This window comes from Deltaproteobacteria bacterium (genome assembly GCA_016178705.1).
Taxonomy (GTDB): domain Bacteria; phylum Desulfobacterota; class Binatia; order HRBIN30; family JACQVA1; genus JACOST01.
Genome location: JACOST010000001.1, coordinates 1 through 57,671, shown reverse-complemented (window position 1 = coordinate 57,671; position 57,671 = coordinate 1). Strand labels below are relative to the sequence as shown.

At 64.2% G+C, this 57,671-nt stretch carries 43 protein-coding genes and 2 pseudogenes (1 of these 45 running past the window's edge); 26 read left to right on the top strand and 19 right to left on the bottom strand.

From position 1 onward, the window contains the following. Positions 1–827: the 3' portion of a DUF1329 domain-containing protein gene (locus HYR72_00225; GenBank protein ID MBI1813388.1), read on the top strand. 442 nt of this gene lie to the left of the window's left edge; only the last 827 of its 1,269 coding nucleotides appear in the window; its start codon lies off the left edge, out of view; its stop codon occupies positions 825–827. A gap of 283 nt (positions 828–1,110) precedes the next feature. Here HYR72_00225 and HYR72_00220 read toward each other — a convergent pair whose 3' ends face one another. Both HYR72_00220 and wecB read right to left on the bottom strand, forming a co-directional pair. Beyond that, the gene (locus HYR72_00220) at positions 1,111–2,385 is read right to left on the bottom strand and encodes a nucleotide sugar dehydrogenase (GenBank protein ID MBI1813387.1); all 1,275 of its coding nucleotides are present in this window, start codon (positions 2,383–2,385) and stop codon (positions 1,111–1,113) included. Continuing rightward, entirely contained in the window at positions 2,385–4,007 is a 1,623-nt protein-coding gene (gene wecB, locus HYR72_00215) for a UDP-N-acetylglucosamine 2-epimerase (non-hydrolyzing) (GenBank protein ID MBI1813386.1), read from the bottom strand. Before wecB ends, HYR72_00220 begins: the two co-directional genes overlap by 1 nt. 1,009 nt (positions 4,008–5,016) lie before the next feature. On the opposite strand from wecB, the gene HYR72_00210 reads away from it, so the two are divergent. Continuing rightward, the gene (locus tag HYR72_00210; GenBank protein MBI1813385.1) at positions 5,017–7,209 is read left to right on the top strand and encodes a glycosyltransferase family 39 protein; all 2,193 of its coding nucleotides are present in this window, start codon (positions 5,017–5,019) and stop codon (positions 7,207–7,209) included. Between the two features lie 9 nt (positions 7,210–7,218). Here HYR72_00210 and HYR72_00205 read toward each other — a convergent pair whose 3' ends face one another. The 3 genes from HYR72_00205 to HYR72_00195 form a co-directional block, all read right to left on the bottom strand. Then, positions 7,219–8,595 (bottom strand): DegQ family serine endoprotease, encoded by a 1,377-nt coding sequence (locus HYR72_00205; protein MBI1813384.1) that lies wholly within the window; start codon positions 8,593–8,595, stop codon positions 7,219–7,221. A 20-nt stretch (positions 8,596–8,615) separates the two neighbouring features. Further along, positions 8,616–9,614 (bottom strand): hypothetical protein, encoded by a 999-nt coding sequence (locus HYR72_00200; protein ID MBI1813383.1) that lies wholly within the window; start codon positions 9,612–9,614, stop codon positions 8,616–8,618. A gap of 113 nt (positions 9,615–9,727) precedes the next feature. Next, a complete protein-coding gene (locus HYR72_00195; GenBank protein MBI1813382.1) occupies positions 9,728–11,371 on the bottom strand; it encodes a hypothetical protein in 1,644 nt (547 codons plus the stop codon). 247 nt (positions 11,372–11,618) lie between these two features. Here HYR72_00195 and HYR72_00190 point away from each other — a divergent pair, with 247 nt between their 5' ends. Both HYR72_00190 and bamA read left to right on the top strand, forming a co-directional pair. Continuing rightward, the gene (locus tag HYR72_00190) at positions 11,619–15,464 is read left to right on the top strand and encodes a translocation/assembly module TamB (protein ID MBI1813381.1); all 3,846 of its coding nucleotides are present in this window, start codon (positions 11,619–11,621) and stop codon (positions 15,462–15,464) included. After that, complete coding sequence (gene bamA / locus HYR72_00185; GenBank protein ID MBI1813380.1) at positions 15,454–18,276, top strand: outer membrane protein assembly factor BamA; 2,823 nt, start codon at positions 15,454–15,456, stop codon at positions 18,274–18,276. The genes HYR72_00190 and bamA overlap by 11 nt, the downstream gene beginning before the upstream one ends. Before the next feature lie 9 nt (positions 18,277–18,285). Here the strand turns inward: bamA and HYR72_00180 are convergent, their stop codons facing one another. After that, positions 18,286–19,611 (bottom strand): HlyC/CorC family transporter, encoded by a 1,326-nt coding sequence (locus tag HYR72_00180; GenBank protein MBI1813379.1) that lies wholly within the window; start codon positions 19,609–19,611, stop codon positions 18,286–18,288. 140 nt (positions 19,612–19,751) lie between these two features. Between HYR72_00180 and HYR72_00175 the strand changes: the two genes are divergently transcribed. Together HYR72_00175 and HYR72_00170 are read left to right on the top strand one after the other, a co-directional pair. Continuing rightward, positions 19,752–20,750 (top strand): D-2-hydroxyacid dehydrogenase, encoded by a 999-nt coding sequence (locus tag HYR72_00175; protein ID MBI1813378.1) that lies wholly within the window; start codon positions 19,752–19,754, stop codon positions 20,748–20,750. 39 nt (positions 20,751–20,789) lie between these two features. Beyond that, a complete protein-coding gene (locus HYR72_00170; protein MBI1813377.1) occupies positions 20,790–21,095 on the top strand; it encodes a hypothetical protein in 306 nt (101 codons plus the stop codon). A gap of 3 nt (positions 21,096–21,098) precedes the next feature. Here HYR72_00170 and HYR72_00165 read toward each other — a convergent pair whose 3' ends face one another. From HYR72_00165 to HYR72_00150, 4 genes are all read right to left on the bottom strand, one after another. Further along, positions 21,099–21,656 carry a hypothetical protein gene (locus tag HYR72_00165; protein ID MBI1813376.1) on the bottom strand — a complete coding sequence of 186 codons (558 nt, stop codon included), beginning with the start codon at positions 21,654–21,656 and terminating at the stop codon, positions 21,099–21,101. A 3-nt stretch (positions 21,657–21,659) separates the two neighbouring features. Beyond that, positions 21,660–22,208: a hypothetical protein gene (locus tag HYR72_00160; GenBank protein MBI1813375.1), complete on the bottom strand. Its 549-nt coding sequence runs from the start codon at positions 22,206–22,208 to the stop codon at positions 21,660–21,662. Between the two features lie 130 nt (positions 22,209–22,338). Then, positions 22,339–25,128, bottom strand: a complete 2,790-nt coding sequence (fdhF, locus tag HYR72_00155) for a formate dehydrogenase subunit alpha (GenBank protein MBI1813374.1) — start codon at positions 25,126–25,128, stop codon at positions 22,339–22,341. Continuing rightward, a complete protein-coding gene (locus tag HYR72_00150) occupies positions 25,125–26,756 on the bottom strand; it encodes an SLBB domain-containing protein (protein ID MBI1813373.1) in 1,632 nt (543 codons plus the stop codon). Before HYR72_00150 ends, fdhF begins: the two co-directional genes overlap by 4 nt. A gap of 92 nt (positions 26,757–26,848) precedes the next feature. Between HYR72_00150 and HYR72_00145 the strand changes: the two genes are divergently transcribed. From HYR72_00145 to HYR72_00135, 3 genes are all read left to right on the top strand, one after another. Then, positions 26,849–27,664, top strand: a complete 816-nt coding sequence (locus HYR72_00145; protein MBI1813372.1) for a prolipoprotein diacylglyceryl transferase — start codon at positions 26,849–26,851, stop codon at positions 27,662–27,664. Next, positions 27,661–28,221, top strand: coding sequence for a TlpA family protein disulfide reductase (locus HYR72_00140; GenBank protein ID MBI1813371.1), 561 nt, complete (start codon positions 27,661–27,663; stop codon positions 28,219–28,221). The genes HYR72_00145 and HYR72_00140 overlap by 4 nt, the downstream gene beginning before the upstream one ends. A gap of 139 nt (positions 28,222–28,360) precedes the next feature. Then, on the top strand, positions 28,361–29,539 hold the full coding sequence (locus HYR72_00135; protein MBI1813370.1) for a hypothetical protein: 1,179 nt from the start codon (positions 28,361–28,363) through the stop codon (positions 29,537–29,539). A 163-nt stretch (positions 29,540–29,702) separates the two neighbouring features. Here HYR72_00135 and HYR72_00130 read toward each other — a convergent pair whose 3' ends face one another. Then, a complete protein-coding gene (locus tag HYR72_00130; GenBank protein MBI1813369.1) occupies positions 29,703–29,945 on the bottom strand; it encodes a helix-turn-helix domain-containing protein in 243 nt (80 codons plus the stop codon). Between the two features lie 597 nt (positions 29,946–30,542). On the opposite strand from HYR72_00130, the gene HYR72_00125 reads away from it, so the two are divergent. Further along, positions 30,543–30,902, top strand: coding sequence for a septal ring lytic transglycosylase RlpA family protein (locus HYR72_00125; protein ID MBI1813368.1), 360 nt, complete (start codon positions 30,543–30,545; stop codon positions 30,900–30,902). A 27-nt stretch (positions 30,903–30,929) separates the two neighbouring features. On the opposite strand, the gene HYR72_00120 is transcribed toward HYR72_00125, so the two are convergent. Further along, positions 30,930–31,319: a phasin family protein gene (locus HYR72_00120; protein MBI1813367.1), complete on the bottom strand. Its 390-nt coding sequence runs from the start codon at positions 31,317–31,319 to the stop codon at positions 30,930–30,932. 356 nt (positions 31,320–31,675) lie between these two features. On the opposite strand from HYR72_00120, the gene HYR72_00115 reads away from it, so the two are divergent. Beyond that, positions 31,676–34,690 (top strand): hypothetical protein, encoded by a 3,015-nt coding sequence (locus HYR72_00115; protein MBI1813366.1) that lies wholly within the window; start codon positions 31,676–31,678, stop codon positions 34,688–34,690. 23 nt (positions 34,691–34,713) lie between these two features. Here HYR72_00115 and HYR72_00110 read toward each other — a convergent pair whose 3' ends face one another. Then, positions 34,714–35,028, bottom strand: coding sequence for a hypothetical protein (locus HYR72_00110; protein ID MBI1813365.1), 315 nt, complete (start codon positions 35,026–35,028; stop codon positions 34,714–34,716). A gap of 247 nt (positions 35,029–35,275) precedes the next feature. Here HYR72_00110 and HYR72_00105 point away from each other — a divergent pair, with 247 nt between their 5' ends. Together HYR72_00105 and HYR72_00100 are read left to right on the top strand one after the other, a co-directional pair. Next, on the top strand, positions 35,276–35,449 hold the full coding sequence (locus HYR72_00105; GenBank protein ID MBI1813364.1) for a hypothetical protein: 174 nt from the start codon (positions 35,276–35,278) through the stop codon (positions 35,447–35,449). 13 nt (positions 35,450–35,462) lie between these two features. Beyond that, positions 35,463–35,813, top strand: a complete 351-nt coding sequence (locus HYR72_00100; protein ID MBI1813363.1) for a hypothetical protein — start codon at positions 35,463–35,465, stop codon at positions 35,811–35,813. Between the two features lie 15 nt (positions 35,814–35,828). Here the strand turns inward: HYR72_00100 and HYR72_00095 are convergent, their stop codons facing one another. Beyond that, positions 35,829–36,953: a radical SAM protein gene (locus HYR72_00095; protein MBI1813362.1), complete on the bottom strand. Its 1,125-nt coding sequence runs from the start codon at positions 36,951–36,953 to the stop codon at positions 35,829–35,831. 182 nt (positions 36,954–37,135) lie between these two features. On the opposite strand from HYR72_00095, the gene HYR72_00090 reads away from it, so the two are divergent. From HYR72_00090 to lpxC, 7 genes are all read left to right on the top strand, one after another. Beyond that, entirely contained in the window at positions 37,136–37,888 is a 753-nt protein-coding gene (locus tag HYR72_00090; GenBank protein MBI1813361.1) for a YebC/PmpR family DNA-binding transcriptional regulator, read from the top strand. Positions 37,889–37,937: 49 nt separating this feature from the next. Further along, positions 37,938–38,510 carry a crossover junction endodeoxyribonuclease RuvC gene (gene ruvC / locus HYR72_00085; protein MBI1813360.1) on the top strand — a complete coding sequence of 191 codons (573 nt, stop codon included), beginning with the start codon at positions 37,938–37,940 and terminating at the stop codon, positions 38,508–38,510. Continuing rightward, entirely contained in the window at positions 38,507–39,100 is a 594-nt protein-coding gene (ruvA, locus tag HYR72_00080; protein ID MBI1813359.1) for a Holliday junction branch migration protein RuvA, read from the top strand. Before ruvC ends, ruvA begins: the two co-directional genes overlap by 4 nt. A gap of 3 nt (positions 39,101–39,103) precedes the next feature. Further along, positions 39,104–40,138 (top strand): Holliday junction branch migration DNA helicase RuvB, encoded by a 1,035-nt coding sequence (gene ruvB, locus HYR72_00075; GenBank protein ID MBI1813358.1) that lies wholly within the window; start codon positions 39,104–39,106, stop codon positions 40,136–40,138. A 3-nt stretch (positions 40,139–40,141) separates the two neighbouring features. Beyond that, on the top strand, positions 40,142–40,354 hold the full coding sequence (locus HYR72_00070) for a DUF2905 domain-containing protein (GenBank protein ID MBI1813357.1): 213 nt from the start codon (positions 40,142–40,144) through the stop codon (positions 40,352–40,354). Between the two features lie 78 nt (positions 40,355–40,432). Continuing rightward, on the top strand, positions 40,433–42,682 hold the full coding sequence (locus tag HYR72_00065; protein MBI1813356.1) for a PAS domain S-box protein: 2,250 nt from the start codon (positions 40,433–40,435) through the stop codon (positions 42,680–42,682). A gap of 21 nt (positions 42,683–42,703) precedes the next feature. Further along, positions 42,704–43,981 (top strand): UDP-3-O-[3-hydroxymyristoyl] N-acetylglucosamine deacetylase, encoded by a 1,278-nt coding sequence (gene lpxC / locus HYR72_00060; protein MBI1813355.1) that lies wholly within the window; start codon positions 42,704–42,706, stop codon positions 43,979–43,981. A 35-nt stretch (positions 43,982–44,016) separates the two neighbouring features. On the opposite strand, the gene HYR72_00055 is transcribed toward lpxC, so the two are convergent. From HYR72_00055 to HYR72_00040, 4 genes are all read right to left on the bottom strand, one after another. Then, on the bottom strand, positions 44,017–45,186 hold the full coding sequence (locus HYR72_00055) for a D-alanyl-D-alanine carboxypeptidase (GenBank protein MBI1813354.1): 1,170 nt from the start codon (positions 45,184–45,186) through the stop codon (positions 44,017–44,019). 96 nt (positions 45,187–45,282) lie between these two features. Continuing rightward, positions 45,283–46,392: a flippase-like domain-containing protein gene (locus HYR72_00050; protein MBI1813353.1), complete on the bottom strand. Its 1,110-nt coding sequence runs from the start codon at positions 46,390–46,392 to the stop codon at positions 45,283–45,285. A 62-nt stretch (positions 46,393–46,454) separates the two neighbouring features. Next, the gene (locus HYR72_00045; protein MBI1813352.1) at positions 46,455–47,369 is read right to left on the bottom strand and encodes an MBL fold metallo-hydrolase; all 915 of its coding nucleotides are present in this window, start codon (positions 47,367–47,369) and stop codon (positions 46,455–46,457) included. Further along, the gene (locus tag HYR72_00040; protein ID MBI1813351.1) at positions 47,366–47,728 is read right to left on the bottom strand and encodes a hypothetical protein; all 363 of its coding nucleotides are present in this window, start codon (positions 47,726–47,728) and stop codon (positions 47,366–47,368) included. Before HYR72_00040 ends, HYR72_00045 begins: the two co-directional genes overlap by 4 nt. A 130-nt stretch (positions 47,729–47,858) precedes the next feature. Between HYR72_00040 and HYR72_00035 the strand changes: the two genes are divergently transcribed. Together HYR72_00035 and HYR72_00030 are read left to right on the top strand one after the other, a co-directional pair. Continuing rightward, a complete protein-coding gene (locus HYR72_00035; protein MBI1813350.1) occupies positions 47,859–49,094 on the top strand; it encodes an MFS transporter in 1,236 nt (411 codons plus the stop codon). A gap of 10 nt (positions 49,095–49,104) precedes the next feature. After that, positions 49,105–49,833 carry a dienelactone hydrolase family protein gene (locus HYR72_00030; protein MBI1813349.1) on the top strand — a complete coding sequence of 243 codons (729 nt, stop codon included), beginning with the start codon at positions 49,105–49,107 and terminating at the stop codon, positions 49,831–49,833. Between the two features lie 50 nt (positions 49,834–49,883). On the opposite strand, the gene HYR72_00025 is transcribed toward HYR72_00030, so the two are convergent. Next, positions 49,884–50,996: an SDR family NAD(P)-dependent oxidoreductase gene (locus HYR72_00025; GenBank protein ID MBI1813348.1), complete on the bottom strand. Its 1,113-nt coding sequence runs from the start codon at positions 50,994–50,996 to the stop codon at positions 49,884–49,886. Between the two features lie 380 nt (positions 50,997–51,376). Between HYR72_00025 and HYR72_00020 the strand changes: the two genes are divergently transcribed. The 4 genes and pseudogenes from HYR72_00020 to HYR72_00005 all read left to right on the top strand — a co-directional run bounded on the left by HYR72_00020 (position 51,377) and on the right by HYR72_00005 (position 55,156). After that, entirely contained in the window at positions 51,377–51,703 is a 327-nt protein-coding gene (locus HYR72_00020; GenBank protein MBI1813347.1) for a Franean1_4349 family RiPP, read from the top strand. Next, positions 51,703–52,353, top strand: coding sequence for a hypothetical protein (locus HYR72_00015; GenBank protein MBI1813346.1), 651 nt, complete (start codon positions 51,703–51,705; stop codon positions 52,351–52,353). Before HYR72_00020 ends, HYR72_00015 begins: the two co-directional genes overlap by 1 nt. Before the next feature lie 1,297 nt (positions 52,354–53,650). Then, positions 53,651–54,013, top strand: a pseudogene (locus HYR72_00010) (hypothetical protein). 204 nt (positions 54,014–54,217) lie between these two features. After that, a pseudogene (locus HYR72_00005) lies at positions 54,218–55,156 on the top strand (hypothetical protein). Positions 55,157–57,671 lie beyond the last annotated feature (2,515 nt).

Sequence of the window (57,671 nt, the reverse complement as noted above, 5' to 3'; positions counted from 1 at the left end):
TGGGGGTGGAACGACACTTCCTGCTCGATCACCTCCGCACCCTGCTGTACAACGGCCGTATCATCGTCGATCCGAAGCCGGAACGGCCCAACCCGGATCAAGTGCGCGGCAAGAGTTCGCTGCATCCCATCCTGGAACCCTTCGACCTCAAGGGCATCGGCTCTACCAGCATCCGTTACCTCAGTCCCGATCGTCAGGACGATACGTGGCTCTACTTGCCGACCCTGCGTCGGGTGCGCCGTTTGTCGAGCGCGCAGCGTTCCGACGCGCTGTTCGGCCAGGACACGGATGTCGACAGCTATGGCGGCTACGCCGGACAGATCCCGTGGTTCGATTGGAAATTTCTCGGCGAGAAGGAAATACTCGCCTCGTTCCACTCCGACAACTTTCCGGTCAAGTACTGCGACAACGGTGGCGACTTCATCTTCTGCGACAACTGGGAGAAGCGCAAAGTCTGGGTCATTGAAGGCGTCTCGAAGCTGCCGCAATACGCGTACGGCAAGCGGCTGATCTTCCTCGATCAGGAGAGCTACCTGATTGCCTTCAGCGATATGTTTGATCGCTCCGGTCACCTGTGGAAGGTGTGGGTCAACCAGTGGTCGTTCCGCAAACGCGCGACGCCGAGCTACGGCGTCGAGTACCCGGACGAGATGCCCTTCCAGCCCAGCATCACCATGGTGGACATGCAGCTCAGCCATGCGACGCGCGCGGCGTTGCCGAGCAACAAGTTCCCCGGTGAACAGGGGTGGTACTTCAATCAGGGAGAGAAGTCCGGCATGACGGAAGAATTTTTTACCATCGCCGAGTTGATTGCCTCCGGTACGTGATTCGGACGGAGCTGTTGTCCGCGGAGAGGCGGGGTCGGCGACGGCCCCGCCTTTTTCGTTTGGCTCTCCGGCGTCGAAGTAGCGAAAGCGCCGGTTTCGTTAGTTTGATGGCTCCCACGCTTGGAGGCCGATCCTGGCAGTTGGGCGTTTTGCCCGCGGCACGAGAGCTGCTCTGGTATCGGGTAACAGGTCGTCCCCCCGACCTGATGCTTCCTCGTCTCAACGGAGGCATCGCCGCCGGCTAACGGCGATGCCTCCGCCTCCTCTTGTTCCACAACAAACGTCAGCGTGGGCGCGGTGAGGCGCCCAGCACCTCGACGCGAAATCCCGCCGCCCGCCACGCCGTGCGATTCACGCAGCCACGAGTGTCGAGGATCACGCGCCGCGCCATTCGTTGGGCTATGTCGACGGGATCCAGTTGCTGGTAGGCCGCGTGTGGTGTGAGCAGAACGATCAGATGTGCGCCGTCTACGCAGCGGTGCAGCGCCGCGACATCGCGATGATCACCGACGTGAGGGTCATGAGTCGCCACTTGGGCGCCAGCGCGGGCGACGAGCAGATCGCGTACGCGGACGGCAGGGGACTCGCGCGCATCGTCCACATCGCCCTTGTATGCCTGGCCGAGTAGCGCGATCTTTGGCCGAGTGACATCGCGCACGAGGTCGATGGCCCAATCGGTCATCACTTTTGGCACGCCGTCGTTGAGCTCCCGCGCCACGCGTAAGAGGCGTGTCGCCTCGGGGAGCTTCTCCACCAGAAACCAGGGATCGACGCCGATGCAATGACCGCCCACACCCGGTCCCGGCTGGTGCAGATGAACACGGGGATGGCGATTGGCAAGCTCGATGACGCGCCACGCGTCGACATCGAGGTCCTCGGCCATGCGCGCGAGCTGATTGGCGAGCGCGATGTTGACGTCGCGGTAGGTGTTCTCCATCAGCTTCACCAACTCCGCTGTCATCGCGTCGGTGCAGATGATCTCGCCGTCAACGAAGGTGCGGTAAAGCTCGGCGGCGCGCTCGGCCGCGCGTGATGTGAGCCCGCCGACGATGCGGACGTTGGCAAGTAACTCCTTGAGAATGTTGCCCGGGATCACGCGCTCCGGACAGTACGCGACATCGAGGTCGCGTTCGGCGCTCAGCCCGGATCGTTCGAGCACCGGAGCCAGCACGTCGCGCGTGGTCCCGGGCGGCGAGGTCGATTCGAGCAACACCAGATTGCCTTTCCGCAGAACCGGCACGATCGACTCCGCCGCGCCGCGCACCGCAGCGAGATCCGCACGGGGCAACCCCTCGCCGCGTTGCAGCGGTGTTGGCACCGCGATGACGAAGATCTCTGCGGCTTCGGGACGCGCGGCGGGACGCAGGTGGCCGGACTGCAGCGCCGCGCGCACCACGGTTGCCAAACCAGGTTCGTCGATGTGCGGTTCACCGTTCGCGAGTCGCGCCAACACGCGGGGGTCGGTGTCAACGCCCAGCACACGATGGCCGGCCGCGGCGAGCAACGCCGCAGTCGGCAAGCCGACATAGCCGAGCCCGAGAACGCAGATCGACGCCATCACACGCTCGGGTGCGTGGCAAAATAGGCAGCCACCGCCGTCGCGATGCGCTCGGCGGCACGACCGTCGCCGTAGGGGTTCGCCTTCGCTGACGATTGCGCGCCTGCCGAACGCTCGCGCAGCAAGCGATCGACCTCGCCGCAAATCCGCGCCGGATCCGTGCCCACCAAGGTTGCCACCCCCGCGGTGATGCCCTCCGGCCGCTCGGTCTTCTCGCGCATCACTAGCACCGGCGTGCCCAACGACGGCGCTTCTTCCTGTACGCCTCCGGAGTCGGTGAGGAGAATCACCGCGCGCTGCATCAATGCGACGAACGGCAAGTAGTCGAGCGGCTCGATGAGCGCGATGCTCGGCACACCACTTAACAAACGGTGGACGGGCTCGCGGACGTTGGGATTCAAGTGCACCGGATACACCAGGGCGACGTCTGGATGTTCCGCGGCGATTTGTCGGAGGGCGCGACAAATGTTCAGGAAGCCCGCGCCGAAGCTCTCACGACGATGGCCGGTGACGAGAATCATGCGGCGACCACGGCTGACTTGTTCCACTGCGTCCGGTAGCTGTACCGCGATCTCGCCGCGCGCCAGGCGACCCGTCGTCGCCAGCAGCGCATCGATCCCGGTGTTGCCGGTCACGGTAATGCGATCGGGGGCGATGCCTTCCGCGAGCAAGTTATCGCGCGCCCCGTTGGTTGGTGCGAAGTGGAGGTCGGCGAGCACCGTTGTGACTCGGCGATTGATCTCTTCGGGAAACGGACTTGCCGGATCGCCGGTGCGCAAGCCGGCCTCGACGTGAGCCACCGGTACGCGGGCGTAGAATGCCCCCAGCGCCACCGCCATCGTCGTGGTGGTATCGCCCTGCACGACAACGAGATCGGGCCGCTCGTCGGCGAGAACATCGCGGATGCCACTGAGTACAGCCGCCGTGATGTCGGTGAGATCCTGCCCGGCGCGCATGACGTTCAAATCGCGGTCTGGCTGAATCGCAAATGCGCGCAGCACTTGATCGAGCATCTGGCGGTGTTGCGCGGTGACGCACACGTGTACGTCGGCTACGGTTCGCAGCGCCGCGATCACGGGGGCGAGCTTAATCGCTTCCGGACGCGTGCCGAACACCACGAGAATCTTGCGCGCCGTCGCCACTACGCACCTCCCGCGGCAACATGCGCCTGCAGCCGTTGCCGCAACTGCTCGGCAATCTGCGGCTGCGTCGCGATGACGTTGGTGGTCTCCGCCGGATCGCTGTCGAGATTGTAGAGTTCCTCGCGCACATTCTGGGTGCGGACTGTCTCGGGCACCGGCGGTGGTGACTTGGTGTCGAGCAGCGGCGACGGCTCGCTGCGAATGAACTTCCACGGCGCACTGCGCCAGGCGCGCCGCACGAAGCCGAGACGCACCGCGGTGTCGCCGTCGGTCACGGTCGTGCTCAGCACAGCGGTTGCCGGCAGATAGGTTTCGGCATACGCGTCGCCAGCGGCAGGTTCGGCGAACACATCGCGACCCATTGCCGCCGCGGGCGCGGCGACTCCCAATAGCGCGGTGACGGTGGGTACCACATCCACCGTACGAGCCTTGGCGATCTGCTGCCCGGGCGCAAGCCGAGCGGGAAATCGCATGAGCCATGGTACGCGCAGACTGGGTTCGTAGAGGTCCGCGCCATGACCGAGAGCGTCGTGCTCCATGAGGCTCTGTCCGTGGTCGCCGAGCACGACGACCAACGTGCGATCGGTCCAGCCGCGCTGAGCGAGCGCGGCGAGCAGCTGACCGATCTCGTCATCGACGCGTTCCACCGCTTGCGGATAGGTGTTGAGCAGGGTCTCGATCTCAACCCCGATCGCGTGCCGCTGATCGCGCTTCTCGTGAGCGCCGAAGTAGTGAACCCACAAAAAAAAGCGACCGCCTCCATGACGAGCGAGCCACGCGGTCGCCGCGTCCGTGACGGCGCCGTCGGTACGATAGCTGTCCGCGACGACCTTGCGCGCATGATACTCGCGAGCGGCATCAAGATCGTCGAAGTGCCGCCGCGGTACGCGCGAGACGCGCGCGAGCGGATACTCCATCGGCGCATTGTAGCGGTCGTCGTAGTACGCGAAGCCGCGCGCCAGCCCGGTACTGCGATCCGCGGGATACGCCCCCACGACCGCAGCGGTATTCCATCCGGCTTGCTGCAAGCGCTGCGCGAGGGTTTCGAAACCATCCGCGAGCGCTTGCTCGGGCAGGCGTAGCCGATGCCGACTGACGTCGACGCCGGACAGAATCGTCGCCAACGCCGGTGTCGTCCACGGCACGTCCGTCACCGCGTCGCGCACGAGCACGCCCTCCGCGGCTAGTCGATTGAGCGTCGCGACCTGGATCGAGCCGCCGTAACACGACAGGCGATCCGGGCGAAGGGCGTCTACCGTGATGAGCAACAGATTGGGCCCGGGCCGCGACCACGTGTACCACCCCAGCACACCCACGAGCACGACCGTCAGCGCGGCCCATCGTCCGATACGCATCGTCTGTTTATGTCCGTCTTCGCTGTACACAGCCGTCCGGCTGCGGTCAATGTCGCATGCGCGTGGGGTGCGCCAGTGAATCATCGGATATGGTACGCGTGACCTCATGCCGCGCAGGCTGCTATAGGCGCGCTGTGCGCTGGCGACTGTTGCTGTGGTACGCGGTGATCGGGCTCGGCCTTGCTACCGCCAGCGTCGGAAACCATTACTTCGCGGAGAGTCGCGAATTGGCTACCGGTGGGTGGTGGTGGTTGGGTGGCGTCGGTTGGCTCGCCGTCGCGGCGTTACTGGGCGATCGCGATCCCGACGCGCAGCCGGCACCGCCATGGCGGCGAGTCGACTGGTTCGCGCTGCTGTCCATCGCGATCGTTGCGCTGGCATTTCGTTTGTGGCGGATCACGCAATATCCGCCGCCCGATGCGTTTGGCTTCGAGGAAATCCAGACCGGCTATCTCGGCTATGGCTTCTATCGCGACTGGCGCTGGCCGCTCGAGTTCCCGCTGACAAATCTGCTCCCGGCGCTCAGTTTCTATCTCTTCGGGCTGACGTCGGAAGCCTTGCGTGCGCCGTTCGTTCTGGGTGGGGTGCTCGCTCCGGTATTCCTGTTCCTCGCGCTCCGACGCCTGATCGCGTTGCCCGCTGCCTGGACCGCCGCGGTGTTGCTCGCCGGCTGTCGCTGGGCCGCCGCCGCCGCGCGCTTTGCCGACGAGATTTTCTTCCCGTTGTCGATCATGGCGCTGACGCTGTGGTTGTTCGTGCGGGTTGTGCAACAGCGCCGACGTGTCGACGTCTTCCTGCTTTCGGTCGTCAGTGCTGATCTGTTCTATGCCTATACAGGCTATCGGGTCTTTCCCTTACTGCTTGCCGCAAGTTCGGCGCTGCTCGCGCTGTCCGCGTGGCGCCACGCCAGGCTGTCGGGCGCCGCCGTGCGACACTTCGTCCTTGGTGCTGCCGTGTGGGCGGTCCTGCTCAGTCCGGGTGTGGTGGCGACGGTCTACCATGGCAGTGAGATTTTTTCGGAGGCGATCCGGCGACACGGTGACGGATGGAAAGAAGCCGTAGCCGAGCAGCGTCCCCTGGTCGACCTCATCCGCCCGATGATGAAACGGGCCCGCGACGGCTGGGCCGCATTCGTCACGACGGGCGACGAAATCGCGTGGGTCAACATTCCACGACACGCGATGCTGGATCCGGTGACCGCTGCGCTGGCGACTCTCGCGCTGCTGAACGGCATGCGGCGTTGGCGCGATCCGTTGCGGCGACTCACGTTCGTTGCGTTCGCGCTGCCGTTCGCGGCGCTGGCGGTCATTCCGACCAATCTGAACGTCTCGCGCTGCTTTGTTCTGTTGGTGCCGCTGTTCACGCTCATCGGTCTGCTGGTCGACGATTGGGTGCGCTGGCCCCGAGTGCCGCAGTGGATCGGAACAACAGTGGCGGGGGCGACCGTAGCGGCGGCGCTGTGTTTCAACGTCGCCGAAATGCAGCGGCTCCTCGATAGCCCGGTCGTGAAAGATGCGTTTGTGGTGCCAGAGAACACCGTGCTCGACGCGATTCATCGAGTGCCCGCGGGGGTACGCGTGGTGCTGCTGACGACCGACGTTAGCAACGCCTTCGGCCCGTCCGACTACGTCTGGCTGACCGCGCACGCGACCGGCGGACGTGCCACCTCGCTTGCGGCAGCGCTCGATGTCCGCGATGGCTACGAGCACGCGCCGAGATATTGGATCACCCAAGGCACGCACGAGTCGGAGCAATTGCCGGCCCTGGTTGCGACGGTGTGCCCACACTACACGACGGCGATCCATCGCGACCCCAACCTGCGGAATCCCGACTCGATGGCGACGGTCGGTGTGGTATCGGTGGAATCGACGAGCGACTGTGGGGCGGCGCCAGCGGTCGGGCTGCGAGCGGACTACAACGGCGAGCAAGCGAACGGCGAGGCCGTCACTCTGTGCACGATCGATCCCGCGCTGATGATGCATACGATTCCAACCGCGTTCACCGGCGGTCTGCTGAATGGACGTTTGGCTAGCATGCGCGTGCGCTGGTCGGGTCGAATCGTGCCGCCGATCGCCGGGACGTACGGCGTGCGCCTTGAAGTGCGCGAGGCGGCCACTCAGCTGCAGATCGCTGGCCAGCAGATGGAGATCGAAACCGAGGGTTGGGAAGGGAAGGGGATCGAGCTTCAAATGGAGCAAGCGACGCCGGTTGTGATCACTCTTCGCGCGGTTGCCGGCGCGCATCCAGCCGTCCGCCTCTATTGGACCCCACCGGACGGCGTGCAGTCGCTGATTCCGCCCACCGCGCTGCAGCCCGACGGCGAGTAGGTGGCGGAGCTACTCGCGCCGGAGCGCAACGTAGGACGAGAACTCACCGCGCTGCAACAGCAGCAGTAAACTGTCCGTCGCCCCCGCAATCGCCGTACGGTACTCGCGCACCGTGCTCACCTCGTGGCGATTCGCTTCACGGATGATGTCGCCGGATTGCACGCCGGCTTCAGCGGCGGCGCTGGTGGGCGCGACCGTGGTGATGACTATCCCGCGCCGCTGTGTCGGCAGGCCGAGGCGGCGCGCCAGGTTCGGCGTGAGGTCGGCGATCGCGAGGCCCCAGTCGCTATCCGTTGCTGCGCGGACTTGCGGCTTGGGCTCGGGCAGTTGCGCCACGGCGACGGTGAGGCTCTTCTCCTCCCCATGGCGGAGCACCTTGACCTCCGCGTGCGAGCCCACGGGCGTGTCGGCCACCAGGGTCGGAAAGTGTTGCGAATCGAGCACCGCGTGACCTTGGTACTCGATGATGACGTCGCCGCGTTGCAACCCGCCGCGCTCGGCGGGTCCGCCGGGGATGACATCAGCGATCAGGGCACCGTGCGGACGATCGAAGCCGAACGACTTGGCGAGATCCGCAGTCATCTCCTGAATGCTGACGCCGAGCCAGCCGCGGACGACTTTGCCGTGCTCGCGCAACTGATCGATGATGCGGCGCGCGAGATCGATCGGAATCGCAAATCCGATCCCGACATTGCCGCCGCTCTTGCTGAAGATCGCGCTGTTGATGCCGATCACTTCACCGTCCAGGTTGAGCAGCGGACCGCCGGAGTTTCCCGGATTGATCGACGCGTCGGTTTGAATGAAGTCGTCGTACGGCCCGGCACCGATCACGCGCCCGACGGCGCTAACGATGCCGGCGGTCACGGTTTGTGCCAACCCGAACGGATTGCCGATGGCGACCACCCAGTCGCCGACTTCGAGCGCGGCGGAGCTACCCAGCCGTACCGTCGGGAGTGTACCGCGCGGTTCGATCTTGATCAGTGCGACATCGGTCTTCGGATCGCTGCCGATCAGCTTGGCGTCGTACTCTTCCTTGTCCGCGAGGCGGACGCGAATGAGCGTGGCGTCGCGGATCACATGCGCGTTGGTGACGATGTAGCCGTCGGCACTGATGATGAACCCGCTGCCCAAACTGCGGCGGGGTGCGTTGCGCGGTGGCGCCTCACCGAAGAAGCGGCGGGAAAACTCTTCGAGCGGTTCGCCGCCAGCGCTCGGCCGCGCGCCCTGCGCCGCGAAGATGTGACAGACCGCGGGGCGGGCGACCTTGGCGACCGGTGCGAACGATGGTGGCGCCGCATCGCTGCTGTGTGCGTGCGCACTGGTGGTTGAAAGCGCAGCGTGCGCGACTGCCGCGAACACGACGAGCCGCCAATGTACACTTCGCATCGTGATCAGGCCGCGACAGGTTACGGGGCTGCCGGCAGGCGGTGAATAAGGGGACGGGCCACCCGCGCCAGCGCCAGCGCCACGATCGTGCCCACGACACTGCCGCCCAACGCGTCGCCCGCGAGCTGGCCGAAGCCCGGATGCGCCCCGCCCCACAGGCTCAGCGAAGCGATCGACAGCACTGTTGCCAGGGTGAGTGTCGTCAGCAACCCTTCCGACTCGCCGCGCGGCCTCCAGGCGTCGATCACCACCGCGCCGCAAGTGAGCAGCAGACCGAGACCCGCTAACAGAATCACGGGGAAGCGATCGGGGTAGAGCTGCAGCGTGACGGACGTGATGGTGTCGGCCGGAGCGATGTCGGAGAGCGTCACGCTGACCGGCTTGTCGCCGGCCACTTGAATATCGTGGAGTCGCTCGGTGTGGAGTTCGCGCACCGTGGTGCTACCGCGGCGGCCGAGGCGCTGCTGCATGTAGCGCTCGGTGAAGTCGCCTTCTAGGGTTTGCGCCGGCGCGTCGCCTGCGGCGAAACCCAGTCGGTAGTGGGCTTGTCGCGCGCTCTTCGTTTGGCTGGGGCCGAACACGCCTTGCACGACCAAGCGATAGGCGCCGGGGCGGCCTTCGAGCGGAAGCTTGGTGGTGTCGTGTTCTTGCAGTTGCTCGGTGAACAACGGTGCACCCGGGTCGATGGTGGCGACGAGGGGAATGGTGGTAGTGGCCGCCCAGACGATCGCATAGGCCGCGAGGAGCAGCGCCAGGCGGGTGCTGGTCCGTTCGCTGATGAAGGCGCGGAGCCCCGCCCACAGCACAGTCGCCAGCGTTAACAACGAGAGCGCGATGACTGCCGGAGCACGATCGAGCGCTTCGATGTTGTAAAGGACATACAGGACCAAGGCAGCCGGTGCGGTCAGCGCCGGAATCACCCAACCATGGAACGCATCCAGGATAGTGAGGCGGGTGAGCGAAGTCCCGGCGCTACGCGGCGTGTCGCGGCGCTTGCCGCGGGAGGTTTTGGTTGCCATCCGTTCTCTCGTCGGTCTCCGCGGCAGTATTGCCGCATCAGGTAGAATGCGACGACCGCGAGACGGCGGCGCACACTAGCATCCACGTCGCTGAGGTTCCAGTCGCCGTGCGCTCAATCGATGGCTTGCGAGTGATAGCGGAAGATGCGCCAATCCTCGCAGCATCCCGTATCTTCGAACAGTGGCGATTGCCGGAAGCGACGGGCGACGGCTTGCGCACTCTCCTCGTGCGGCCATTGGCGATGAAGATCGATGATGACGGCGGTGGTGTCGTATGCATCGAGCATGATCTTCACATCGGACATCGGCGTCGACGGATCATAGATGCGATACGCCAAACGCTGCCGCGCGACGTGATCGGCGTAGGGCGAGCCGTGCTCCGGCAGCATGATGAGCACGTTGCAGCCGAGATAGTAGGGGAGCAAGTACGATGTCCACGGATCGGACGCGACGGTACAGGGGGCGCTTCCGTTCGCGACCGCTTTGGCGATCGGTTGCCAATCCTGACGGGCCAGCGGGCCAGAGAAGGTGCGTGTCATCGCGTAGTCCCAGAGAGCTGTTCGATACGTTGCGATTCCAATCCACGAGCCGACAAACAGTATACCTGCCGCGAGCGCGAGCCGTCCAGGTAGCCACCGACGACGGTCGCGGCAACGGTCGCGAATGGATTCGGTGGCGCCGCACACTCCGATTCCGATGAGCAACGAGAAGGGCATCAGGAGCACGACTCGATCGGCCCATGCGGCGGCCAGCAGCACGACGCATCCGTATAGCGGCGTCAACAGCAGCAGCAGGGCCACGGCGGTGGCATACAACGCATAGCGATCCGCGATAGTTGCACGGCCGCGTCGCCAGCGCAGCAAACTGAAGATCAGCCCTGCCCCGGCCGGAATCCAGAGCGGCGCGGGAAGCGCGGCAAACATTGCCGTCGGCGATCGCATCGTAAGGGTAACCGGGCCGATCGATTGAGTGTAGTTGTCCCAGCTGTCGCGGAAGACGTGGGCGATCTCACGTGGGCGGTGGTACCAAGCGTCGATGAAATTGAGTAGCCATGGTGCCGCGACCAGCAACCCTATTGCCCAGATCAAGATGATGTGTCGTTGCGAGCGAGGCGCGGGGCGCCGATGTGCCAAATCAAGCACGCCGACCGCGAGCATGGCGATCCCGCCGACGAACAAGTGGGTGACGAGACAGACACCGAGGGCGCAGCCTGCGGCGACGTCGTACGGAATGGAGTTCGACTCATGCGCGCGGCGGCGCCACATGAGTGCGAGCGCCAGAGGGGCGAGCGCGATGGCCCGCGGATACGACAGCACCGCCCAGGCGGGTCCGGGCGCGCGTATCAGCAACGTCACCCCGGCCCCGATTGCCGCAAGGCGTGTGTCAGATGAGAGCGCGCGGAGCCATGCGAACTCTGCCGCGACGACGAGCGGCGCGGTGACGTATGGTGCCAGCAGCAACACATCGAGCGGCGGGAGCCCACTCAGCGCGCTGACACTGGCGGCAAGGATGTGGGCGAGCGAGTAGTAAGGCGGCGTCGGCAATCCGGCATAAAACGGGTCGCCGGGAAACCAGCCGCGCTCAATCGTGTGCCGGATGACCGCGAGATGGGCCCAGGTGTCCGCGCTTTCGGTCGTGAGTGAGGGCCACAGGCCGTGCGCGGCCGCGGCATAGACCAGAGCGATCGCGAGAAGAACACACGCCCAGACTATCTCGGCAATGCGTCCGCGGGTGTGCAAGTCGGATGATTCAGTCACGGGCCTTGAGCCAACGCTTCGATCACTCGATGTCGTACACCGCAGACCATGCCGCAGTCGAATTCGCCGCGCGTGCCACTACTACGATAGCCGGCGTATCGAGAGCAATGAGCGATACGGTCTCGGGATGGGGTGAGCGCAGCGAGGTGATTCGCACGTCAGCTGAAGGAATGTGCCGGATGTCGACCACGGGCGGCCATTTGCGGCGCCGCGCGATTGTCGGTACCTCCTCCACACTGTGCGGGTCGTGCGCTGGTTGCTTGGGATGGGTCTCGTCGCGTTCGCGCTCGGCGTGCTGGCGCTGTGGGCCGCGCGGGACTCGCTGATCGAATGGGGAACGCGGCGCGTCGAGGCGGTGCTGGCGGACGTGTTCGAAGTCCCCGCCCGCATCGGTGCGATCGAGCTGTCGCTGTTGCCGCCGCGAATTCACATTCGCGACGCTCGTATCGGTACGGAACGGCCCACGCTTACGGCGCGGGAAGTCGACGCCACTCTGCGCATCGGAGAAAGCCTGCGGGCCCGCCAACCGGTAGCGTCGTTGACGGCGGAGGGGGTGTTCTTCGATGCGGGCCGACTGCCCAAGTCAAAGAAGAAGCCGCACGCACCAGGGCCGCTCGCGGCCCCGCGCGTGCTTCCGTTCCTAGTGGTGGCCGATCGCATCGACGATGTCACGGTGCAATTCCCAGTTGGCGGAAAAGGAGCGACGGCTGCCGCCAAGACGGCGTTGGTGACCGGCCGCGTGTCGATGGACGCGGCGCGGCCGTACGTATTGTTCGTCGTCGATTGCGATGCGGCCGAGGTCGAGCGTGCCGCCCACCACCTCGACGTCGCGCGCGTGCATCTCGATGCGGGCGTGAAAGACGACCAGTTCTTCCTCCATGAGTGGACGGTTGACGGCGATCGCCTCCACGTCCGCGCGGTGAACGAATCTCCGCCGCCGGATACACGTCATCACATTACGGCGGAGCTGCCGTTCGACATCCTCGGCCTGGTGTTCGAACCGCTGGGGGAGATTGCCGGCACAGCTCGCGCCGATGCGTCGCTGCGTGGCGAGCTGTTCGACCCGCTGGTCGAGGCCGACGTGCGGCTCGATCAGACGACGGTGCATGGGCTGGCGGTCGGCGATCTGCACGGCACGTTCACGCGCAAGGGTCGGGAACTCACCTTGGCGGATGCGGAGATCACCGCGTGGGGCGGCAGTGCGCGGGCGAGCTTCGCGCTCACTGTCGGCGGCACGGTGCCAGCGACGGGGCAGGTTGCGTGGCGGGATCTCGATGCCACGCAGATCGGCTACCTCGATCAGCCGCCTCGCGATTGGTCGGTGCTCTCGCGCGGTAGCGCACAAGTCACCGGTACACTTGACCCGTTGGCTCTGACGGTGGCGGGCGAAGGAACGCTCGCGCCGCGTATCGAGCAGAGCGAGCCGTCCCCCGCGCGCTGGACTGCGGATCTCGCCATCGCCAAGGACGAGCTGCGCCTCAACGGCACAGTCAAGCAAACGGCGGAGAATCAGGCGCACATCGCTCTGACGCTGGCGCACGGCGAGACGGTGGGCGGTACCGCTGAGATCACACTCGGCGATGTTGCGAAGCTGGCGCCGCTGACGCCACGACCACTGCGCGATGGATTGAGCGGCAGTGTGGCGGTGAACGCGTCGGTGAGTGGTCCACTGAGTCGCCCGACATTCGCGGGCGCTGTGGATGGCGATCGACTGACGATCTTCGGGGCGACGATCCCGAAGATCCGTGGCCAACTGGAATGGAGCGGCAACGAGCTAGCTGCGCGCGGCGTTCAGATCAGCACCGCGACCGGATCGGGCGAGATCAATGGCGCGTTCGGGCTCACGCTGGATGCAGCGAATGACTGGCGACTGAGCGCTCGCAACTTGGATGTGACGCCGCTGACCGCGGCGGCGGATTTCCTCGGTTGGCAGATGCCGTTGCAAGGCGGCGTCCTCGACGGTCGCGCGAGCTGCCGGGGCTCGTGGTCGGCACCGCAGCTCGACGCGGAGCTGGAACTGCACCGGTTGTGGATACTGCCGGAGCCGGTCCACGCGTTGGCCATCCGCGCGCATGCGTCGCCGGAGGGTTGGAATGGCGAATTACAGCTGAGCCACACCAAGACTGAGTCGGTGACGCTGAGCGCGGCAGGGCTAGGAACTCGACAGCTGCGTGCGACGCTGGCGTCGACGGACTTGCGACTCAGTCATCTGCGTGGCGCCGGTTGGCGTGGCCTGGACGGGGCGGTCTCGCTGCACGCGACCATTGACGGCGAACTGCAGCGGCCAAGCGGATCGGTGCGAATCGAGGGCCACGACTTGCGAGCGGATGATCATGCGATCGGCGATGGCGTGATCACGGCCGCGGGCAATCTCGGCGAGTGGACGTCGCACGTGACGCTGTTGGGCGAGGCGCTGCAAGCTGATGCGAGTTGGCGCGTCGGGGCGGACTGGCCGTTTACCTTGCGTGGTGAGCTGCGGCCGACGGACTTGGCGGCGCTGCTGTTGCTCAAGTCGCTGATGCACATCGAGGTCGCCGGCACGTTTGACGTGCACGGGCGGCTGACTGCGCTGAACGACGTCGGTGGTGAAGTGCGGGTCTCCAATCTGAACGTGTCGCGCCAGTCGTACGCGGTGCAGGCCAGCGAGCCGATTGTGTTGCAAGGCGAGCACGGCCGCTTTCGCTTGCTTCGCTGCGCGATCGCCGGCGGTGGTAGTCATCTCGATGCGAGCGGAACCTTCGCCACGTCAGGGTTACTCGATGTCGACCTCACCGGTAGCGGCGATTTGGAATTGGTCGAACTGCTGATCGATCCGGTGCAGTCGGCGCGCGGCAGCTTCGCCCTGCACGCAAAGATTCGTCGCAGTGAAGCGGGCGCGGTCACACTCAGCGGCGCCGCCAGCGTCAGTGACGCAGCCATCGATGCGGGTCTGCCGGTTGCCTGTACCGATACCAGCGGTGAGTTCAGCTTGGCCGGCGATCGGATCGCGATCGACTCACTTGCCGGCAAACTTGGGGGCGGAACGTTCGAAGTCGGTGGGGTGGCAAGCGTGAGCACCGGCCCGGATCTTAGTTGGACCATTCGTGAGGTGGCGCTGCCGGTCAGCGACGGGCTCGAAGCGCGCGTCTCGGGTGAGGGCAAAGTGGCGGGGCCGTGGGAGAGCCTGGCGGTGAGCGGCAAGGTCGAAGTGCTCAACGCTCTGTACGATCGCGACGTCGGGTTGGCCGATCTGTTGCCTGTTCTGCAGCGGCTGTTCGCCGCCGCGCCCCAGCGCGAGGCCACGGAAAACGGCATCGGACTCGATTTGCGGGTATTCGCCCACGACGGCGTGTTTGTCGACAACAACGTCGCCGCGGTCGAGTTGTGGCTCGATTTGCAGGTCGCCGGTCATGCCACCAAACCGGTACTGCTCGGCACCATCGGCGTATTTGGCGGCGAGGTGAAGTTCCGCGGGCGCACGTTCACCGTCAATGGCGGATCGATCGAATTTCGCGACCGATTTGATCTCAACCCGTTGTTGAATCTCAGCGCCGAGAGTGACATCGCGACCAGCGACTCGGAATACACGGTGCGCGCGACCGTGAGCGGCAAGGCGGACAATCCGCGCGTCGAGTTCACCGCCGATGATCCCAGCTTGTCACAGAACGACGTCCTGAGTCTGGTGGCCTTCGGCAAGACCTCGGCGCAGTTGCAACGCGAAGCGACTGGAGTCGGGGCGGGCAGTGCGCTCGCCTTCATTCCAACCGGAATGGTTGAGGCCGAAGTGCGCCGCTTCGTCGGGGTGGACCGCTTTGAGGTGGAGGCGACGCAGGCGCGCACCACCGGCACGATCGAGCCGCGCCTGACGGTGGGGAAAGATCTGACCGACCGATTGCGCGTGCTGGCTTCGACGACCGTGGGCACGGGGACCGCGCATGTCGCGCAGTTGGAGTACAAACTGACCCGCCGCATCTCACTGCTGGGGAGCTGGGAAAGTGAAACGCAGGACCAGGCGGGCGCGTTCGGCGGTGACATAAAGTTCCGCTACGAGTTTCGCCGATTCCCGCTATCGCTGTTTCCCAGCGACGACTGTGTGCAGCTTGATGCGCGGTAGGCACGGGAACGGTCGCCGGCCGCTGCTCGCGTGGGTAGCAATGGCGCTAGCGGTGGGCGCCCTTGGCGAGGCGGCACGGGCTTATGCGCAGGTGGACGATCTGGTGGGGCGGCGAATCGAAGCAATCGAGATTCACTGCGCTGCTCCGATCGACAGCGGTGACTTACGTCGCATCCTGCCGGTGCAGCGGGGCGACGTGTTACGCGCGGGCGACACGGAGCGAGTGCGTGCACGGCTGCTGGAACGGGAGATCTTCACTGCGGTTGAAGTCGCGGCCGAGCCGCGCGCCGATGCCGTCGCCCTGGTGGTGCAGCTCACACGCGAGGCGATCGTGAACCGGGTACGTTTTCGTGGCAACGATGCGCTGAGCGATACCGTGCTGAACCGCATCGTGCGCGTGGGCACGAGCTCGCCGTTCTCCAACGAGGCGCGCGACTTCGCCGTGGCGCGCATCCGCGAACGGTACAAGAACGAAGGCTTCGACACGGCGCAGGTACGCACCGACGTCAGCGAGTGTCGGCCGGGCGAGGTGGAGGTCACGTTCGTGATCGACGAGGGCGAGCCGGTGCGAGTCGCGGCGGTGGAGTTTACGGGGGATGCGCCGGTGTCTACGGACATGCTGCGGCGAACGGCCGGCATCAAACCGGGTGATCGCTATCTCGCCACGCGCCAGCACGCGGCGCAAAAGGCGATCATACGGCGGTTGCGTGCCGAAGACTATTTCGAAGCGGACGTTGCCGCCGAGTGGCGGCGTGATCCGGGCTCGACGGGAACACTCCAGTTCCGCGTTGACCCTGGTCCGTTGTTCGAGATTCAGGTTCAAGGCAATCATCACTTCAGCAAGCGGCGCCTGCTCAAGCTTCTCGACCTGTTGGGCCGTCCCATTGTGACTGATGGAACCTGGCGGGAACTCGCGCGGCGCATCCGGCGTGCGTATCAGGAAGACGGCTACTACTTTGCGCGCGTCGACGTGCAGATCGAGTTGGGTTCGCCGAAGGTGATTCGCTACGCTGTCGATGAAGGTCCGGTGATTCATGTGGCGGCTGTCGACTTCGACGGCGGCCACGCGTTGTCGGCCACCGCGCTGCGCGCGGCCATGGCCACGCAGCCACCAAGCTGGGTTCCGTGGCGCACGGGGGTCTTGCTCGACGACGTACTCGACGAAGATCTGAAGCAGCTCTGGTATCTCTATCGTCGCCACGGCTATCACGCGGCCGAAATCGCCGATGTGCGTACCCAAATAGATCGCGCCCACGGCCAGGCGACGGTGACAGTCGTGATCGAAGAAGGCGTGCGCACGGTGGTGACGACGGTCGAGCCGGTGGGTCTGATCGGCGTCAGGACGCTGCCGGAGCTGCGGACTCGTCCCGGCGTGCCACTCAACGTCGATGAGGTCGAAGCCGATCGGCGTGCGTTACTCGCCGCGCAGCAGCAGGCTGGCTATCCGTCTGCGGAAGTGAAGAGTGATGTCGCGACCGAAGCGAATGGCGACGAACGAGCGGCGACGGTGCGGTTTGTGGTCACCCCCGGCACGTATGAGCGAGTCGGTACGATCATCGTGCAAGACAACATCGACACCAAGTCGCGCGTCGTGCTGCGCGAGTTGTCGTTTCATTCGGGTGATCCGCTCGATCCCGAGGCCCTCGCGCAGAGCGAGCGGCGGCTGTATCGGCTGGGGTTGTTCCGCAGCGTCAGCGTACGCCCCAGCGCGGACCCGGCGCAGGATGGGGCGCGCGACGTGGACGTGCGGGTGGCAGAGAAGGCCCCTGGCAGCATTCAGTTTGGCGGCGGCTACAATACGCGCGATGGGTTTCGTGCGTTTGGCGAAATCAGTCAGAACAATCTGCAGGGACTCGGCCGGCGCATCAGCTTGCGTGGCGAGGTTAGTTTTCAGCCGAGCGCGGTGACGCCAAACGAGTATCTGGGCGACCTCGGCTTTCGCGATCCGCGCATCGCTGATTCGTTGTGGGCCGGGCGAGTCAATTTGATCGCGCAGCGATCGACGCGGTCGGTGGATCAGTTCAGTTTCGAACGGTTCGCCTTTGTCCCCGCAATCGAGCGGCAAGTGCTGCCGGATTTGCGCGCGGGGGTGGAACTGCAAGTCGAAGACATCAAGGTGTTTGATGTGGAGCAGGACGTGTTGAAGTTCAACCCGGCGGATGACGGCCGGTCGACCGCGATCAGCCCCGGTCCGTTCCTCGTGTACGACGGGCGCGACGATCCCTTCATTCCGCATCGTGGGGTCTTCGATTCGTTGCGCGTGCGCTACGCCGCCGGTTGGCTCGGCTCGGATTTACCGTTGATCAAAGTGCTCGGTCAGCACAGTCAGTACATCCCGATCGGGGCGGGCGTGACGTTCGTCTACGCGCTGCGCGCGGGTTGGTCGGAGTCGTTGGAGAACAACTCGCAGGTGCCGATCCGCGAACGGTTCTTCCTAGGCGGGCGCACCACCGTGCGCGGCTTCAGTGAGAACTCAATCGGACCGACCGGCAGCAGCGGCAACCCGATCGGCGGCGACTGGGATGTCAACGCCAACATCGAGCTGCGCTTCCCGTTGTTCTGGGGGGTGGGTGGTGCGGTCTTCACCGATGGTGGCGGGGTCTATCTGCACGATGTCGATCGCTGTGAATCAACGGACGTGGGCGGGCAGCACTGCGCCGTGACCCTCGACAACTTTCGTCGCTCGGCGGGGCTCGGGGTGCGCTACGATACGCCCGTGGGCCCGCTCAGCCTCGATTACGGGTTCAAGCTCGATCGCCGATCGGATGAGTCGATCGGCGAGGTCCACTTCAGCATCGGCACGATCTTCTGAGTGTGGCGCTCAAACGGCGGCCAACTCGGCCTTGCGCGGGCGCTCGATGCGCACCTTGCTGATGCGTCGGCCATCGAGCGCGACCACAGTCATCTTGTGGCCGTCGTGCATGATCGCTTCACCACCTTTGGCGATGCGCTTAAGACGCGCGAGCACGAAGCCGGCGAGCGTGCTGTAGTCCTGCGTTTCCTCGACCGGCAGGCCGTACTTGTCGTGCAGATCGCTCAGCGTCACGGTGCCGCGTACCAATAACGAACCGTCGGGCAATTCCTGGATGTCGAGTTCTTCGTCGACGTCAAACTCGTCGCGAATCTCGCCGACGATCTCTTCCAACAAATCTTCGATGGTCACCAAGCCGATGACGGTGCCGAATTCGTTGAGGACGATCGCGAGGTGGAGCCGGCGCGCTTGCAACTCGCGCAACAGATCGCTGATCTGCATCGAGTCGGGGACGAAATAGGCGGGATGCATCACCTCGACCAGCTTGGGCGACGGCGCGCGCTCGAGGGCGCGGAAGAGATCCTTGATGTGGACCGTGCCGACGATGTGATCGAGATCACCGTGATACACCGGCACGCGCGAGAAGCCGGTTTCGATCAGATCCTTGGCGAGCGCCGCGGGCGGAATGTCGCTGTTGACCGCATGGATCTCCGAGCGCGACGTCATCACTTCGCGCACCGAGGTGTCGGTGAACTCGAAGATGCTGTGGATGAGCTTGCGTTCGGCTTCATCGAAGATGCCCGCCTCCGTGCCTTCGTGCACCATGTGCTTGACCTCGTCTTCGGAGACAAAGGGATCATCGATGTGGCCGGCGCCTAGCAGCCGAGTGATGGCGCCAGTCGATCGCGTCAGCACGGCGACGGCCGGCGCGCAGAGCCAGGCAAAGCCGCGGATCACGGGTGCGGCGAAGCACGCCAACTGCTCGGCGCGGTTGAGCGCGATGGACTTAGGCGCGAGCTCGCCGAGCACGAGCGTGAAGTAGGACATGAACAGCACCGTGCCGCTCAAGGCGATGGGATCGACCCACGGCAACAACCAAGTCGGCGCGATCGCCCGCAGCACCGGCTCGATGAAGGCGACGGTACCGGCACCCGCGACCACCGAGGCCATCGCCCCGGCTACCGTCACGCCGATTTGTGCGGTGGCGAGAAAGTGTGGTGGATTTTCTTTGAGCGTGGCGAGCGCCGCGGCGCCGCGGCGACCTTCGGCGACTAACTGCGGAATGCGACTGCGCCGCACCGCGACGAACGCGATCTCGGAGGCGGAGAAGAAGCCACTCACCAGCACCAAGACCACGATCGCCAGCAGCTCGCCCCACAACGCGTTGAAGTTCATGCCCCAGCCTCCATGGCGTGGAGCATAGCCGGGCGACCGCCTAGGGGTCCAGCGGCGCCGATTGCCGTCATTCGCACGGGAGTGGTGAGCGCAGGCGCGCGTATGCTACGAGGCTACCGAAGATCGTGAAGGTGACGGCAATGAAGGTTGTGGCATATTTCCAATTGAACGAGGTGCGCTGGGCAATCCCGGAGTCCGAGCTTGCGGACTTGCGGAACCAATTTCCGGCGATGCGGTTGGTGTCGCTTGAGGATGACGCACGCTTGGCCGACGAATTGGTTGATGCCGATGCGTTCGCCGGCTGGCACTTCCCGCCGCAACATTTCGGGGCGGTGAAGCGACTGCGATGGATTCATTCGGCGTCAGCCGGAATCGAAGCGAATCTGTTTCCCGAGCTGATCCGCAGTGACGTAGTGCTCACCAACTCCGCCGGCCTGCACGTGGTGTCGATTCCCGAGCATGTGCTGGCCACGATGCTGGTCCTAGCACGCAACTTTCCGATCGCGTTTCGGATGCAACAGGAGAAGCGCTGGGAACGATTCGAGATCATCGCCGGCAATGGTGGCATCCGCGAATTGGCCGGATCAAAGCTGGCCATCCTCGGTGTCGGCGCGATCGGGCGGTCACTGACGAACAAAGCAACGGCGCTCGGCATGCACGTGCGCGTGCTGCGCCGCAACCCCGACCGTGGTGTGCCGGGTGCCGAACAAGTGGTCGGACACGAACAGCTTCACGAGCTGTTGCGGTGGGCGGATTTCGTCGTCCTGGCGGTACCGCTCACGAGTGAAACGCGCCACCTCATCGGCACCGCCGAACTGCAGGCCATGCGCTCGGATGCGTTTCTGATCAACATCGCACGCGGCGAGGTGGTCGACGAAGCCGCGTTGATCGCGAGTCTGCGCGCCGGCGCGATTGCCGGTGCGGGTCTCGACGTATTCGCCACCGAACCGTTGCCGCCCGAGAGTTCGCTGTGGGACCTACCGAACGTGGTGCTGACGCCGCACGTGTCGGGTTACACGCCGGACTATTTTGGCAAGATGCTGGCGATCTTCCGCGACAACCTGTGCCGCTTCATCGCCGGCGAACGGATGCGCAACGTGGTCGACAAACGGTTAGGCTATGTGGCCGACAGCGAGTGAGATCTTTCGAGCGCAAGAAGCTTGTGATATGAGGCGACGGTGCCGTTCGTGAATGACAAGCGGCTGTTCCTCCGTCTTGGCGACAAGGTCAATCACGTCAACTATTCCCAGTGGGGCGAGGGAGTGGTGGTCGAGGAGATGACATCGACCGTGCCGGGCGGGACCTGTTTGGTGCGCATTAAATTTCGGGATGGCCGGCAGCGGACGTTCGGCAACGACATGGACAACGAGAGTTGCTGCTACTATTTCGGTGTGAAAAAACTTTGGGATCTGGATGCCGAGGTCTTCGAGGCGAGCACACGCGCGGCGCGACGCGGCGGACCGCGCCGACTCACTTCGCGCTGATACTCATGCGCGCGCAGAGATCGCACGACTGTGCGCGATTCCTGCGGGCGAGAGATAGTCGACCAGATACTTGCGGAAGGCTTTGAGCGCGGCGTTCACGTCGTCGAACAGTTCTTCCCGTACCCAGTCGCCGTCCACCCAGCAATCGAACGATGGCGCTTCACCGAGCGCCAATTCGAGCAGACGCTCCCCGATCGGCGTGCCGGTCACCAGCACGCGGATCGTCCGGCCGGAATCCACGATCAGACCGCGGGCGTAGTTGGGCAGGGCGATGAGTTGCTTGAGTCGATCGAGTTCGCGCTGCGGGTAGGTGGTCTCGGCCAGCTGTACGTATTGCCAGCCACCATCGGGCGGGTTCGCCTGCTGCAACAACCGGAGATTGTTGTCCGTGAGGTGATCGAGGGCGCGGCCCTGTTCGAAGTCGTGTGCGACAGTAAAAAAGCTAGTACCCGCAGGGCCCGCCGGGCGCACGACCTTGGGGCGTTGCTTGGGCGTGGTCTCGACCCACCAACGATCGACCACCTTCGGTTGCGTCTTGGCGTCAGGCGCCTTGTCGGCCATCGCCTAGCTCGCCGCTCGTTTTTTCTGGCGCGCCCGTCCGTTGGTTGGCGGGTGATAGCCGTTCGTGCGGACGCCATTGGCAGCGGTCCCGCGTGTCATGCGGAAAGCGAAGGTGTCAGCCTTACGTTCGGCATCAGACCAGAAGACATAGTGCCCCATTTCATGAAAGACCATGTTGACCCACTGGCGCTCGGAATTGTACTTGCGTCCGTTCTTCCAGTTCTCCGGATGCACCAGATGGATCTTGCCGTCTTCGTACGTCTTGCCTGCCGTGCGACCCCAGTCGATGTACTCGAACCACTCGATGCTTGGCCGCTTGAGATTAAAAAACCGGCACAGCGCACCGACCGCGCGATTGAAGTCGGCCGTGTGGTGTGCCTGAAAAAATACGCTCAGTGATCGATGAATTACCCGCCGTTCCTTCAGCGGCGGCAAGATCATGCGCATTGACCGAACTCCGTAGTGGCCGACGCCTTGAACGCGACGACGGCGCCGGACAATAGTGTCGTGCAGCACGATTGTCAATCCACTATCGGACAACGCGGCGAGCATAAAAGGTGCTGCAGTTCATCCGTGAAATCAACGTACTATGTATCATCACCTCAACGAACTGTTGAGGGCGGAAAATCCATCGGGCAAGCGAATTCGTTCTCGCGACTTCGTTCTCGATGGATCGCGGCGGTCACCGCGCTCGCTCGATGCGCACGGCGCAGAACTTGAACTCCGGGATCTTGCCGAACGGATCGAGGGCATCGATGGTGAGCACGTTGGCCGCGGCTTCGCGGAAATGGAAGGGAATGAAGACACTTCCCTGTGCCGTCCGTTCGCCCGCGTGCACCTTGATGGTGATCGCGCCGCGGCGCGAGCTGATGCGGGCGAGATCGTGCTCGTCGAGGCCGAGGCTGCGCAGGTCCTCGGGGTGCAGCTCGGCGTACGCTTCCGGCTCCAGCGCATCGAGCGCCTTCGAGCGACGCGTCATCGTGCCCGTGTGCCAATGTTCGAGGAGGCGGCCGGTGTTGAGGACGTAGGGGTACTTGTCATCCGGCAGCTCCTTCGCCGGCGCGAACTCGGCGGGAACGAACTTACCCTTGCCGCGGGGGAACTGCTCGGTGAAGAGTACCGCGGTGCCCGGTTCGGTGGGCGACGGGCAGGGCCAGAGCATGCCGATGGACCCAAGTCGTTCGTAACTCAGGCCGGCGTAGCTGGGCGTGAGTGAGGTCATCTCGCGAAAGATCTCCTCGGCGTTCTGATAGCGCATCGGGTAGCCCATGCGCGTAGCGATGTCGCAAAGGATTTGCCAATCGGTGCGCGCTTGTCCCGGTGGCTCGACGGCCTTGCGGCCGAGCTGCACACGGCGATCGGTATTGGTGTAGGTGCCCTCCTTCTCGGCGAAGCTAGTCGCCGGGAGGATGACGTCGGCGAACTCCGCGGTCTCGGTGAGGAAGATGTCCTGCACCGCGAGGAAGTCGAGCGCCGCGAGCGCCTTGCGCACCTTGTTGGTGTTCGGATCGCTGAGAAATGGGTTCTCGCCCATCATCAGCATCCCGCGAATGGTGCCGGCTTGCGCGGCGCTCATGATCTCGACCACGGTCAGGCCGGGATTGGGATCGAGCGGCACGCCCCACGCTCGCTCGAAGCTGGCGCGCACGGCCGGATCCGTAACCGACTGATAGTCGGTAAAAACCATCGGGATCAGGCCGACGTCGGATGCGCCTTGCACGTTGTTTTGACCGCGCAGCGGATGCAGCCCGGTGCCCGGCCGGCCGATGTTGCCGGTCATCAACGCGAGCGAGATGAGGCAGCGCGCATTGTCCGTGCCCGTGGTGTGCTGAGAGATGCCCATGCCCCAGAAAATCATTGCGCCGCGCGCGCGGCCGTAGCAGCCCGCGACGGTCTCGATGATGTCGGCGGGCACACCGGTGATGCGGGCGACGACATCGGGAGGATAGTGCTGCACCGTTGTGCGTAGCGCGTCGAAGCCTTCGGTGCGGTCGCGCACGAAGTCGGCGTTCACCAATCTGTCTCGAATGATGACGTGCATCAGGCCGTTGAGGAGCGCGACATCGGTGCCAGGCTTGAAGCGCAGGTAGTAATCGGCGTGATCTGCGAGTGGCGGACGGCGCGGGTCGATGACGATCAACGTCGAGCCACGTTTGGCGGCAGCCTTCATGAAGGTCGCGGCGACTGGATGGTTCTCGGTGGCGTTGGATCCAATGACGAGCACCACGTCGGCAAGCGCGACGTCGGCGAACACGTTGGAGACCGCGCCCGAGCCGATAGTCTCCATCAGCGCGGCGACCGACGACGCGTGGCACAGCCGCGTGCAGTGATCGACGTTGTTCGTGCCGAACACCGCGCGGACGAGTTTCTGGAAGATGTAGTTGTCCTCGTTCGAACACTTGGCCGATCCGAAACCGGCGAGCGCCGCGCCGCCGTGGGTCTCTTTGATCGTTCGCAAGCGCGTGGCGATCAGATCGAGCGCTTCGTCCCATGTCGCCTCGCGAAACGCGGGCAACACATCGTCGTAGTTTACCAGTCCGCCGGGTCGGTGCCCGCGTTCGTCGCCGCGCACCTCCGGAGAGAGCGCACCCTTCGGGTAGCGGTCGGACCGGCGGATCAACGGCACGGTGAGGCGCTGCGGATGGTGTGCGTAGTCGAATCCATAGCGACCCTTCACACACAACCGGCCCTGATTCACCGGGCTGTCCGCGCGTCCTGAAACTTGCACAAGGGTGCCGTCGCGAACGTGGTACTGAATCGCGCAGCCGACGCCGCAGTAGGGACAGACCGAATCGACCAGAAGCTCTGGGCTACGCGAAGGAGAGTCCACCCGCGGCTGCGTGACCGGCTTATCGATCAGTGCGCCGGTTGGACACGCAGCGGCGCATTCGCCGCATGAGACGCAGGTCGAGTTGCCCATCGGTTGACCAAGGTCGAAGGCAATCCGCGTGGCATAGCCCTTTTCGGCACGGCCGATGACTTCATTCGATTGCACTTCGTTGCAGGCGCGGATGCAGCGGTCGCACAGAATGCACGCGCGGTGGTCGACGGCGATCACAGGCGACGAGGTGTCGTCATGGTCGTGCCAGGCGCGTGCGGCGAAGCGCGGTAGCCCTATACCGAGATCGCGGCCGAGGTGCTCCAGTGCGCAGTGGCCGACTTGTTCTTTGGCGCACGGCGAAGGGTGATCCGCGAGCAGCAGCTCGACGAGCGTACGACGCGCCCGCAGCACCGAGGCAGTCGCGGTACGCACGACCATGCCGTCCTCGACGGGGCGGACGCAGGCGGCTTGGAGCGTACGCGCGCCTTGCACGTCGACGGTGCAGACGCGACATACGCCGACGGGGCGGAGCTGCGGATCGTGGCAGAGCACGGGAATCTGAATGCCCGACTGCTGGGCGGCGGCCCAAATCGTGGTGCCGGCACGAACGTTGGCAGCGCGGCCGTCGATGCTGAGCCGAATCATGCTCATCGGCACACGCGGGCGGGGCAATGGCCATGGAGATGCGCGTCAACTTCATCGGGGAAGTGCTTCAGCACGGACAGCAGCGGATTCGGCGCGGCTTGGCCGAGCCCACAGATCGACGTAGCCTCCATCGTGTTCGCCAACTCGCGCACGAGATCAAGGTCAGCGGCGCGCGCGACCCCGCGTGCCAGCGCCTCCGCCAGTCCGACGAGCTTCTCCGACCCGACGCGGCAGGGGACGCATTTGCCGCACGACTCGTTGCGAAAGAACCGCAACCCGCTGAGCGCGGCATCTACCATGCACGTACCCTCGGCGAGAGCGATCACCGCGCCCGAACCGAGCATCGAACCGGCGGCGGCCAGCGGTTGAAAGTCGAGCGCGATGTTGCTGCACGCGGCGGGCAAGAATCCCGACGATGCGCCGCCCGGGGCGAACGCCTTGAGGCGTCGCTGTCCGCTCATGCCGCCGCCGTGCTCCTCGATCAGCTCGCGCACGGTGAGGCCGAGCGGAATCTCGTATACGCCGGGGCGTGTGACATGACCGCTGAGCGCGATGAACTTGAGTCCGGATGCGCCATTGCAGCCTTGCTGGGCAAACCACGCCCCGCCGCGCGTTAGAATCGTCGGCACCCACGCGAGCGTCTCGACGTTGTTGATGAGCGTCGGCTGGCCCCACAAGCCGATCACTCCCGGGAATGGCGGGCGATTGCGTGGTTCGGCGCGTTTGCCTTCCATAGCTTCAAGTAGTGCGGTCTCCTCGCCGCAAATGTAGCCACCCGGGCTATCGAAGATCTCGATGTCGACGGCACACTCGGAGCCACACACGCTTGCTCCCACCGCATTCGCGGCGCGAGCGGCCGTCAACGCGGCAACCAATCGTTCGCGTTGGCGAGCGTACTCGTGACGCAAGAAGACATACGCCTTGCGGGCCCCGACGACGAGCGCGGCGATGACCAGGCCTTCGATGATCAGGTGCGGATAGTGTTCAAGCAGAAAGCGGTCCTTGAACGTTCCGGGTTCGCTCTCGTCGGCGTTGCACACGACGAACTTCTCAGTAGCGTGCGCGGCGCGTACCAGTTGCCACTTACGCGCCGTCGGAAAACCCGCACCACCGAAGCCGCGCAGGCCACTGGCGTCGAGTTCCTTGATAATGGAATCGGGATCGCCCGCGGCAACGAAGCCGCGCAGCGTCGCATAGTGTGCGCCGCCGTCGTGAGGGTCAATGAACCGAGTGATCGAGTGTGCGGTGATCGCAGCGGCACCGGTGACGTTCGCGATCGCTTCGACGGCGTGTTGTGAAGTGAACCCGCCGTACACGTGGTCACCGATCGCGACCGCGGCGGGCTGGTCGCACAATCCGAGACACGAGGACGACGACACGCGCTTGCCGGCCGCACGTAATGTTTCAAGCAAGCCCGGCTCGGCCAGATGACAACTGAGATCACCACAGACGCGAGTCTCCTCAGCACGTAACGATCCCAATTGAGGGAAAAAGGTTGTAAGGCTGTGCAGGCGGTGAAGCGGTGTCTGCGTGCGGTGGCTCAGATCCCGCAGCGCGTGGTCAGGTGCGGGGTTGTCGGCAAGTCGGCGAAGTTCTTCGACGAGATGCGCATCGGACGCGCGGCGCTTGTTCACGCCCGCATTCTGGCAACGTCGGCGGAAGGGAGCAAACGAAGCGCGCCAGCGGGATAGAATGTCCGGACGCGCTCCGCTATCATCCGTGCGCAATGATTCCAGTGATTGTCGATTTTGGCACGCTCAGTGTCTTCGGCGTCAAGCTCCATCTCGCCATCTACAGCTACGGGATGATGATGGCGATCGCGTTTCTTACGGGTGCCTATCTCGTCGGTCTGGAACTGAAGCGTAAAGGCCTGCCAGAGAGCGCCGCGTCGACGCTGGTGTTCTGGGCGGCAGTCGGCGGATTGATTGGCGCGCGGTTGCTGACAATCTTCGAAGAGTTTTCGGAGTTCTTGCACGACCCGGTGAGATTCATTTTTACCGGCGCCGGCTTTGTCTGGTACGGCGGACTCATCGGTGGATTCGTCGCCGTGACGCTGGCGATGCGTCGGCTGAAACTGCCGTTTTTGCAGACCGTCGATTGCATTGCGCCGACGTTGGCGCTTGGACATGCCATCGGCCGCATCGGTTGTCAGCTCGCGGGCGACGGTGATTGGGGGGCGGTGTCGACGCTGCCGTGGGCGATGACGTACCCCAATGCCATCGTCGGATGGAACTATCCGCCGGGCGTGCGGGTGCATCCGACGCCGATTTACGAGACCATTGCCTACACCGTGGTGTTCGGAATTCTTTGGTCGCTGCGCAAGCGCCCGCACCGCGATGGCGCGCTGTTCTGGTGGTATCTAGTGCTAGCGTCGAGTCTACGGTTTCTTGTTGAGTTTGTGCGCATCAATCCGCCGGTCGCCGGAACCCTGACGCAGGCGCAGGTCATTAGCATCGTCCTCGTGTCCATCGGCGTGTGGCGGCTGATCGTTGCGTGGGCGCCGAGCACCGGCGAACGTTCGGCCGTGCGGTCGGCTTCATGATCAAACGTTGGGGCGCGCCGCTGAGCATCCTAGCGGCCGGCTTGGCGGCGGCGACGTATGTCCAGGTCGGACAGGGCAAGCGTAGCGGGTTTCCCGCGCCCGACTTCACCCTCCCGGACTTGAGTGGGCGCGTCTATCGGTTGTCCGACTTCCGCGGCAAGGTGGTGTTCCTCAACGTCTGGGCAACATGGTGCCCGCCGTGCCGGATGGAGATGCCGTCGATGGAGACGCTCTATCGACGCCTCAAGGGCCGCGACTTCGTCATGCTCGCGGTCAGCCAAGACGAGGATGGGAGCGCGTCGGTGCAACCGTACGTCGAGCAGGCGGGGCTGACGTTTCCGGTTCTTGTCGATCCGAAGGGGGTGGTGTCGCGACAGTTTGGCGTGACCGGCTATCCTGAGACGTTCGTGATCGATCGCCAAGGACGCGTCATCGAACACACAATCGGTCCAGAGAATTGGGAGACAGAGCAGAGCTACCGCTACTTCGTGGGACTGTTGCAATCCGATGCTGGTGCAAGCCAGGCGCGTGCAGACCAACCGGCCAGCGGCGGGTGATTCGCGCCGGCGGTGTGATGCGCCGCGCGGTGGACGGAGCGCACCGCGGTGCATTGCTTCTTGGGTTGCGCTTGCCGGGTGCTTGCTGTCCGCGCCCGGTCGGGCCGGGACAAAAGGAACTTTCGCGGTCGACTACATCGTGACGATCTCGGCGGACGACACGAAGACGGCGCTGGTCCGCTGGGAACTCTCCGGTGTCGACGAGATCGATGATCTACGCCTGCGGTTTTCTAGTGATCGAATTGACGGATTCGCCGGCAGCGGAGTCCTTGAACAGAGCGCCGGCTACGTTCGGTGGGTACCTGGTGGACCCTATGCGCACTTGAGTTACCGCGTTCGCATTGACCATCGGCGCGGACGCCAACAGCGCTACGACAGTTATGCAGCGACGGATTGGATCGTCACACGCGCGCGCGATCTGTTTCCGCGCACGCTGATCAACTACACGCCGCGGGGAAAGCAGGCCCCGAAATCACGGGCGCGGCTCATCTTCCATTTGCCCGCCGGTTGGCACAGCGTGACGCCGCACGAGCCCGTGGGGGGCGACACGTTTCTGCTTTCCGAGCCCGGGAAGGTGTTGGATCGACCGCGGGGTTGGTTCGCCCTGGGCCGGCTGGAGGTTAGTCAGCAAGAGATCGCGGATGCGATGGTACTGGTGGCGCGCGCGCCCGGGTCGACGCTGGATACTGCCGGACTGTTTCGCCTGTACGATCGGACGCTGCCGCTGTTACGCAGGCTGCTTCCGCAGCCGAGCGATAGGATTTTGATAGTCAGTGCTCCCGATCCGATGTGGCACGGTGGCGTGAGTGGTGCAGGTTCGTTCTTTCTGCATGGTGATCGTCCACTCCGAACGCCGGACCAGACGTCGCCGTACCTGCACGAGATGTTTCATGTGTTACAACCCTTCAAGCCGGCCGCCGATGCGGATTGGATCGAAGAAGGACTGGCGGAGTACTACTCGCTGGAGTTGCAGCGTCGTACCGGCCTACTCGATGCGACCGACTTTATGCACGGCCTTGAGTACCTGCACCGCTACGGCTTGTGGCAGGTTGACCTGACGAAACAACAGGACAATGCGGCGACGAACAACAGCGCCCCGCTGATCATGTACGCGTTGGATCGGCGCATTCAGCGGGCAACCGCCGGTAAGCGGCGCCTCGACGATGTGGTGACTGCGTTGGCGCGCGCAGGTGGGGTCGTTGACACGGCGCACTTTCAGCGGGAGGCCGAACGAGTCGCGGAGCGCGCGTTCGGAATGTTCTTTCGCCGCCACGTGATCGAAGGCAACCCCCCGCAGCTGCGCGAGGCGAGGCCTTAGAGAAGCAAGTGATCGAGAATCGCAATACCGAAACGGTGACGACCGTGTCCTCATTCTGTCTCTCGCATCCCCGCCAACGGGATGGATCAATGCAGGAGGCGGTAGTGGTGGCCAAAGAGTCGTTTGTAGTCAGGAGATGGAGCAGTAGATGACGGCGGCGGAGCTACGAATCCTTGTGGAGCAATCCATTTCCCCCGCCGGCTAGATCGACCGGGATGGATGCCTGCGCGGCCAATACCTGCATCGCCTTGCGGGCGAGGCGGCTCGGTTCGATGTGGCCATTCTCCCAGCGGTTCACGGTCGACACAGTCACGCCGATCGCGTGCGCGAACTCCTCTTGCGTCATGTTCAGACGCCGCCGCAGCAACGCAACTGGTGCCCCATTACTTTTGCTCTCGAACGACATAAGCCTCCTCCCGTCAGCCAGCATCAGCCTCTTCAGCTTCAACCCAGATGGCCAGAGTCGGAGCACGGCACGTGCCAGGATATTTTAGTGTGTGGAATTTCGGGGATCGCTCCTGGTTCGCGGAGCGCCCGTCAAATTCGTAACGTGGTGGTGGAATTGAGTCGCTAGCAGCGGATATTGAAGTGCAATCAGTCCTTGATTCCGACGCTCCGGCCCGCTACATGAAGCTCGCGATGCAGGCCTAATCCCCACACAAAGCGGGGAGCGGAGGACCCAGGTCCTTTGGGGTGAATCCCGATCGTTCGATTGGGACGGGCAACTCTTTGAGCCCGAACCCGTCAGCTAACTTCGTCGGCCTTCAAGGAGAGGAGCCAAACTGGTGCGACCAGGGGTATGATCCTCTGGTTTTTCTTTTTTTGGCTGTAGTGGCGCGGATGTGTTGGGCGGTTCCTCTCTCCCGTTGATGTCGCAGAAGGGGAGTGGATCGTGAATCATTCGTTCAATCGAGGTTACCGAGGACTGATCGCCGTGGCGGTTTTGGTTGGCTGCGTGGGTGCTAGCGTATCGGCGCACGCAAGTCCCACACAGCCGAAACCTATGGTGACCAACGCCTCATGGTATGGTCGCGCTTTCAAGAACCGCCCGACGGCGAGCGGGGTCCTCTTCGATCCGGAACAGCTTGTTGGAGCGCACCCGAGTTTACCCTTGGGCAGTCGCGTGTGCGTGACGGACTTGGCCAAGGGACGTTCGGTCGTAGTCACCATTGTTGACCGGGGACCGTTCATGAGAGGTCGGGGGATCGATCTCTCATATGCCGCAGCACGCTCGCTCGGGATCGTGCGACGTGGCATTGCGCGTGTGCGGATCGATTTGCTGAGCAACCGGCATGCGCCGCCGGTGATGATTGCGCAGGCGGCGGGCGCCGGGGCGCGGCTTCCAGGTGCGCTGACCGAATAACGCAAACGCGCGGCGAGGTCGCGCTGCTCACTCAATCTCGGGAAACGGATCGGCCGCAGGCGAGGCCGATTCTACGCTGGATTCTGTCGTGCGCGTGCCGGCTGATCCCGCTTGCAGACGCCGCTCAAGCTGACCGATGCGCTTGTTAAGACCCTGCACTTCTTTACGGGTTGGAAGGTCGAGGCGGCGCACGACCGGTTCGAGGCGCTGCGTTATCTGCGCTTCGAGGCTCGCAAGTAACTTCTCGCTGCGCTGTTCAACATCCTTCTGCACGCGTTGCGCACGCTTCTCGAAATCGCCACCCAAGCGCTTCGCTTGATCGAGCAGGCGATTGAGCGCCCGCTTCTGGTCGCGTGAGATCAGACTTGAGGCCTGCTTGCGCGTGCGGGTCAGAAGCGTCTCGGCGTCGCGTTGCAAGCGCTTCATGTTGTCGCGTAGCCGGGCCAGGGGTTCGCGGGCTGGCTTGGTGGTGGGTCGTTTTGCTCTCGCCATCAGTGCCTCCTTTGTAATCGTGTTGATCGACGCCTTTATCTGATGGTCTTTTAGCCCGAGGCGCTCGATGCTGACAAGAGCAAAGACGGCCGAGCTGGTCTCGGCGGATATTGACCCCGGCGGAAGTGCTGGGCATAGTGACTCGTCTTTTTGTGTGGAGGCGAACCGAATATCCGCTGTGGCGGCGCGCGTGGATAAACGTCGTGGCTGTGGCGATGGTGATAGTCGGGGGGGCCTCCGCAGGGCCCCCCTCCGCTCCAGGCGATGTGAATTGTGACGGGGTGGTTACCGCGACCGACCTTTGGCAACTCGAGTCCGAAATTGACGACGGCGATGGCGAAGCCGTGGGCGATGTCGGCGGCGGATTGGTCGCGAGCTGTGCGGGAGCCGACGTTAATCAGGATGGCTTCGTCAACGCCGCCGATACCACGGCGCTGCTTCTTCTGGCACCCTCCGGCACGCCGACCGTCGTTCCCACTCCGGCTCCGGGGCCGATGCTTACCTTTTTCGGCATCGCCGCCGCCGACGGGACGATACTTTCGCCGGCAACGGTGGTGGAGGGTACAGCGGTGTATCAACGGTTCACAGGCGTTGGCTTCCGCTTGGTGGTCGAGGCGGCACCTGGAAGCGATGGCGCTGCGGTTGGTACTCAACTGTTCAACGCACGCCCCAACGATCCTGCGGCACGGCCCGATCTGCAGTTGTTGCTCTCGCGCGCGGCTGGCGATGGTAGCCGCACAGTGTGCGAAAACGGAGTGCCCGCCATCGACCCGCCGGATTTCAGCGGCGGCCAACTCGTCGCCGATGCCCTCAACGACTTGGCGTGTCGTTTCGAGGTCGTCGGAAATCCCGCGGCCGCGTGCACGCTCAACGCGTTCGGAAATCCGGCGTTCACAAGCGCCAGTACCCGGGCACAGTTCTGCGCGCCGATAGCCACCGAGTTGCAGTTCGCGGAGGGTGACACCGTGATCACAGCCCGCGTGCGCAGCGTGAGTGGCAGTGTCGGCCCGGTCGAGCAGATCATCGTGCACATCGGGGCCACACTACCGCCGACCGCGACGCCGACCCGACCGAAGCCCACTCGAACACCAACGTCGACGGCGACACCGACGCAGCGACCGACGGTTACGCTGACAGGGACCGTTACGGTGACGGTGACCCACTCTCCGTCGCCTACCGGGACGGCCACCGTGACGCCATCTCCAACGTTGACCGGCAGTGCTGTACCTTCGCCTACACCCACGGCGAGTGCGACGATTACCTCGACAGCGACCAACTCCGCGACGCCGTCGCCAACGATGACCGGATCATCCACCATTCCCACTGATACGCCGTCCGCGACCCCAACCGTGACCGGAACCACTAGTCCATCACCGACTACGACATCGACCGCCACACCGCGCGGTACCGCAACCAACAGTGCGACGCGCAGCACTTCGGCGACGGCCTCAGCCACCCCTTCGCCAAGCGCCACCAGCTCGCTTACGGCAACCAACTCCGCAACAGCGACGATGTCCCGCACCCGCCGGCCAACGCGCACACGGCGCCCAACATTCACGCGAACGCGTACGCCGACGGCGACACGGACACCGACGACCTCGATCACACCGACGACCACGACAACCAGCACCGGCTCGCCTCAGCCGACGCGAACGCCGTCGGACACCCCGACGATTGCTCCCACGCCGCCGCCCTCGCCCAGCCCGTCCGATACCGCGACCAGCACCGCCACCCTTAGCGCGACGCCGAGTCGGACACGTACGCCGTCGCGTACCGGTACCGTTACCGTGACGGCGACCGGCTCCCGCATTCTAACCTACACGCCCACCGCGACGCCGACGCTGAGCATGACGCCAACCCCCACAGCTACCCACACTCGTACGATCACCGCATCACCTAGTGTAACTGGGACGCCGCCGATCACCCGCAGCTTCACGCCAACTGGATCAATCACTGCCACGCCAACCGTGACCCCGACCACGACCGCGAGCCGCAGTGCCTCATCGACACAAAGTCTGACAGCGGTACCGACCACGACCGGTACCATGACGCCGATTCCAACCGGAACCTCAACAAACAGTCGCAGCCCCTCGCCGAGCGCCACGCTCACTCGCACGCGCACCGCCACTACGACCGGTACGGCGTCGGTCACGATTACGGGGAGCCGGCCGCCAACCTTCACGCCGACCGAGTCGCCCACAAGCAGCGCGACGCCCACGACTACGCCGACATTCACGCGCACGTTGACCCGCACGGCCACGCTGACAGCCACGGGGACTGTGACGCGCGTCCCGACATTCACCCGCACCAACGCGCCGTCACCCACCTCGACGCCGACTCCGACAGAAACGCCCACCCGCACCACGAGTGCCACCGGAACGATAACCTTCACAGCTTCCGCGACGCGGACGCCGACATCGACTCTGACGCCGACGCTGACCTCCACGGTGACCCCGACCCGCACGCCGTCAAACACGCCGAGTATAACTCTGACGCCAACCGCGACGTTGACGCCGACGTTTACGCGTACCCTCACGCCGTCGCTCACTCCGACGGTCACGTTCACATTGACGCCAACGCGGACGCCGACGAACACGCGCACGCCGACGCAGACCCCGACGATCACCGAGACGCCGACGATCACGCGCACGCCGACCATTACGCGTACGCCGACGCCAACGATCTATCCAGGACCGTTCATCACGTTCTTCGGCGCCGCGAATTCGGACGGCACCGTGCCGACGCCGAGCGCCACGACAGCAGGGGGTGTACCGATCTACGTGCGGCCGCTCGGGTTCAATTTCACGATGGTGGTCGAGGGGCGCCCGGGCGGTAGCCACCACGCACTCGGGAAGAGTGCCTTTGCCACCGACGCGTCGGACCCGACAGTGCGACCGGACCTGCAGGTCATCGTCTCGCGACCACTGGGAAACGGCAGTACGGCCGTATGTGACAACATGTCGCCCGATCTCGGTGGCGTGCCCTCCACCGAGCCGCCCAACTTTGCTTTCACGCAACCCATCTCGGACGCAATGAACGACCTCGGCTGCCGCTTTCTCAACGGTGGCGGCCAGCCAGTCGGCCGCAGCACGGACGAGGCGTGTACGGTCATCCGCACCGGCGATTTCCGATTCGTGGCGAGCAACTCAACTCTGCAGTTTTGCGGAGCCGTCGAGCGGCCCTTCAGCTTCCCGGTCGGCGATACGGTTGTCACCGTCAAGCTGCGTGACAGCGGCGACAATTTGAGCTTACAGGGACAGATGATCCTGCGGGTACTGTCCGCTGGCTCACCATGAGACCCCGAATCGGCGGTGCCCGCCTATTTGGGTGGCAACGGCGGCGGGTTGTCGCGGTCGCGCGTTGACTCGCTCAGCAACTGCTCGCTCGTACGCTGAGTGCGCAGCAGGTCGTTCTCTTGCGCCAGACGTTCCTGCTCTTTGGTGATCTGTCCGACGCGTTGCTCAAGGGTCAGCTTGGCTTGACGCAGTTCCGCCATCTCGGATTGGAGCGTTTGGAGGCGCAGGTCGAGCTGCGGCAGGCGCGCGGCATCGCGACCCCACAGCCAATATCCAGTTGCGGCACCCAGCACCGCACCGATCGCTACGCCGCCCAAGGTCGCGAGCCCGCGTGGCATGCCTGTCTCCTCCGAAGGTCTGATCGCGTCCGAAGTATAGCCCACGGACCGCGGAGGCGCACGCCAGGCTACGTGTCCGCCAGGCTACGTTGACTGAGTCAGGCCCCTCCGTTATACAGGCCAGCCTCAGCGATGCAGCAAGCCGGTCTGGTGGACAAGACGCGCGGCCGGTGGTCATCGGGTGGTGGCGCCACACGTTTCCGCAGCACGCATCACCGAGCACGACGCGAATAGGAAGGGCCAACCGATGGCAGAGAAGAAGGCGAAGACCGCTCAAAAGTCCGCAGAACAGATTCAGCGCACCCGTCAATGTCCGCAGTGCGGTTCCGATAGCAAGGTGACGTACTTTACCGGCTTTGGCCGCAAGGGGTTCTTTTGGGTGTGCGAGAAAGATTGCGGCTTCAGCGAGCGAACCCGCTAGTACGGAGGGGCGTATGGGCCGGACCCCGAAAAAAGACAAGGCCAAGAAGGGGCACAGCATCTTCGACGCCGACGAACGCGACGAGGGCAGCGAAGACGGTGAACTCCCCAAGGACGAAGCCGGCCGCCGCAAGATCAAGCGCCAGTACGAAACGCTGCTCGGCATCCGCGTCGAGAAGTTGAAGGGCCGCATCCTCAACCGCGAGCGGATCAACAAGACGATCGAAGGCGTCTACTTCATCTGCGGCGAGTGCAAGAAGGTCTGCCACAACATGGATGATGGCTTGGTGGAAGATCCCAACAACGTCGCCAACCTCTGCGGCGCCTGCTCGAAGACAACAAAGCCGAAGGGCCGGGCGGCGTAACGTCGAGCCGGCGATTTACGCAGCCGGCATGCGTCGAACGAGCTGCGGTGACTCCTCCGAGACTATGCTCGCCGTGGATGCGACTCGACTGGCGTCGGGGTGAGGTTTCGTCGCCGAGTTTTGCGGCAATCCGCGATAGAAGCGAACCTTGTCGCAGTCCGTGCAATAGTGCCCATCGGGAAGAGGTGAGTCCTTCTCGGTCCAGATGCGGCGAGCTGCGACGAATTTCTCATTGTTCCAGAGTCGGCCAAAAGCCCCGGGCGTCCACTCGGCAAAATCGTCGTGTTTGTAAAAGCCCATACAACACGATGCCCAGCCGCCGTCCCAGTGAAAGACGGCGGAGTTCCACAGCCACACGCAGCGATTTTCATGTACGTGCAAGTAGTCAAACGAATAGTCCCCGCTCGGCTGCCAGCTGGGATCGTCGTAGGTTCCAGCTAGCGGCCTGAAGGCATCAAGCTGAAGCTCCTTCGCGAGCTGGCGCGCGTCCTCCACTCGATTCTCGTTGGGTGCGAAGACCAGATACTGCCAAGTAATGCGCGGGGTGACACTCCCAAATTCCCGCTTGAGTCGGACGAAGCTTCGCAGGTTCTCGATCACGAGTTCGAACTTGCCGCCGCGGCGATAGATCTCGTACGAACCCTGATCGGCCCCATCAACCGACGCGGTGAGATACGAGAGTCCGGATGCGATGACGGCCCGGATCGTGTCGTCACTCAGGCGAAAGCTGAGGTTGCTGGATATGGTGGTGATCAGATCCTTGCGGTGAGCGTAGGCAATCAGCCGGGGCAGCTCCGGGTTGAAGAACGGTTCCCCCCAGTCGAACAGATCTAATGAGAACGCGTACGGCGCGAGTTCATCTACGATCGAGCTGAAGACCGAAAATGAGACGTTACCCTTGGCGCGTCCGTGCTCGTGGCGTCCGGTGGGACAAAATGGGCACGCAAGGTTGCACTTGTTGCTGACGTCGATGCAGAGTTTGTAGGGGCGGGAGATCAAATGAGTCCGCCCGAGACGCATCTCCACCTTGTTGAGCACCGCGTTGACCAGCCGCCGCGTGGTGAGGTTGGGGTTCTTCTCCAGCGCTGCCCTGAGTGGGCGCGGCGCTAGTCGGACCAGAGTGCGGATCAGCGGGGACACGATAGTTTCTTATCACACGGCCGCTGGCGATAGTACTCCGACTGCGACCCATCTGTTCTGACGTTTGGGCACGCGATTGTGGAGGCATCGACGCCCCGTCGATGGCTTTCGCTTCGTCGTTTTACTCGTGAAAATCGTTGTGCTAGCTGTCCGGCAGTTTCCCGATCGTCCGAGGAGGCTTCATGTCCGGCCATTCCAAGTGGAGTTCCATCAAGCACAAGAAGGCGGCGAAGGACGCCAAACGGGGTAAGCTGTTCACCAAGCTGATCAAGGAAATCTCCGTGGCCGCACGTATGGGTGGCGGTGACATCAATGCCAACCCGCGCCTCCGGACGGCTGTGCTGACGGCGCGCTCGCAGAGCATGCCGAACGACAATATCGAGCGCGCGATCAAGAAGGGTACCGGCGAGTTGGAAGGCGTCCACTACGAAGAGGTCACTTACGAAGGCTACGGCCCGGGCGGCGTAGCGGTGATGGCGCAAGCGCTAACGGACAACCGCAATCGCACCGTTGCCGAGATCCGGCGGGTATTCGAGAAGCACGGCGGCAACTTCGGCGCCACGGGTTGCGTGGCGTGGATGTTCCATAAGAAGGGTGTACTCGTTGTCGAGAAGGACAAAGCCAACGAGGACGCGCTCCTTGAACTGGTCCTTGCGGCTGGCGCGGAAGACATGAGCGACACCGGGGATCAGTTTGAGATCGTTACTGATCCGCAGTCGTTCCATGCCGTGAAGGAAGCCCTCGACGACGCCAAGATCGAAACCGCTACCGCCGAGATCACCATGCAGCCGGAGAACAGCACGGCGGTGACCGGCAAAGCGGCGGAGCACACGATGGCGCTCATCGAAGAGCTGGAAGACCACGACGACATCCAGTCAGTTGCGGCGAATTTCGAGATTGCGCCGGAGGAATTGGAGCGACTCAGCGCGGCCTGACGGCGGGTGGATGCGGAGTGGCGCGGCGGGAGTTGTAATCTCACACGATATGCGAGTGCTCGGGATTGATCCCGGCACGGTGACGACGGGCTGGGGTGTGGTGGAGGAACGCGGCACGCGAGTGATCCGCGTCGCCAGTGGTGTCGTGCGCGTGCGGGGTGCTCTGCCGGCGCGCTTGGCCGCCATCGTGGCGCGGCTCGAAGAAGTCCTTGCGCACTACTCGCCGACCGCACTCAGTTTGGAAAAGAGTTTCGTCGCGGCCAACGTGCAGAGCGCGTTCCGGCTAGGTGAGGCGCGTGGTGCGGTGCTGGTCGCCGCGGCGCGAGAGGGGTTGACGATCGCGGAGTACAGTCCCGCCGAGATCAAGCTGGCTGTGGTCGGCACCGGTCGCGCCACAAAGGAGCAGGTACAACTGATGATGCGCCGCCTGCTCGCAATCGAAGGTGACGTGGTGACTGATGAAGCCGACGCGCTCGCCGCAGCTGTGTGTCACATCCACGCGCGCCGGATGGCGGCACGCATCGGACACGGGAACTTGGTCGAGTTGGTGCGCGCGCGCCGCCGCCGCTCGGGCGGTCGGTGGATGAGTCTCGCCGGAGTGAAACCGGGGGCGAAACGATGATCGCCCAACTCAGCGGCACGCTCGCGCACAAATCACCCGAGCACCTGGTTGTCGATGTTGGGGGCGTCGGCTACCAAGTCTTCGTCTCACTCAACTGCCTCTATCAATTGCCCAATACCGGTGAACGCGTGCGGCTCTTGATTCACACCAACCTGCGCGAGAACGCGCTCGAGCTGTTCGGCTTCGCCGAGGCGGACGAACGGCAGCTTTTCGGGTTACTTATCGGTGTGTCCGGCATCGGTCCGCGCTTGGCGCTCAATATCTTGTCGGGCATGCCGGTTCGCGAGCTGCAAGCGGCGATCGAATCGAGTGACTTGGTTCGCTTGGTGTCGATCCCCGGCATCGGCAAGAAGACCGCCGAGCGCCTGGTGGTCGAGCTACGCGATCGCGTCAAGATCCTGCAGGCCGCGCACGCCGATGGGCAGGGCGCCAGTCGGAGTGACGGCGTCAACACCGAGGCGGTTTCGGCGCTGGTGAATTTGGGCTACCGTCGGCCGGAGGCGGAGCATGCGGTGAAGGCGGCGCGCGCCGACGGCGTGGAGGAACTCAGCGGCGTGATTCGCGACGCGCTGCGCCGATTGAGCGGCTAACTGATGTCGGACCCAGATCGTCTCATCACCCCGGCGACTAGCGAGGAAGACGTTGCCCTCGACACGAGCTTGCGGCCGCCAACGCTGGCCGACTATGTCGGGCAGGAGCAGGTGAAGGCCAATCTGTGCGTCGCAATAGACGCCGCCAAGGGGCGCGGCGATTCGCTCGATCACATGCTGCTCTGTGGGCCGCCGGGTTTGGGAAAGACCTCGCTCGCGCACATCATCGCGCGCGAAATGAACGTCAGCATCCGTTCGACGTCCGGCCCCGTCATCGAGCGACCGGGTGACCTCGCCGCGATCCTGACCAATCTCGACGCCGGCGACGTGCTCTTCATCGACGAGATCCATCGGTTGAGCCGGATCGTCGAGGAGATTCTCTATCCAGCGCTGGAGGACTTTCAGATCGATTTGATGATCGGGCAGGGTCCGGCGGCACGCTCGATCAAGCTCGATCTGAAGCGCTTCACCTTGATCGGCGCGACCACGCGCGCCGGTCTGCTGACCTCGCCCCTGCGCGATCGTTTCGGTGTCACCTTCCGCCTGGACTTTTATGCCCCGGAAGAATTGATTCTGATCGTGAAGCGATCGGCCGCCATCCTGCAGGTTCGAATCGAAGCCGACGGTGCGCTCGAGATAGCGCGCCGCGCTCGCGGCACGCCGCGCATTGCCAACCGGCTGCTGCGCCGCGTGCGGGATTACGCGCAGGTGCGTGCCGACGGTGTCATCTCACGCCGGGTCGCTGACGAAGCGCTGGCAATGTTAGAGGTCGACCGCGAAGGCTTCGACAAAATGGACCGTGCGATTATGCTCACCATCATCGACAAATTCAGCGGTGGGCCCGTCGGACTCGATACGTTAGCCGCCGCGGTGGGCGAGGAGCGCGACACGATCGAAGACGTCTACGAACCGTTCTTGATCCAGGTTGGTTATCTGAGCCGTACACCAAAGGGGCGCATGGCGACACCACGCGCGCATGAGCACTTCGGCAGAGCGGTGGGGGGCGCCGCGGCGCAGGGAAGGTTGTTTCCCAGGTGAGCGATGAGCGACATCGGGCGAGCGTTGATCATCCTGGGCGCTGTCCTGATCGCCGTCGGCGTTGTTGCGAGTGTGGTCGGCCAGGTGCCCTGGCTTGGCCGGCTCCCTGGCGACGTGTACATCAAGCGCGAGCACTTCAGCTTCTACTTCCCCCTCACGACGTCGGTACTGATCAGCGTTGTGCTGAGTCTGCTCTTGTATCTGCTCCGGCGCTGATGCGGCCCTTGCGGCCGAGATGCCGGGCTCTTAGAATGCGCCGTCCTTTTCACGTTGCTCAAGTTGCTCAGGTTGCTTATGTCTCGCTGGCGTAGCCTCTGGCGTGAACGACCGGACCTACCGCCCGACGAGCGGCGCCGGCGCCGTCGTGAGGGCATCGTCATCGCTATCACCGCGCTGGTGGTGCTGGTGCTAGCGCTGTTCGAAACTCGATTGCCGGAGTTGAGCAACAGCTCGTCGCTATCGGGAAATATCGTCTTCTTTCTGCTCATCAACCTGAATTTGATCCTACTGATCCTGCTGATCTTCCTGGTCACGCGCAATTTGGTGAAGCTGCTGTTCGAGCGCCGCCAGCGCATCCTCGGTTCGCGGTTGCGCACCCGCTTGGTGCTCGCCTTTGTTAGTCTGACGCTGTTCCCAACGCTGCTTTTGTTCCTCGTCGCACAGGGCTTCCTCACCTCCGCGATCGAGAATTGGTTCGGCGTGCGCGTGGAAAGCTCATTGGCGGGCTCGCTCGATGTCGCGCAGTCGTACTATCAGGCCGCTGCCAATCGGTCGCTGCGCGCCGCGCGCGCGTTGGCCGAGCAGACCCAGCAACGAGGACTATGGAGTCAGACGAAGCGCGCGCAGCTGCACGAGTTTCTCAACGAGAAGCTGCACGAGCTGAATTTCGCCGGCATCGAGGTGTTCGACGGCGCGCGCACTGCGATGGCGGCGGTAACGCAAAGCGAGCAACTCGGCACCGCAACACTTCCCGTGCCGCCGCTCGATATCATGGATCAGCTGTTCAGGGGCGAGCCGATCGCTCGCACACAGCGCGTTGGCAAGGGTGATCTCGTCCGCGGCGGAGTGCCGGTGCTGGATGCCGACGGCCAAGTGGTTGGTGCGATCGTCATTGCCGAAGTGGTGCCGCGACAGATTAGTCGCACCGCCGAGGATATCTCGCGCTCGTTCCAGGAGTATCGACAGCTCAAGACCATGAAGCAGCCGATCAAGAACGGCTATACCCTAACGCTCCTCTTGATCACGCTCGTCGTCATCTTCTCAGCGACCTGGTTCGGATTCTATCTCGCCAAGGGCATCACGGTGCCAATCCAGCGGCTCGCCGAGGGCACGCGCGAAGTGGCGCAAGGGAACTGGGACTATCGCATCGCCGCCGGTGGCGACGAGGAGGTCGCGACGCTCGTCGATTCGTTCAATCGCATGACCGGCGAGTTGAAGACGATTCACTCTGAGCTCGATGCGCGGCGGCGCTACATCGAGAACATCCTCGCCAACATCGCGGCCGGCGTCATCTCCATCGGTCAAACCGGCACCGTGACCACCGTGAACCGCGCGGTGGAGTCGATGCTCGGCTTGCGTGCGCGCGAGGTTGAAGGGCGCTCATGGCAAGCGGTGTTCGAGCGCTCCGATCTGCGCAAGATCGGGGAGCAGATCAGTCAAGTGGTCGAGGGCGGCGAAGCCGAAGTCGAACGCCAGTTGCGTTTCGGCGGGGGCGATCGTGTCGTTACCGCCTTGGTAACGGCGGCGGCGCTGCGCGACGACGCTGGGTCGTCGCTGGGCGTCATGCTGTTCTTCGAGGATGTGAGTCATCTGTTGCGAGTCGAACGCATGGAGGCTTGGCGCGAAGTGGCTCGTCGGATCGCCCACGAGATCAAGAACCCGCTGACGCCGATTCAATTGTCGGCACAGCGCCTACGCAAGCGGTTCGCGACCCAGCTGGGTGAGCAGCATGGTGGGATCTTCGACGAGTGTACGCGCACCATCATTCGGCAAGTCGAGGAGCTGAAGAAGATGGTGAACGAGTTCTCCACCTTCGCACGCTTGCCGGCCGCTGATCTCAGCTCGCAGGATCTCAACGAGATCATCGAGGAAGCGCTGGTGTTGTTTCGCGAAGGCCATCGCGAAATCGACTTCGAGTGGATGCCCACGGCGGAATTGCCGACACTCGAGCTCGATCGTGCGGCGATCAAGCGCGCTATCGTGAACCTGCTCGACAACGCGGTCGCCGCCTGCGCAGCCGTCACCGGCGAGCGCGGCCGGATCGCGGTCAGTACGCAGTACGAACCACGCGTCGGCTTGGTGCGCTTGGAGGTCGCCGACACTGGCACCGGGATGAGCGACCTGACCAAGGGCCGCATCTTCGAGCCGTACTTTTCGACCAAGAAGGAAGGAACCGGGTTGGGCTTAGCGATTGTGTCGGCGATCGTCGCCGACCATCAGGCGTACATCCGCGTGCGTGACAACGCGCCGCGTGGTAGTCGCTTTGTGATCGAGTTCCCAACCCGGCGACGTATACCGCTGGCGCGGGTCGGCGCGCGTATCTAGCGCGAGACAGGAGAACGACGCATGGAAACGGTGGCGACGGTGCTGGTGGTCGACGACGAAGCGGAGATCCGGGCGTCGGTGCGAGGGGTACTGGCTGATGAAGGGTTGCGCGTGCTGGAAGCGGAAGATGGCCGCCAAGCCCTAGAGGTGATCGAACATGAACACCCCGAGCTGGTGCTGCTCGACATCTGGATGCCAGAGATGGACGGCATTCAACTCCTCGAACGGCTGCGCGCGGAGCCGTTCTCGCCCGAAGTCGTGATGATATCCGGGCACGGTAACATCGAGACGGCGGTGAAGGCGACCAAGCTTGGGGCCTTCGACTTCATTGAGAAGCCGTTCTCACTGGAAGGACTGCTGCGCGTGGTCAACCGCGCGCTCGACCATCGCGCAGCGGCGCACGCGGCGACCGCGAGCCCCGACCTGCAGCCGGTCAATGGCGCGACTCTTCAGGGGGCACTGCTGCGTAGTGGTACCGCCCAACGCACGCTGCGTCGCGGCGTAGTAGCCAGCGGGCAGGGGTTGCACACCGGTACCAAAACCGGACTGATCCTCCAGCCGATGCCTCCAGGCAGCGGCATTGTCTTCGGCACAGTGTCGTCGGATGAAACCGTGCCGGCGTTTCTCGACTATGTCGACTCGACCGGCTATGCGACGACGTTGCATCGCGGCGAGATCACCGTGAAGACGGTCGAGCACTTGCTCGCTTCGCTGCACGCGTACGGGATCACCAATCTCCTGATCAAGATTCAGGGCGAAGTGCCGGCGATGGACGGTTCGGCGCGTGAGTTCTGCCAGCTCATCGAGAGCGCCGGCACCGAAGAGCAGGGCGCCAGCATCGAACCGATTGAAATCGATCGTCGCATCGCGGTGGGTGATCCCCACGGTGACGGCGAGGCGATCTGGATCGATCCTGCGGACACCTTCGGCGTGTCGTACACGCTGGTCTATCCGCATCCAGTCGGTACGCAGGAGCACACCTATCGGGCCGGCGATCCGGCGATATTCCGCGAGCAGATCGCCCCCGCACGGACGTTTGCGTTTCTCAAGGACATGAAGGCGCTTGCCGCGATGGGGCTGGCGCGCGGCGGGCGACTCGACAACTGCATCCTCATCGACGAGGAGAAGGTGGTGAACACCACGCTGCGCTTTCCCAACGAGTTTGCGCGCCACAAAATCCTCGATGTGATGGGCGATCTCTATTTGCTCGGGCGCCCGCTGCGTGGCTTCGTCACCGCGCGGCGCACAGGGCACTCGGACAACATCGCGCTACTGCAAGCGATCCGTGAGTCTCTCTAGCTGGCACCGCCCGGGCGATTGCGGAACGAGGATACCTAGATTGAGGACTTCAGCACCACCGGCTTCACGCGGTGCGTGCGGGAGAGTTTGCGAGCAATGTCTTGCGCCTGCTTGAGGGTCTGGTAACTGCCGACCGTCACGTGGTAGCGCAACTTCTTTCCCGCCCCAGTGCGCCCCACGGTGGCGTGATAGCCGGACTTGGTCAACGAGCTGCGCAGGCGGGTCGCGCTATCCGTACCTCGAAATGACGCGACGCGGATGTCGTAGGTCACGGCCCGGGGCGGCTCAACCTGCGCCGGTTCGTCGGCATCGCCCGCCGCCTGCGGAACGGGATCCTCGGCGGCCAGTTGCCAGTCGACATCGTTGCTGACCAACGTCGGCCCGCCGGTCTCGGTGCGGAAGCCGCTGTCGATCAACCGCTTCACGTCGCCCCACAAATCGCGCGAGCCCAAGACGGCGACCAGAAGCTCGCGGTCGCCTGATGAGGCCACGCCGACGAAGCACTTCTTGGCGGCAATCGTCCACCCGGTCTTGCCGATCACGTGAATCTCGTAGTCAGACATGAGCAGGCGGTTGTGGCTGTGGAGCGCAATCGGGCGCGTGCTCCCGGCGGTCGGCGTGATGACGATGCGCTTGGTCTCCAGCACTTGCCGGAAGAGCGACCAGCGCAAGCCGGCGTTGAAGACCGTGGTGAGGTCGTGCACGGTGGAATAGTGATTGGCGGCCGGTAGGCCATTCGGGTTGACGAAGTGTGAGTGCGTGGCACCAAGGGTGCGCACCGCCGTATTCATTTGCCCGGCGAAGCCATCGACCGAGCCGCCGAGACCTTCGGCGGCGACGACGCTGGCGTCGTTGGCGGAGTTCAACAGGATCGCATAGAGCAAATCGCGCAAGCGCAACCGCCACCCCGGACGGACGCTGATCTTCGAGGGCGCCGCCTGCGCGGCGTTGGCGCTGACGACAAAGGAATCATCGAGCCGCCCACTCTGGAGGGCGAGCAGCGCGGTGACGATCTTGGTCGTGCTTGCCGGCGGCAGCGGCAGGTCGATGTTGCGTTGCCACAGGATCTGCCCAGATTGACGGTCGATGAGAATCGCGGCAGTCGCCGTGACCGAGGCGCTGCGTGCGTGCGCAATGATCGGGAATGCGATGCTGTTCGATAGCACCAAGCCGACCAGTATCGCGCTCCGCCCTCCGCCCCTCATGACCTCCCCGTCTTGCCCAGCCTAGTTGTCACGGCGAATCTACTGTCTGACACTTCGGCGTTCTTGTCAACGAAGTGTGCGCCGCCGAGCGCCAGGTCAGCCGTTGAAATCAACGTTGCGCAGGTCGGGGCGGATATGGGCGCCTTGCAGGAACATCCCGTGAAAGAAGAAGAGACTCACGATCAGTGGCAGGACGTAGTAGGCGACCCGAAAGATCAACACCGCGACCACCGCGGTCTCGAGCGGCACACCAAGGTTCGCAAAAATCGCAGCCATTGAGCCTTCCATGATGCCGAGCCCCCCAGGGATGAAGGACACCAGCGCCAAGATCGTGCCCACGGCGAAGCTCACAACGACGTAGGTGAAGGGGATGGGATAGTGCAAGGCGAGAAAGGCGCCGTAGAGGATGCCCAAGGTGACGATCCAATCGACGAAGATATAGACCGCGGGTGCGGCCATCTGTGACTTGCGCGCTAGCATGAATTCGATGCCGCGATTGAGGTTGCGTTGAAATCGCCAGATACGCATCCGCCCCGGCTTGCGGTGCGGGACGAAGCGATGCAGCAGCCAGTTGGCGGTGTTAGCCAGCACGAAAAGCGTGCGGCGCCGCACCCGGCGGTGAAAGAGCAGCAGCAGGGCGACGACGGCGGCGGCGCTAAAGAACACCAAGAGCACCACCGTGGTGATCAGTGCCCAGCCGTGCAGCGTCTGCGCCGCGACGAGATAGGCGAAACCGAACAGGACGAACGCGAGCAGGGTGACGTTGGTTAAAAACGTCTGCACCAGCGAGATCACGACTGCGGTATCGGACGCAATACCCCGCCGGCTAAAGAAGTAGAGCCGCAACGCGAAGCCGCTCAGCCCGCCGCTCGAGACTAAGTAGTTCGCCGTATTCGCTACGAAGGTCACCTTCAACATCTCGCCGAACGGGACCTGGGCATCTGAGGCTTCGGCAATGCCGTGATACGAGAGCGCCATGACCAAGTAGCTCAGAATAGTGAACACGACAGGCACAAGCAGGAGCCACGGATCGGCACGCGCGATCACGCGCTGCATCTCGCGGATGTCGGTGAAGGAGAACATCACCGCGAAAGCCCCAATGCCGAGCACGATCGCGAGAGGGAGCCAGCGCCGGTGCGCTTTGGTGGTGGCGGCGGACGCGGGTGGGGTGGACACCGGCTGCGCCTCTGCGAGTTGACCGTTCACGTCACCCTCGCATTAATCGCTTGCCTCCGGACGGTCAAGGCAGCGCGCCGACTGCGCGGCGGCTAGTCACGCCGCAAAAATCGGCCGCCATCGCCTGCGATGACTGCGCCATTGGCGATCAGTCGCGTCAGGTGTTGGGCAATCGTGCGCTGCTCGACGGCGTCAATGAATGGCGCGTGCGCGTGCGGCGGATAGAGAAAGCGATGCGCCACGAGTTCGTTCAGGCTGCGAGATTCAGCAAGAAAATCGAGGATGGCCTGCTCCCGTGCGGGAATCTTGGCGGCGAACGCGGCGAGCTTGGTGGTGAACACGTCCCGATCCTCGATGATGCCGACGTGATGGAACGACACCCAGATGCGGGCATCGATCTCGGGCAGGCGCACCAGCGATCGCTCGAAGTCGTTCAGATCCGACCAAGCATCGCCGTAGTACGGACCGAAGCCGGTCAGATCGATATCACCAAGGAACAGCACTCCCTCCGGCTCGATCAGCAAAGCGTTGTGACCGCGCGTGTGCCCCGGCAGATGAACGGCGCGCACACGCGTACCGCCCAAATCGAACTCGGCGCCGTCGTCGTAGTCGAGCGTGTCGGGGCGCGGCGTGTAGTGGAATGTCTGGGTAACGTAGTCGCGCATGCCGGCGGTGAGCGGCTCACCGTAGCCGTAGATTTCCATCAGACCATCCATGCTGCGCAGGCCGGACGCATCGGCACGATGCGCGTAGATTGGCGCGTCGGGAAAGGCGAAGACGCCAGCGACGTGGTCTTCGTGCACATGACTCAACACGACGAGATCCGCCGCGCCGCGCAACTGATCAGCCCGCTGCGCGACTGTGAGCGATGGATCAATTAGCAGGGAGGTATCGCGCCCGCGTACCAGGATAGAGTTGCCGTGCGGATACTTCCCGTTCTTGTCACCCACCAGCACGGTGACGCGGCCGAAGGTGCGGTCGCTGTCTGCGGCACTGTTGGAGATCAGCGGCCGGTCTCCCACGGGCCGTAGCGAAACGGTTCGCGTCCACGCAGCATGCCGGGCGTCACCTGTGCCGAGCCGCGAAACAACCCCCAGACATCTTCAGCGGCGGTCTGGTTCCCGCCGGTGAGCAGACCTGTGAGCCCACTGCTAACCACGCCAACAACGCTCCAGCTAAAGCGGATGGGCACGTAGACGACGTTGATCACCGCGGCGCCGATGGCCGGGCCCGGAGCCCATGGTTGGTCCTTCTCCACTCGGACCGGGTCGCCACCCTCCATGTAATAGTGATCCGCGTGAGCACTAGCCGCTACACCGAGCGACACTGCCACGAAGAATACGGCTGCTACGGTTCGCATGCGCATCAGTCAGTCCTCCTCGCGGCGAAAGATACCGCGGTCAGGCCACGCTGTCACGCGCAGAATCGCGTACGTCCGAGGCTGACGGGCGTCTTGTGGCGGCGCTCGCCGTCGTGGTAAGCGGCGCGGGCTTCATATGACTGAGCCTACGAATGCGCTTCGCACACCGGCACCGCGGTCGACGTTGGGCATTCTGTTTCTCACGGTCTTCGTCGACTTGCTCGGCTTCGGCATCGTGATTCCGCTCTTGCCGTACTACGCCCACCGCTTTGCGGCGTCGGGCGTGACAGCGGGGGCCCTAGTCGCTTGCTACTCGGCGATGCAGCTCGTGTTCGCGCCGCTGTGGGGGCGGCTGTCCGACCGAGTCGGACGGCGACCGGTGATGCTAGTCAGCCTGGCGGCTTCGACGCTGTCCTACGCATTGTTTGCGAGTGCGACCGGTCTTGGGATGTTGTTCCTGTCGCGTCTGCTGGCCGGCGCCGGCGGCGCGAACATCGCCGTGGCGCAGGCCTTCATCGCCGACGTGACCAGCGACGAAGAACGCGCCAAAGGCATGGGCGTGATCGGCGCGGCCTTTGGACTCGGTTTCGTGTTCGGACCCGCCATCGGTGGACTACTCGCGGCGTACGGGCATTGGGCGCCGGGCGCGGCGGCGGCGCTCATCTGCGGCGCGAATCTGGTTATCGCGATCGTTCGGCTACCCGAGTCGCTGCCGAGCGCCAGGCGGTCGATGTCGGATGCGCCGCGGGAGCATCCGTTGCGGCACGTTGGCCGCGCGCTGCAGCACGCGCAACTGACGCCGTTGTTGGTGCTGTTCTTCGTCGTCGTGTTCGCCTTCGCCACCATGGAAACGACCTTGTCGCTATTGTGCGCGACGTACTTTCAATTGCCCGCCGCGCAGATCTATTGGCTGTTCGGATTCATGGGACTGACGATGAGTGTGGTGCAGGGCGGGCTGATCGGACGCCTGGCGAGCTACACCGATGAGCGCCGGATGGTGACGGGCGGTTGTGCGCTGCTCGCAATCGGGTTGTTGGCGACACCGTTCGCCTATCCGTTTGCGCCGCTGTTGGTTGCGTTGGCTTTGGTCGCGTGTGGCCAAGGGATCGCATCTCCGACGCTGTCGAGTCTAATTTCGAAGGTGAGCAGCGCCGCGGAACAGGGTGGCGTACTCGGCTTGTCGCAGTCGATGGGCAGTCTGGCACGCATTCTCGGTCCGCTCTGGGGCGGGCTCCTGTTCGATTGGGGCCCGGCGGGCCCGTTTGTGAGTACCGGACTGTTGATGGTGGCCGCGACGGTGGTGGCCGCGCGACTCGGGAGGGCTACCGCAACCGCGGCAGCGCCAGCGCCACGCTTGCCAGCCAGTCCCTGAGGAGGAGAGCATGCCGCAGACGGCGGAACTGACCTTTCAACGCGACGGCGAGACGCTGCTTGGTTACGCGGCGTGGCCAGATGGACGCGGGCCGTTTGCGGCGATCGTGCTCATTCCCGACGTGCGCGGATTGCATGAACACTACCGCGACATCACGCGACGCTTTGCCCAGGAGGGATTCTTGACGTTGGCGGTTGACCTGTACAGCCGCGAGGGTCCGCCGGTGCTGCCGGACATGGCGGCGGCGTTCAAGTGGATGCGCGAGTTACCCGACCCGCGCGTACTCGCCGATCTCGATGCAGCGGTGGAGTTTCTCGCGCGACGTTCGGACGTGCGGGTCGATGCGATCGGAATTACAGGGTTCTGTATGGGTGGGCAATACGCGCTGATGGCGGCGTGTACAGTTTCACAACTGGCGGCCTGTGTGAGCTGGTACGGCATGCTGCGTTACACGCAGAAAGATGACCGCGCAAAACCCGCGAGCCCACTCGATCTCGCGCCGCAGTTGGCGTGTCCATACCTCGGACTGTTCGGCGCTGATGACGGCCTCATCCCGCAGGTCGATGTCGACGAGTTGCGCGCGATTCTCCAGCGTCGGGAGAAGACGTTCGAGATCAAGAGTTATACAGGCGCCGGACACGCGTTCTTCAACGACAGCCGCGCGGACGCTTTTCGCCCAGACGCGGCGGCTGATGCGTGGACGCGTGCGCTAGCGTTTTTCCGGCGCCATTTGCGGTGAAGCCACTCTGCGCGTCCGCTGAGCCAAGCGGTAGCTGTTGGGCCACGAACCTAGTGTGCGTGATAGACGCGCGAGTGTGCGATCAGGCCGTCGGCGTCGAGTTCCAGAAGTTCCGCGTTCGACTCGACGATCCCGTCGCGATGTGCGCGGTACTCGATCACCACGGTGCGCAGCCCGCTGGAGAGCGAGACCGGTTCGAAGCGGAGAGATGGATCCTTCTGTAGCGCACGGCGGAAGTAGGCGCCGATGGCATCGCGTCCCTTCAGTGTGTCGGTTGCCCCACCCGACGCGCGCACATGCGGGCTAGTGTGACGGGCCTCTGGCGCATAGAGCGCCAGCACGGCCTCGGCGTCGTGTGCGTTCCAAGCGTCGAACCACCTCTGGGCCAGTGGTGCGCTGGCGCCAGCGCCCGCATCGGGTAGCGGCCGACGGTAAACCATCGCCGGGGCGGCTTGATCGGTCGGCATCAGCAGAAGCTCTTCGACGTTCACCCACGGCGGCCGACTCGTGCACCAGACGATCGTGTCCGCGACATCCATGGCTGACAGCGGCCGAGTATTCTCATACACCGAAGCGGCGCGGGTGCGGTCACCGTGGAAGCGCACCTCGCTGAACTCCGTGGGGACAAGGCCGGGGTCGACCGTGGTTACACGGATTCCGGTACCGTGGAGATCGAGCCGCATGGTCTTGTTGAGCATGCGGACCGCAGCCTTGCTGGCGCAGTAGACGTTGCCGCGCGGGTATGGTTCGTGCCCGGCGATCGATCCAACGTTGACGATGTGCCCATGTCCACGTGCGACCATGCCGGGGAGCACGGCCCGGGTCACGTACAGCAGGCCCTTGATGTTCGTATCGATCATCTCATCCCAGTCCTCCTCCGAGCCTTCGTGCAGGGGCTCGAAGCCGCGCGACAAGCCAGCGTTGTTAACCAGAACGTCGATTGCGGAGAAGGGTTGGGGGATCGCCGCAACCGCCTGATGGACGGCCGCGCGGTCGCGCACGTCAAGTTGGATGAGGTGGCACTCGCTCGGCAGCGTGGAGGTCAGCGATCGCAAGCGATCGATCCGCCGCGCCGCCAGAATTAGTCGCGCGCCAGAAAGCGCGAACGCCTGCGCTGTTGCTGCGCCGATACCACTCGATGCGCCTGTAATGAGAACGACCATCGCCACCTCTCCTCGTGGGCGTGTCTAGCGAGGGATGTCGCTGTGACGCAAGCCCCTGCTGGAGCTGCGGTGACGGAGCAGTCCCAGCTCTGCGCGGAATTCTGCGTAGCAAGCGAAGATCTGTGGCTGCGCCGCCGTCCGCCTTCATCGCATACGCTGTGGAATACGCCCAGTTCTGGGCAGAGGTAGTGCGCGCGGCTGATCTGAGCCAGGCGTGGTTGACACCAGCCGGGCGGGCAGGTCCGACCGCTCTGGATGGTGGGCGTAAGGCGACGAGGGCTTTGCAGCATCAACGCTTTTTTTGGCTTGGGAAAACTTCCGCACGTGGCAGACCACTTGCACTTAGACACGGTGGGCGAGAACTAACGTGAGGTCATTCGATGAGCCAGCGATCGGTTGAGAGCATTATAGGTCGGTTGATCACCGATGGCGCGTTTCGTGGCCGGTTCTTCGTCGAACCCGCTGCGGTGTGCCGCGACCACGGGCTGGATGTCACCGCAGCCGAGGTGACCGCCCTATTGCGGATCGAGGGTCGTGCGTTGGACAGCGTCGCCCACGGGCTCGATCCGAAAATCGTTCGCGCGCTCGCGATGAGTCCCTGTGTGCTGCACACGCAGGTTGAGAATCCGAGCGCCTTTGGTGTCATTGTCAACACCACGGCGGCGCGCCTCGGCGCTCGCTCTGCCAAGAGTAGGCGAGACAGCTGATGTCGCGCAACCCGTTCCGAATGCCGGCACTGGCGCTGCTAGTGACCGGTGCAATCGCTACGCTCGCAGCCATCCCGGCGGCTGCTGTGATGATCGACGACTTCAACAGCGGCGCCTCGGCAACACTGCCACGGGGAGTCCGCCAGCGGCGCATGGGGAGTCTGAGTGCGAACGATACGGGTTTGAAAGGGGTGTTGGGAGGCCAAAGGCGAGTGACGGTCACCGTCGAATCGCAGGACTCAGGCGATTTGGACATCGTATCGGCTGACATCGTTCCGGGTGCAGGCCTGTTCGGCTACGCCAGCAGCGGCGGCGCCGATGGACGTTTCGATCTCACCTATGATGCCGGCGGTGCCGGGTTGAACGCTAATCTCTTGTCCGAAAGCGGAGTGCTGATCGATGTCGCCGAGGCTGATTTGTCTTCGGTTCCATATACGATCACGTTGGTGATCGCTGACCGAAGCGGACGATCGGGAACAATCACAAAGGCAAGCACAAGCGCCGGTCCGCAGCAAGTACGCTTGCTGTTATCGGCATTGCCCAAGGTCGATCTCGCCCACGTGCGGAGCATCGTCGTCAGCGTCAATCCGCAGAAGTCCGGTGATCTACAACTCAACAAGATACGCACCTTCGGTCCGACTGGGCCGTGAGACGGGTACGCGCAACGCCCCGAGAGTGAGTGAGACCGTGACGCGACCCAACCACACCGCAGTGGCCATCAGAGCCGGACGTGCCTTCGCTTGGTGGATGTTGGCGTTGGTTTTGGGTGCCGCGACTACTGCGAGCGGGATTACTATCGACGACTTCACGAGCGCCGTAAACACGAAGTTGCCGCCTGGGGTATCGCAGTTGACCGTTGGCAGCACCACGAAGACCGATACCGGCCTCGCGGGTGTTCTCGGCGGGGCTCGAAAGCTCACGGTCACAGCCACCAGCATTGGATCCGCGGTCGACTCGGTGACCGTCGGAGTGTCTACCAGCTCGGTGCTGCTCGACTATTCGTCGAGCGTGCGCGCCGACGGTCGGTTCGAGTTGCTCTACGACGCAGGTAACAGCGCGACCGGCCTCAATACGAGCTTCGCAACGCAGACCGGTATTCGCGTCAGTATCTTTTCTGCGGATCTGTCGTCAGTGGGGTCGAGTGGTTACCCGGTAACGGTAGCCCTTGTGGATAATTTCGGTACCACCAAGTCTGCCACTCAGACGATCACGGTCTCTGGGCCCATGGTCATTGCTTTTCCGTTCACAAGCTTTCCCGGAATCAATCTCAGCAGCATCAAAAGCGTAAAGATCGTTGTCGATCCCCATCAGGCCGGCGACCTGCGGTTGAACCTGGTTGAGGTGTATGGCCCGCCGACCCCGACGCCCAGCTCGACCCCGACGCCGGTCGAAGTCCCGACCAACCCGATTGAAGCGAACACGCCTACTTTCACGCCGACGGTTACCCCGACGGCTACGCCCACAAGTACTCCAACTAGCACCGCGACGGCGACGCCGACGAGCACGGCTACGGCGACACCAACCGCGACCGCGACGAGCACGCCGACAGCGACTCCGACTGGCACCGCGACGGCCACGCCGACTGGTACGCCAACGAGTACGCCCACCAGCACTCCGACACGGACGCCGACGAGCACGCCGACGGCCACACCGACCGCAACGCCGACGGCGACACCAACCGGTACGCCAACGTCGACGCCGACGAGCACGCCAACATCGACGCCAACGGATACGCCGACGGCGACACCGACTGACACGCCGACGGCGACTCCGACGAACACCCCAACTTCGACGCCAACTGATACGCCGACGGCGACCCAGACGAACACTCCAACATCAACGCCGACCGCGACGCCAACCGACACGCCGACGGCGACCCCGACGAGTACGCCGACTTCGACGCCGACCGCGACGCCGACGAATACGGCGACGGCCACCCCAACTGGGACGCCAACATCGACACCGACCGCAACACCGACTGACACCCCGACGGCAACCCCAACCGATACGCCGACCGCCACCCCGACGAGTACGCCGACCGCGACGCCAACTGGGACGCCGACTTCGACCCCAACCAACACGCCGACCGCAACGCCGACCGACACACCGACCGCAACGCCAACGGCAACGCCGACCGCGACCCCGACGAGTACGCCGACGGCAACCCCAACCGGCACGCCGACGGAGACTCCGACCGACACACCGACCGCGACCCCGACGTCAACGCCGACTCACACCTCGACGGCAACCCCGACCGACACGCCAACTCAAACGCCGACGGCGACGCCAACCAACACGCCGACGCGAACCACAACGGCGACACCAACCAGTACCGCAACCGCGACGCCGACGAGCACGCCGACCGCGACGCCAACCGACACACCGACGGCCACGCCGACTGGTACACCAACGTCGACGCCGACGGCCACGCCAACGAGTACCGCAACAGCGACCCCGACGAGCACGCCAACATCGACGCCGACGGCAACGCCAACCGCGACACCGACGGATACGCCGACGGCAACGCCAACGAGCACGCCGACCGCGACACCCACGAGTACGCCAACATCGACACCGACGGATACGCCGACGGCGACACCAACCCACACACCAACGGCAACCCCGACTGACACGCCGACCGCAACCCCGACCGACACACCAACCTCGAGCCCGACGAGCACGCCGACATCAACGCCGACGAGCACGCCGACGGCGACCCCGACGAGTACACCGACGGCAACGCCGACCGCCACACCGACGAGCACGCCAACATCGACGCCAACGGCAACGCCAACCGCCACGCCGACGGCGACACCGACGGATACGCCGACGGCAACGCCAACGGCAACGCCAACCGCCACGCCGACGGCGACACCGACGGATACGCCGACGGCAACGCCAACGAGCACGCCGACCGCGACACCCACGAGTACGCCAACATCGACACCGACTCACACTCCCACGGCGACACCAACCGGTACGCCAACCGCGACGCCGACTCACACGCCCACGGCGACGCCAACCAACACGCCGACCGCAACCCCGACCGACACACCAACCGCGACGCCGACGAGCACGCCGACTTCGACGCCGACCGCGAGCCCGACGAATACGGCGACGGCCACCCCAACTGGGACGCCAACGTCGACGCCGACGAGCACAGCAACGGCGACGCCGACTGATACGCCGACCACCACGGCGACGAGTACGCCGACTTCGACGCCGACCGCGACTCCGACGAATACGGCGACGGCCACCCCAACCGGGACGCCAACGTCGACACCGACCGTAACACCGACTGACACCCCGACGGCAACCCCAACCGATACGCCGACCGCCACACCGACGAGTACGCCGACCGCGACGCCAACTGGGACGCCGACTTCGACCCCAACGAACACGCCGACCGCAACGCCAACGGCGACGCCGACCGCGACCCCGACGTCAACGCCGACTCACACCTCGACGGCAACCCCGACCGACACGCCAACTCAAACGCCGACGGCGACGCCAACCAACACTCCGACGCGAACCGCAACGGCGACACCAACCAGTACCCCGACGATCACTGCGACCAACACGCCGACTCAAACTGCGACAGCGACACCGACCGCGACACCAACGAGTACCCCGACGGCGACGCCGACGAGCACGGGGACGGCAACCCCAACTGGGACACCAACGGCGACGCCGACCGGTACGTCAACGAGCACGCCGACAAGAACACCGACGGTGACACCGACCACGACCCCGACTCACACCCCAACCAGCACTGCGACGGCGACGCCGACAGCTACGCCAACGAGCGCGCCGACACGAACACCGACGGTGACGCCGACTACGACCGCAACGTCTACACCGACCACCACGCCGACCGCGACGCCGACGAACACGGCGACTCTAACAGCTACGGTGACCCCGACGAACACCCCGACGCAGACGCCGACCGCGACGCCGACGCGAACCGCTACAGCCACGCCGACGAATGCTTCGACAGCCACAGCGACCAGTACACCGACGCAAACACCCACCCACACGCCAACGAGAACGCCGACCTTCACACCGACGAACACGCCGACTGCCACCCCGACACAGACGCCGACGCGAACGGCGACCGCCACCGCCACCCCGTGTACGACCGGGGAGCTCTGTGGTTTCATCTTCAGCCCAGGCTATTGGAAGAACTGGTCGAACCACTACACGACGGCGGAGTTTCTGACGATCATTCAGGCCACTGCCGACTACAGCAGTTTCACCGTCGCGCAGGCCGAAACGTTGTTGAACGACAATACGGACCAGTATCATCGTCACCTGTTGTCTGCGGAACTCAATGTCGCCTTGCACCCGCAGCTCGGCGCTGGGCTCTACATGTTCGGCACACTCAGCGGAGAGACGGTCAATCAGATTCTGAACACCGCCTTCAACACGCCGGCGGGCAGTGCGAGCGCCGATCTCTACGACGCCGTGCTCTATCTCGGTAGTAACGGCGAGGGTGCGGGGCAGAGCTGCCGGGTGGTGCCGACCGTGTGTGGGCTGACGCCGACCCCAACCAACACACCGACACCGACACCGACCGGCACGATCACTCCCGTGTGCGGCAGCGCCGATCTGTGTTCGCTCATCCGCAGCCCTGGTTACTGGAAGAATTGGCAGAACCAGTTCACCACAACGCAGTTCGCTGCGCTCATCCAGGCCACCACGCACTATTCGACACTGACCACCGTGCAAATCGATGCGTTCCTGAACGACACGTCGGATCAGTACCATCGTCATCTGCTGTCGGCGGAACTCAATCTGGCGCTCAACCCACAGCTCGGGAATGCTCTCTACAATTTCGGGAGCCTGACGGGACAGACCGTCAGCCAGATCCTCGACACGGCGTTCAACACGCCGTCGGCTAGCGCCAGCATGGAGTTGATTGACGCCGTCTACTACGTTGGCAGCGATGGCGAAGGCGCGGGCGCGCAGTGCCACGTCATGCCGCCACCGTGTGCAACGGCGAGCCCGACGGTGACGAACACCCCAACGCGCACGGCGACCGCGACCAACACGGCAATCCCGCCGAGCGCTACGCCGACCAACACCAACACGGTGGTGCCGGCGACGGTGACGCGCGCCGCGACGGCGAGCGTGACCCGCACGAATACGCCGGTGCCGCCAACCCCAACGGCAACCGCGACGCCAACGGGTGAAGTGTGCACCGCGGGAACGCCGACGCGCATGCCATCTCCGGCGTTCACTCCGGCCGGCGGCTGCTCCAGCACACCGGGGTCGGGAATGTTGACCGCGACTATCACGATTGCCGGAAACACCAGCAGCGCAACCTTCGTCAACCTATCGACCAGCTGCAGCTATCCGATCGGTTTGGCGGTGTACAAGGAGTTCGACGCCAACATCGACAACCAGGAGTTGCTCGACTACCGCGTGACGGTGCTGGGACCGAACAGCTCAACCACGCTGAGCGTGACCAATTCTCCGTGCGCGTATCAGACCGACGCCTTCTTCGGAGATGTGTTGCTCTCGCTCGCGGGCGGTGTTCGCTACAGCAGTCGCCTGCTCGACGCGTTCCACGGCAACGAACCGAACTATTGTTCACTGCACTGCCAAGCGCCTACCCCGACGCCGACCAATACGCCCGTGCCACCGACGGCGACGGCAACGGCGACGAACACGGCGGTGCCGCCAACCACGACGCGCACCAGCACCGCGACGGCGACCAACACCGCCGTGCCGCCCACCGTGACGGCAACGGCGACGAACACGGCGGTGCCGCCGACCACGACGCGCACCAGCACCGCGACAGCGACCAACACCGCGGTCCCGGCGACGGCGACGGCAACGGCGACGAACACAGCGGTGCCGCCGACCACGACGCGCACCAGCACCGCGATGGCGACCAACACCGCCGTGCCGCCGACGGCCACGCCGTCGTTCTGCCCGGGCAACTTGGTCCAGAACGCGAGCTTCG

Coding starts and splice junctions, on each gene's coding strand:
- HYR72_00220 (MBI1813387.1), bottom strand. CDS start 2,385: ATGGCGTCGATCTGCGTTCTCGGGCTCGGCTATGTCGGCTTGCCGACT.
- wecB (MBI1813386.1), bottom strand. CDS start 4,007: ATGGCTCATGCGATTTCCCGCTCGGCTTGCGCCCGGGCAGCAGATCGC.
- HYR72_00205 (MBI1813384.1), bottom strand. CDS start 8,595: ATGCGAAGTGTACATTGGCGGCTCGTCGTGTTCGCGGCAGTCGCGCAC.
- HYR72_00200 (MBI1813383.1), bottom strand. CDS start 9,614: ATGGCAACCAAAACCTCCCGCGGCAAGCGCCGCGACACGCCGCGTAGC.
- bamA (MBI1813380.1), top strand. CDS start 15,454: ATGCGCGGTAGGCACGGGAACGGTCGCCGGCCGCTGCTCGCGTGGGTA.
- HYR72_00180 (MBI1813379.1), bottom strand. CDS start 19,611: ATGAACTTCAACGCGTTGTGGGGCGAGCTGCTGGCGATCGTGGTCTTG.
- HYR72_00175 (MBI1813378.1), top strand. CDS start 19,752: ATGAAGGTTGTGGCATATTTCCAATTGAACGAGGTGCGCTGGGCAATC.
- HYR72_00165 (MBI1813376.1), bottom strand. CDS start 21,656: ATGGCCGACAAGGCGCCTGACGCCAAGACGCAACCGAAGGTGGTCGAT.
- HYR72_00160 (MBI1813375.1), bottom strand. CDS start 22,208: ATGCTCGCCGCGTTGTCCGATAGTGGATTGACAATCGTGCTGCACGAC.
- fdhF (MBI1813374.1), bottom strand. CDS start 25,128: ATGAGCATGATTCGGCTCAGCATCGACGGCCGCGCTGCCAACGTTCGT.
- HYR72_00145 (MBI1813372.1), top strand. CDS start 26,849: ATGATTCCAGTGATTGTCGATTTTGGCACGCTCAGTGTCTTCGGCGTC.
- HYR72_00140 (MBI1813371.1), top strand. CDS start 27,661: ATGATCAAACGTTGGGGCGCGCCGCTGAGCATCCTAGCGGCCGGCTTG.
- HYR72_00130 (MBI1813369.1), bottom strand. CDS start 29,945: ATGTCGTTCGAGAGCAAAAGTAATGGGGCACCAGTTGCGTTGCTGCGG.
- HYR72_00125 (MBI1813368.1), top strand. CDS start 30,543: ATGGTGACCAACGCCTCATGGTATGGTCGCGCTTTCAAGAACCGCCCG.
- HYR72_00110 (MBI1813365.1), bottom strand. CDS start 35,028: ATGCCACGCGGGCTCGCGACCTTGGGCGGCGTAGCGATCGGTGCGGTG.
- HYR72_00105 (MBI1813364.1), top strand. CDS start 35,276: ATGGCAGAGAAGAAGGCGAAGACCGCTCAAAAGTCCGCAGAACAGATT.
- HYR72_00100 (MBI1813363.1), top strand. CDS start 35,463: ATGGGCCGGACCCCGAAAAAAGACAAGGCCAAGAAGGGGCACAGCATC.
- HYR72_00090 (MBI1813361.1), top strand. CDS start 37,136: ATGTCCGGCCATTCCAAGTGGAGTTCCATCAAGCACAAGAAGGCGGCG.
- ruvC (MBI1813360.1), top strand. CDS start 37,938: ATGCGAGTGCTCGGGATTGATCCCGGCACGGTGACGACGGGCTGGGGT.
- ruvA (MBI1813359.1), top strand. CDS start 38,507: ATGATCGCCCAACTCAGCGGCACGCTCGCGCACAAATCACCCGAGCAC.
- ruvB (MBI1813358.1), top strand. CDS start 39,104: ATGTCGGACCCAGATCGTCTCATCACCCCGGCGACTAGCGAGGAAGAC.
- HYR72_00070 (MBI1813357.1), top strand. CDS start 40,142: ATGAGCGACATCGGGCGAGCGTTGATCATCCTGGGCGCTGTCCTGATC.
- HYR72_00065 (MBI1813356.1), top strand. CDS start 40,433: ATGTCTCGCTGGCGTAGCCTCTGGCGTGAACGACCGGACCTACCGCCC.
- lpxC (MBI1813355.1), top strand. CDS start 42,704: ATGGAAACGGTGGCGACGGTGCTGGTGGTCGACGACGAAGCGGAGATC.
- HYR72_00055 (MBI1813354.1), bottom strand. CDS start 45,186: ATGAGGGGCGGAGGGCGGAGCGCGATACTGGTCGGCTTGGTGCTATCG.
- HYR72_00040 (MBI1813351.1), bottom strand. CDS start 47,728: ATGCGCATGCGAACCGTAGCAGCCGTATTCTTCGTGGCAGTGTCGCTC.
- HYR72_00035 (MBI1813350.1), top strand. CDS start 47,859: ATGACTGAGCCTACGAATGCGCTTCGCACACCGGCACCGCGGTCGACG.
- HYR72_00030 (MBI1813349.1), top strand. CDS start 49,105: ATGCCGCAGACGGCGGAACTGACCTTTCAACGCGACGGCGAGACGCTG.
- HYR72_00025 (MBI1813348.1), bottom strand. CDS start 50,996: ATGGTCGTTCTCATTACAGGCGCATCGAGTGGTATCGGCGCAGCAACA.
- HYR72_00020 (MBI1813347.1), top strand. CDS start 51,377: ATGAGCCAGCGATCGGTTGAGAGCATTATAGGTCGGTTGATCACCGAT.
- HYR72_00015 (MBI1813346.1), top strand. CDS start 51,703: ATGTCGCGCAACCCGTTCCGAATGCCGGCACTGGCGCTGCTAGTGACC.